This window comes from Pseudoalteromonas aliena SW19 (genome assembly GCF_014905615.1).
In the GTDB taxonomy this organism is placed as follows: Bacteria; Pseudomonadota; Gammaproteobacteria; order Enterobacterales; family Alteromonadaceae; genus Pseudoalteromonas; species Pseudoalteromonas aliena.
Genome location: NZ_AQGU01000026.1, coordinates 346028 through 403698, shown reverse-complemented (window position 1 = coordinate 403698; position 57671 = coordinate 346028). Strand labels below are relative to the sequence as shown.

At 39.6% G+C, this 57671-nt stretch carries 53 protein-coding genes and 2 pseudogenes (2 of these 55 running past the window's edge); 34 read left to right on the top strand and 21 right to left on the bottom strand.

Annotated elements, in window-relative coordinates; all coding sequences use genetic code 11:
* Window positions 1-476, top strand: partial view of an LTA synthase family protein gene (locus PALI_RS13100; RefSeq protein ID WP_193156121.1) — the 3' portion only. The gene continues 1516 nt to the left of window position 1, outside the view; only the last 476 of its 1992 coding nucleotides appear in the window; its start codon lies off the left edge, out of view; it ends in the stop codon at window positions 474-476.
* A 163-nt stretch (window positions 477-639) separates the two neighbouring features.
* On the opposite strand, the gene metK is transcribed toward PALI_RS13100, so the two are convergent.
* Entirely contained in the window at window positions 640-1791 is a 1152-nt protein-coding gene (metK, locus tag PALI_RS13095; RefSeq protein WP_193156120.1) for a methionine adenosyltransferase, read from the bottom strand.
* 302 nt (window positions 1792-2093) lie between these two features.
* Here metK and tkt point away from each other — a divergent pair, with 302 nt between their 5' ends.
* The 10 genes and pseudogenes from tkt to PALI_RS20300 form a co-directional block, all read left to right on the top strand.
* Window positions 2094-4085, top strand: coding sequence for a transketolase (gene tkt / locus PALI_RS13090; protein WP_193156119.1), 1992 nt, complete (start codon window positions 2094-2096; stop codon window positions 4083-4085).
* Window positions 4086-4536: 451 nt separating this feature from the next.
* The gene (locus PALI_RS13085) at window positions 4537-5112 is read left to right on the top strand and encodes a hypothetical protein (protein WP_226894551.1); all 576 of its coding nucleotides are present in this window, start codon (window positions 4537-4539) and stop codon (window positions 5110-5112) included.
* A complete protein-coding gene (locus tag PALI_RS13080; protein WP_193156118.1) occupies window positions 5109-5915 on the top strand; it encodes a hypothetical protein in 807 nt (268 codons plus the stop codon). Before PALI_RS13085 ends, PALI_RS13080 begins: the two co-directional genes overlap by 4 nt.
* Window positions 5890-6711 carry a hypothetical protein gene (locus tag PALI_RS13075; RefSeq protein WP_193156117.1) on the top strand — a complete coding sequence of 274 codons (822 nt, stop codon included), beginning with the start codon at window positions 5890-5892 and terminating at the stop codon, window positions 6709-6711. Before PALI_RS13080 ends, PALI_RS13075 begins: the two co-directional genes overlap by 26 nt.
* A gap of 379 nt (window positions 6712-7090) precedes the next feature.
* Complete coding sequence (gene ppnP, locus PALI_RS13070; protein ID WP_193156116.1) at window positions 7091-7405, top strand: pyrimidine/purine nucleoside phosphorylase; 315 nt, start codon at window positions 7091-7093, stop codon at window positions 7403-7405.
* A 188-nt stretch (window positions 7406-7593) separates the two neighbouring features.
* The gene (gene hpf / locus PALI_RS13065) at window positions 7594-7950 is read left to right on the top strand and encodes a ribosome hibernation-promoting factor, HPF/YfiA family (protein ID WP_077537113.1); all 357 of its coding nucleotides are present in this window, start codon (window positions 7594-7596) and stop codon (window positions 7948-7950) included.
* A gap of 100 nt (window positions 7951-8050) precedes the next feature.
* Window positions 8051-9286: an NRAMP family divalent metal transporter gene (locus PALI_RS13060; protein WP_193156115.1), complete on the top strand. Its 1236-nt coding sequence runs from the start codon at window positions 8051-8053 to the stop codon at window positions 9284-9286.
* Window positions 9287-9585: 299 nt separating this feature from the next.
* Window positions 9586-10041: a GNAT family N-acetyltransferase gene (locus tag PALI_RS13055; RefSeq protein ID WP_193156114.1), complete on the top strand. Its 456-nt coding sequence runs from the start codon at window positions 9586-9588 to the stop codon at window positions 10039-10041.
* Window positions 10042-10118: 77 nt separating this feature from the next.
* Window positions 10119-10379, top strand: coding sequence for a hypothetical protein (locus PALI_RS13050; protein ID WP_226894550.1), 261 nt, complete (start codon window positions 10119-10121; stop codon window positions 10377-10379).
* Between the two features lie 370 nt (window positions 10380-10749).
* A pseudogene (locus PALI_RS20300) lies at window positions 10750-10908 on the top strand (helix-turn-helix domain-containing protein); the annotation flags it as partial.
* A gap of 159 nt (window positions 10909-11067) precedes the next feature.
* On the opposite strand, the gene PALI_RS13040 reads toward PALI_RS20300, so the two are convergent.
* Entirely contained in the window at window positions 11068-11463 is a 396-nt protein-coding gene (locus PALI_RS13040) for a hypothetical protein (protein ID WP_077537117.1), read from the bottom strand.
* A 104-nt stretch (window positions 11464-11567) separates the two neighbouring features.
* On the opposite strand from PALI_RS13040, the gene PALI_RS13035 reads away from it, so the two are divergent.
* Window positions 11568-12398, top strand: a complete 831-nt coding sequence (locus PALI_RS13035) for a LysR family transcriptional regulator (protein ID WP_193156113.1) — start codon at window positions 11568-11570, stop codon at window positions 12396-12398.
* Between the two features lie 35 nt (window positions 12399-12433).
* Here the strand turns inward: PALI_RS13035 and PALI_RS13030 are convergent, their stop codons facing one another.
* The 3 genes from PALI_RS13030 to PALI_RS13020 are packed head-to-tail and all read right to left on the bottom strand — an operon-like array spanning window position 12434 to window position 14763.
* Window positions 12434-13621 carry a vWA domain-containing protein gene (locus PALI_RS13030; protein WP_193156112.1) on the bottom strand — a complete coding sequence of 396 codons (1188 nt, stop codon included), beginning with the start codon at window positions 13619-13621 and terminating at the stop codon, window positions 12434-12436.
* 1 nt (window position 13622) lies between these two features.
* Entirely contained in the window at window positions 13623-14471 is an 849-nt protein-coding gene (locus PALI_RS13025) for an AAA family ATPase (RefSeq protein WP_138585328.1), read from the bottom strand.
* 52 nt (window positions 14472-14523) lie between these two features.
* Window positions 14524-14763 (bottom strand): DUF1653 domain-containing protein, encoded by a 240-nt coding sequence (locus PALI_RS13020; RefSeq protein WP_077537121.1) that lies wholly within the window; start codon window positions 14761-14763, stop codon window positions 14524-14526.
* A gap of 60 nt (window positions 14764-14823) precedes the next feature.
* On the opposite strand from PALI_RS13020, the gene PALI_RS13015 reads away from it, so the two are divergent.
* The 11 genes from PALI_RS13015 to rpoS all read left to right on the top strand — a co-directional run bounded on the left by PALI_RS13015 (window position 14824) and on the right by rpoS (window position 22410).
* The gene (locus tag PALI_RS13015) at window positions 14824-15303 is read left to right on the top strand and encodes a DUF2947 domain-containing protein (protein ID WP_077537122.1); all 480 of its coding nucleotides are present in this window, start codon (window positions 14824-14826) and stop codon (window positions 15301-15303) included.
* A gap of 74 nt (window positions 15304-15377) precedes the next feature.
* Window positions 15378-16010 (top strand): hypothetical protein, encoded by a 633-nt coding sequence (locus tag PALI_RS13010; protein WP_193156111.1) that lies wholly within the window; start codon window positions 15378-15380, stop codon window positions 16008-16010.
* 41 nt (window positions 16011-16051) lie between these two features.
* Window positions 16052-16339, top strand: a complete 288-nt coding sequence (ftsB, locus tag PALI_RS13005) for a cell division protein FtsB (protein WP_077537124.1) — start codon at window positions 16052-16054, stop codon at window positions 16337-16339.
* Window positions 16329-17030, top strand: coding sequence for a 2-C-methyl-D-erythritol 4-phosphate cytidylyltransferase (gene ispD, locus PALI_RS13000; RefSeq protein ID WP_193156110.1), 702 nt, complete (start codon window positions 16329-16331; stop codon window positions 17028-17030). Before ftsB ends, ispD begins: the two co-directional genes overlap by 11 nt.
* Window positions 17027-17524: a 2-C-methyl-D-erythritol 2,4-cyclodiphosphate synthase gene (gene ispF / locus PALI_RS12995; protein WP_193156109.1), complete on the top strand. Its 498-nt coding sequence runs from the start codon at window positions 17027-17029 to the stop codon at window positions 17522-17524. The genes ispD and ispF overlap by 4 nt, the downstream gene beginning before the upstream one ends.
* Entirely contained in the window at window positions 17521-18573 is a 1053-nt protein-coding gene (truD, locus tag PALI_RS12990; protein ID WP_193156108.1) for a tRNA pseudouridine(13) synthase TruD, read from the top strand. Before ispF ends, truD begins: the two co-directional genes overlap by 4 nt.
* Window positions 18554-19318, top strand: a complete 765-nt coding sequence (gene surE, locus PALI_RS12985) for a 5'/3'-nucleotidase SurE (protein WP_138585335.1) — start codon at window positions 18554-18556, stop codon at window positions 19316-19318. Before truD ends, surE begins: the two co-directional genes overlap by 20 nt.
* On the top strand, window positions 19308-19946 hold the full coding sequence (locus tag PALI_RS12980; protein WP_138585336.1) for a protein-L-isoaspartate(D-aspartate) O-methyltransferase: 639 nt from the start codon (window positions 19308-19310) through the stop codon (window positions 19944-19946). Before surE ends, PALI_RS12980 begins: the two co-directional genes overlap by 11 nt.
* Before the next feature lie 9 nt (window positions 19947-19955).
* Window positions 19956-20534: a YqaA family protein gene (locus tag PALI_RS12975; RefSeq protein WP_138585337.1), complete on the top strand. Its 579-nt coding sequence runs from the start codon at window positions 19956-19958 to the stop codon at window positions 20532-20534.
* Between the two features lie 41 nt (window positions 20535-20575).
* A complete protein-coding gene (locus PALI_RS12970) occupies window positions 20576-21400 on the top strand; it encodes a peptidoglycan DD-metalloendopeptidase family protein (RefSeq protein WP_193156107.1) in 825 nt (274 codons plus the stop codon).
* 35 nt (window positions 21401-21435) lie between these two features.
* Window positions 21436-22410, top strand: coding sequence for an RNA polymerase sigma factor RpoS (rpoS, locus tag PALI_RS12965; protein ID WP_138585339.1), 975 nt, complete (start codon window positions 21436-21438; stop codon window positions 22408-22410).
* Window positions 22411-22502: 92 nt separating this feature from the next.
* On the opposite strand, the gene mutS is transcribed toward rpoS, so the two are convergent.
* Window positions 22503-25088 (bottom strand): DNA mismatch repair protein MutS, encoded by a 2586-nt coding sequence (gene mutS / locus PALI_RS12960; protein WP_193156106.1) that lies wholly within the window; start codon window positions 25086-25088, stop codon window positions 22503-22505.
* Between the two features lie 21 nt (window positions 25089-25109).
* On the opposite strand from mutS, the gene pncC reads away from it, so the two are divergent.
* Together pncC and recA are read left to right on the top strand one after the other, a co-directional pair.
* On the top strand, window positions 25110-25598 hold the full coding sequence (gene pncC, locus PALI_RS12955; protein WP_193156105.1) for a nicotinamide-nucleotide amidase: 489 nt from the start codon (window positions 25110-25112) through the stop codon (window positions 25596-25598).
* Window positions 25599-25666: 68 nt separating this feature from the next.
* Entirely contained in the window at window positions 25667-26710 is a 1044-nt protein-coding gene (gene recA, locus PALI_RS12950) for a recombinase RecA (protein ID WP_008170234.1), read from the top strand.
* Window positions 26711-26892: 182 nt separating this feature from the next.
* On the opposite strand, the gene PALI_RS12945 is transcribed toward recA, so the two are convergent.
* Both PALI_RS12945 and PALI_RS12940 read right to left on the bottom strand, forming a co-directional pair.
* Window positions 26893-29016, bottom strand: a complete 2124-nt coding sequence (locus PALI_RS12945) for a TonB-dependent siderophore receptor (RefSeq protein WP_193156104.1) — start codon at window positions 29014-29016, stop codon at window positions 26893-26895.
* Window positions 29017-29318: 302 nt separating this feature from the next.
* Window positions 29319-30485: a DcaP family trimeric outer membrane transporter gene (locus tag PALI_RS12940; RefSeq protein WP_138586726.1), complete on the bottom strand. Its 1167-nt coding sequence runs from the start codon at window positions 30483-30485 to the stop codon at window positions 29319-29321.
* Between the two features lie 692 nt (window positions 30486-31177).
* Between PALI_RS12940 and acs the strand changes: the two genes are divergently transcribed.
* From acs to PALI_RS12925, 3 genes are all read left to right on the top strand, one after another.
* Window positions 31178-33118, top strand: coding sequence for an acetate--CoA ligase (gene acs, locus PALI_RS12935; protein ID WP_193156103.1), 1941 nt, complete (start codon window positions 31178-31180; stop codon window positions 33116-33118).
* A gap of 96 nt (window positions 33119-33214) precedes the next feature.
* A complete protein-coding gene (locus PALI_RS12930) occupies window positions 33215-33865 on the top strand; it encodes a response regulator transcription factor (protein ID WP_193156102.1) in 651 nt (216 codons plus the stop codon).
* A 223-nt stretch (window positions 33866-34088) separates the two neighbouring features.
* On the top strand, window positions 34089-35681 hold the full coding sequence (locus PALI_RS12925) for an AbgT family transporter (RefSeq protein WP_193156101.1): 1593 nt from the start codon (window positions 34089-34091) through the stop codon (window positions 35679-35681).
* A 76-nt stretch (window positions 35682-35757) separates the two neighbouring features.
* Here PALI_RS12925 and purU read toward each other — a convergent pair whose 3' ends face one another.
* Both purU and PALI_RS12915 read right to left on the bottom strand, forming a co-directional pair.
* A complete protein-coding gene (gene purU / locus PALI_RS12920) occupies window positions 35758-36588 on the bottom strand; it encodes a formyltetrahydrofolate deformylase (protein ID WP_182701113.1) in 831 nt (276 codons plus the stop codon).
* Window positions 36589-36770: 182 nt separating this feature from the next.
* On the bottom strand, window positions 36771-38657 hold the full coding sequence (locus PALI_RS12915) for a hypothetical protein (RefSeq protein WP_193156100.1): 1887 nt from the start codon (window positions 38655-38657) through the stop codon (window positions 36771-36773).
* A gap of 391 nt (window positions 38658-39048) precedes the next feature.
* Between PALI_RS12915 and PALI_RS12910 the strand changes: the two genes are divergently transcribed.
* The 3 genes and pseudogenes from PALI_RS12910 to PALI_RS12900 all read left to right on the top strand — a co-directional run bounded on the left by PALI_RS12910 (window position 39049) and on the right by PALI_RS12900 (window position 43553).
* Window positions 39049-40716, top strand: coding sequence for a methyl-accepting chemotaxis protein (locus PALI_RS12910; RefSeq protein ID WP_193156099.1), 1668 nt, complete (start codon window positions 39049-39051; stop codon window positions 40714-40716).
* A 402-nt stretch (window positions 40717-41118) separates the two neighbouring features.
* Window positions 41119-42470, top strand: a pseudogene (locus PALI_RS12905) (magnesium transporter).
* A 21-nt stretch (window positions 42471-42491) separates the two neighbouring features.
* Window positions 42492-43553, top strand: coding sequence for a DUF21 domain-containing protein (locus PALI_RS12900; RefSeq protein WP_193156098.1), 1062 nt, complete (start codon window positions 42492-42494; stop codon window positions 43551-43553).
* Between the two features lie 253 nt (window positions 43554-43806).
* On the opposite strand, the gene PALI_RS12895 is transcribed toward PALI_RS12900, so the two are convergent.
* From PALI_RS12895 to PALI_RS12855, 9 genes are all read right to left on the bottom strand, one after another.
* Window positions 43807-44796, bottom strand: coding sequence for a sensor domain-containing diguanylate cyclase (locus tag PALI_RS12895; RefSeq protein ID WP_193156097.1), 990 nt, complete (start codon window positions 44794-44796; stop codon window positions 43807-43809).
* A 244-nt stretch (window positions 44797-45040) separates the two neighbouring features.
* The gene (locus tag PALI_RS12890; protein WP_193156096.1) at window positions 45041-45478 is read right to left on the bottom strand and encodes a hypothetical protein; all 438 of its coding nucleotides are present in this window, start codon (window positions 45476-45478) and stop codon (window positions 45041-45043) included.
* 13 nt (window positions 45479-45491) lie between these two features.
* Window positions 45492-47267 carry a S8 family serine peptidase gene (locus PALI_RS12885; RefSeq protein WP_193156095.1) on the bottom strand — a complete coding sequence of 592 codons (1776 nt, stop codon included), beginning with the start codon at window positions 47265-47267 and terminating at the stop codon, window positions 45492-45494.
* A 241-nt stretch (window positions 47268-47508) separates the two neighbouring features.
* Entirely contained in the window at window positions 47509-47892 is a 384-nt protein-coding gene (locus PALI_RS12880) for a DP-EP family protein (RefSeq protein ID WP_193156094.1), read from the bottom strand.
* 28 nt (window positions 47893-47920) lie between these two features.
* Entirely contained in the window at window positions 47921-51142 is a 3222-nt protein-coding gene (locus tag PALI_RS12875) for an nSTAND1 domain-containing NTPase (protein ID WP_193156093.1), read from the bottom strand.
* A 175-nt stretch (window positions 51143-51317) separates the two neighbouring features.
* Window positions 51318-52148: a mechanosensitive ion channel family protein gene (locus PALI_RS12870; RefSeq protein WP_138585361.1), complete on the bottom strand. Its 831-nt coding sequence runs from the start codon at window positions 52146-52148 to the stop codon at window positions 51318-51320.
* A 36-nt stretch (window positions 52149-52184) separates the two neighbouring features.
* A complete protein-coding gene (locus tag PALI_RS12865; protein WP_226894549.1) occupies window positions 52185-52925 on the bottom strand; it encodes an LrgB family protein in 741 nt (246 codons plus the stop codon).
* Window positions 52918-53271, bottom strand: coding sequence for a CidA/LrgA family protein (locus tag PALI_RS12860; protein WP_182701104.1), 354 nt, complete (start codon window positions 53269-53271; stop codon window positions 52918-52920). The genes PALI_RS12865 and PALI_RS12860 overlap by 8 nt, the downstream gene beginning before the upstream one ends.
* Before the next feature lie 331 nt (window positions 53272-53602).
* Entirely contained in the window at window positions 53603-54394 is a 792-nt protein-coding gene (locus PALI_RS12855; RefSeq protein WP_193156092.1) for a crotonase/enoyl-CoA hydratase family protein, read from the bottom strand.
* A 229-nt stretch (window positions 54395-54623) separates the two neighbouring features.
* On the opposite strand from PALI_RS12855, the gene PALI_RS12850 reads away from it, so the two are divergent.
* From PALI_RS12850 to PALI_RS12840, 3 genes are read left to right on the top strand one after another with little or no spacing between them, the layout of a single operon-like run.
* Window positions 54624-54944, top strand: a complete 321-nt coding sequence (locus PALI_RS12850; RefSeq protein ID WP_077537153.1) for an HI1450 family dsDNA-mimic protein — start codon at window positions 54624-54626, stop codon at window positions 54942-54944.
* Window positions 54945-54989: 45 nt separating this feature from the next.
* Window positions 54990-55802 (top strand): DUF481 domain-containing protein, encoded by an 813-nt coding sequence (locus PALI_RS12845; RefSeq protein ID WP_193156091.1) that lies wholly within the window; start codon window positions 54990-54992, stop codon window positions 55800-55802.
* 26 nt (window positions 55803-55828) lie between these two features.
* A complete protein-coding gene (locus PALI_RS12840; protein ID WP_077537155.1) occupies window positions 55829-56317 on the top strand; it encodes a hypothetical protein in 489 nt (162 codons plus the stop codon).
* 41 nt (window positions 56318-56358) lie between these two features.
* Here PALI_RS12840 and PALI_RS12835 read toward each other — a convergent pair whose 3' ends face one another.
* Together PALI_RS12835 and ygfZ are read right to left on the bottom strand one after the other, a co-directional pair.
* Window positions 56359-56844, bottom strand: coding sequence for an FKBP-type peptidyl-prolyl cis-trans isomerase (locus PALI_RS12835; RefSeq protein WP_077537156.1), 486 nt, complete (start codon window positions 56842-56844; stop codon window positions 56359-56361).
* Window positions 56845-56856: 12 nt separating this feature from the next.
* A protein-coding gene (gene ygfZ / locus PALI_RS12830) for a tRNA-modifying protein YgfZ (RefSeq protein WP_193156090.1) crosses the window boundary here: on the bottom strand, window positions 56857-57671 show its 3' portion. Its footprint extends 97 nt past the window's final position; 815 of the gene's 912 nt are visible here — the last part of the coding sequence; the start codon falls outside the window, past its right edge; it ends in the stop codon at window positions 56857-56859.

Below are 57671 nucleotides of genomic sequence, written 5' to 3'. Positions count from 1 at the left end.
AGCGATACCCAGATGCTTTATTTATAATAACGGGGGATCATTATGGTCGTCGTTACCTTCATCACCAGCCTGATCTATACGAGCTAACTCATGTCCCGATTGTAATTTATGGTAAAGGGGTTAATTCAAACTGGGTTGCTAAAGATCAACTGGCAAGCCACATGGATATTGCACCGACTTTATTAAACCTAATAGCGCCAAAAAATACTGAGTTTTATAGTATGGGGCAATCATTACTAAATGCACCACAAAAAGAGCGCACTGTATTTGGCTTTCAAACAATACGAACTGAAACAGAGCTTTGGCGTGGTGATTTATCTTCGATCTATGAATACCAAAAAATAGATCCGCTTGATAAAACACGTTTATCACCAAACCATAAACCTGAATTTAAAGCCGTCGATAGCCAAACAGAGCAAGCATATAATCAATATATGGCTACAGCGTGGCATTTGCTTACCAGAGGGATGGATTAAAAAAGCAGTTTTTACAGGCTGCCTTTATTTAATTTTTGATACTTTAATTATGCATAAAAAAAGCGCCAATTGGCGCTTTTTTTGTATTTAACCTGAACACTGGTTAAGAGATTTACTAACTTATTATCCAGGGTTCAAGTTATTTAGATAGTTACTTAACCAATTAAAGGCCAGCTGCTGCGCGAAGTGCGTTAGCTTTATCTGTACGTTCCCAAGGGAATTCGTCACGACCAAAGTGGCCATAAGCCGCTGTAGGAAGGTAGATAGGGCGCTCTAAATCAAGCATTTGAATTAAGCCGTAAGGACGTAAGTCAAAGTGTTCACGAATAAGCTCGATTAAACGGCTTTCTTCTAGCTTGCTTGTACCAAACGTTTCAACGCTGATAGAAGTAGGCTCTGCAACACCAATTGCGTAAGAAACTTGTAGCTCACACTTGTCAGCAAGACCAGCAGCAACAATGTTTTTAGCAACGTAACGTGCAGCGTATGCTGCTGAACGGTCAACTTTTGATGGATCTTTACCAGAGAAAGCACCACCACCGTGACGAGCCATACCACCGTATGTATCTACAATGATTTTACGACCAGTTAAACCACAGTCACCCATTGGTCCGCCAATTACAAAGCGACCTGTTGGGTTAATGAAAAACTTAGTTGCACTTGTGATAAGCTCTGCAGGAAGTACTGGCTTGATGATTGTTTCCATCACCGCTTCTACTAAATCTGCTTGAGAAATGTCTTCGCTGTGCTGAGTAGAAAGCACTACAGCATCAATACCTACTGGCTTGCCGTTTTCGTATGCAAAAGTAACTTGAGATTTTGCATCTGGACGTAACCAGTTAAGCTCGCCGCTTTTACGAACCTCAGCTTGGCGTTGTACTAAGCGGTGTGAGTAAGTAATTGGAGCAGGCATTAGTACTTCTGTTTCGTTACATGCGTAACCAAACATTAAGCCTTGGTCACCAGCGCCTTGCTCTTCTGGGCTAGTACGGTCAACACCTTGGTTAATGTCTGGAGACTGCTTACCAATAGTGTTTAAAATTGCACATGAGTCTGCATCAAAACCCATGTCTGAATTTGTGTAGCCAATGTCACGAATTGTTTTACGTGTAATTTCTTCGATATCAACCCATGCGCTAGTCGTGATTTCACCACCAACCATAACCATACCGGTTTTCACGTACGTTTCACACGCTACGCGGGCATGAGAGTCTTGCTCTAGGATAGCATCAAGTACCGCATCAGAGATTTGATCGGCGATTTTATCCGGATGACCTTCAGAAACTGATTCAGAAGTAAATAAATGTTTTGCCATTGTATTTCTGCTCACAAATATTGCGCTTCACAAACGTCGGTATTAGCGCTAAAAAATTAAGGGGCGTATTTTATCGAAAACAAAACACCTTGCATAGTGTTTTTACGCCTAGACGTCTAAATAAAATAACTAATATCATTATGGTCTTAAAAAATATTCATAATAGCTCCTTTTATAGGGTTTTTAATTGCACACAGCCCCCACAATAAGTAAGAATAGATGTATTACAGTGTCCAAGTTACTTGGATGCATAAACGAATACATTAATACCCGTGCAAATACACATAAAGGTAGGAGAATTCATGCCATCTCGCAAAGAACTTGCAAATGCTATTCGCGTCTTGTCAATGGACGCAGTACAAAAGGCCAAATCTGGCCACCCTGGAGCCCCAATGGGCATGGCCGATATCGCAGAAGTATTATGGCGCGATTATTTAAAACATAACCCAACCAATCCAGAGTGGGCTGACCGAGATCGATTTATATTGTCGAACGGCCACGGTTCAATGCTTATCTATTCTCTATTGCACCTAAGTGGTTACGACTTACCACTGGACGAAATTAAAAACTTCCGTCAAATGCATTCAAAAACACCCGGTCACCCTGAATATGGTTATGCACCAGGAATCGAAACTACTACGGGTCCATTAGGTCAAGGGATCACAAATGCTGTAGGTATGGCAATTGCTGAAAAAGCACTCGCTGCACAGTTTAACCGTGAAGGTCACGATATAGTTGATCATTTTACCTATGCATTTATGGGCGATGGCTGCCTAATGGAAGGTATTTCTCATGAAGCGGGTTCACTTGCAGGCACATTAGGCCTAGGTAAACTTGTTGCATTTTGGGATGATAACGGCATTTCAATCGATGGCGAAGTAGAAGGTTGGTTTACTGATGATACGCCAGCTCGTTTTAAAGCCTACGGTTGGCATGTAATTAGTGGTGTTGATGGTCACGACAGTGATGCAGTAAGTGCTGCAATTACAGAAGCAAAAAGCGTTACCGATAAGCCATCACTAATTTGTTGTAAAACAATTATTGGTTACGGTTCACCTAATAAATCAGGCAGCCACGATTGTCACGGTGCGCCACTAGGTGATGACGAAATTAAAGCGTCTCGCGAATTTTTAGGTTGGACTGGTGATGCGTTCGAAATTCCTGATGATATTTACGCACAATGGGATAGCAAAGAAAAAGGTCAACAGCTTGAATCAAGCTGGGACGAAAAATTTGCAGCATACGCAAAAGCATACCCAGAGCTTGCAGCACAATACAAGCGTCGTATTAACAACGAACTTCCGGGCGATTGGGCTGAAAAATCTCAAGCGTACATTGAGCAATTACAAGCAAACCCAGCAAACCCAGCGTCTCGTAAAGCATCGCAAAATGCTTTAAACGCATTTGGTCCGTTATTGCCAGAATTCATGGGTGGCTCAGCCGATTTAGCAGGCTCAAACTTAACAATTTGGGATGGCTCTAAAGGTTTAACGGCAGATGATGCAAGCGGTAACTACATTTACTACGGTGTACGTGAGTTTGGTATGTCAGCAATTATGAATGGTATTGCCCTTCATAAAGGCTTTATTCCTTACGGTGCTACGTTCTTAATGTTTGTTGAATATGCAAAAAATGCCGTACGTATGGCTGCATTAATGAAGCAACCAAGTATTTTTGTATACACGCACGATTCAATTGGTTTAGGTGAAGATGGTCCAACTCACCAACCAGTAGAGCAAATTGCAAGCATGCGTTTAACGCCTAACTTATACAACTGGCGTCCATGTGACCAAGTTGAGTCGGCAATTGCATGGCAACAAGCTATTGAGCGTAAAGCCGGCCCTACATCGTTAATCTTTACTCGCCAAGGCCTTGAGCAACAAGCACGTGATGCGCAGCAATTAGCGGATGTTAAGAAGGGTGGTTACATCCTTAGCTGTGACGGTAATCCAGAGATTATTTTCATTGCAACAGGTTCTGAAGTGCAATTAGCACAAGATTCAGCAAGCGAACTACGCAGCCAAGGTAAAAAGGTACGTGTTGTATCTATGCCATGTACTGATGCCTTTGAAGATCAAAGCGCAGCATACAAAGAAAGCGTATTACCGGCATCTGTTTCACGCCGCGTAGCAGTAGAAGCAGGTATTGCTGACTACTGGTACAAGTACGTAGGCCTAAACGGCGCAGTAGTCGGTATGACTACCTTTGGTGAGTCAGCGCCTGCAGGCGAGCTGTTTGAGCACTTTGGTTTCACTGTAGAAAACATCGTTAATAAAGCAAACGAGCTTTTTTAATCGGTTGCTTTAAAGTTTAAAAGCCCGCCCTGTGTAAAACAGGGCGGGCTTTTTTGTTTATAGGTCATGCTTTAGCGCGTTATACCAATCTGCTTATATATGGGGTCTATTTAGCGTTAAGAAAATTACGCTAGAACTAGGCAAAAATTTTTGTATCTAGTTGTTCTAAATAAAAAATTTTAACGACGTAATAGTGCAATTTAATTCGTTAAATTGATCAAAGATTTATGCAGGTTGGTATTAAAGGTAAATCAAAAATATGACGCCATAAATGACGACCTACAATGGAGCCAAAAAGGTACAATTTAACATTATAATGCTGTGTTAAAAAACTTTTGCTCTAACAAATAATTTAACGTAGTATTTTAAATTCAGACTCATTTACAAGGAAGAAATATGTCTTGGTCTAAACTCAATAAAACTATTAATGCTCATTCTGTTATCCCACTTGATGCGCTTAGCTGTCGAGATTCATAACCCCACCGATTATACAACGCTTGACTTAATTGAGTGCGCGTTTGATAAGCGTTCAGGGACTAAATCCCATAATGCTCAGCATTTAGCAGCCGTGCTGGCACAAAATAATCAGCAAGGTAAACAAGTAAAATGGCTAGCTCACAGCCAAGGCGCGATAATTTTTTGTGCCGCGCTAGAGCATTATCGCATTCACTATGGTAAGCCTCTTACGGGTCAGCAACTCGCTGTGCATGGTTCAGGCTCAAATGTCGAACGTTTAAAACGCATTGCCCACAGCATGGGTGTAAAAGTTGTCTCAGTGCGTAATAACCCTTATGATTTAGTGCCTAATTTAGCTGACCGCAGTAAAATATCATCCAGTAGTTTAGTACGTTCGCTGAAATTTAAAGGCCTGGTTACAGATGGCTCTGTTGGCGAAAGCCCACACACTTTACCGTTTTTAGGCTTAGTCACCTATGCAGCTCAGCTAGAAATGCTAGGTAATAATGAAAAGGCCGATATTGTAAAAAACTTTATTAAAACTCTACCGCCTACGGATGCGCGATTATGATCAAATTAGCCAAGGCTTTTTACCGTGGTTTTATTGGCGGGCCCAGCTTCGACAACTGTATTCACTATCGCTTTATTTTAGAAGATAAGCTGTTAACACTTGATATGCCTTGCAGTAATGTTGCTGCTGTACCTTCTACCATTGACGTGTCATTTCCTTATAATTCAAAGAGTTGGTTTAATCAGCACAAGGAAGATTATTTTCACCACGTATATGTACATATGCTTACTAAAAACTGGATGTACTTGCCACCAGTGAGCTATTTGCCAAGTAGTGAGTATGGCATGCTTAGTTGCCAACTAAGAATTAAGCAAACCCAAAAAATAAATGTACTGGATATCGCACAATTAAAACATTTTGTTATTGAATCATATGATAAATTTCATTGGCGTACAGATGGGAAAAATACAGAAATAACTGAAAAAATCAAATTACAAAAGAGTAAAAGTTCAGTGGCGTGGACTGAAGCTGAAATAGAGGAAGAAATTGAGGAATACATCAAACTACATGGTCAACCGCCCTTACCAGCGGCTAAAGAGATAATTATTAATAATCGCCTGTGGGTGTTTTACAAAGAGTGCAGAGATAATGTCCTTTCTCGCCAAGATTTTTATTGTTTACCATTAAGTGAACATGCTTTTTTAGAAGTTGAATTTAATCATCGTATTGATCGCTCTGATAAGCATAAAAAATGGGCTAAGCATGCACTTGAATCACAACAGCGGATTATGGAATCAATAAAGCTCAGTGATTTACCTCCAGATCACGATAATTTAATTGCTGATAATTCTAAAAGTGTTTAATTTAGCCAAGGCTTTTTACCGTGGCTTTGTAGGTGGGCCCAGTTTTGACAACTGTATTCATCATCGCCTTATTTTAGAAGGTAAGCTACTTACTCTTGATGTACCACGCAGTAATGTCGCAGCTGCGCCATCTACAATTGATATATCGTTTCCTTATAATTCAATCAGTTGGTTTAATCAAAACAAAAAATATTTACATCACCAATATATACATATGCTCACTGAAAACTGGATGTATTTACCACCGATTAACACCTTCCTTAGCAGAGAGTTTGGTATGCTTAGTTGCCAACTAAGGATTAAACAAACCAATGAAGTCAATGTTTTTGATATCAACCAATTAAAACATTTTGTTATTGAATCATATGACAATTTTCATTGGGGACCTGAAGGCAAAAATACCGAAGTTAAAAATGATACCACGTTAGAATCGAGTAAAAGAGCAAACCCTTGGCAGGGTGAAGCACTAAAAAAGGAGATTCTAGAGCGTGTAGAAATTTATGGTTATCCACCATTGCCTGCTGCTCAAGAGACAATTATTAATAATCGCCAATGGGTATTTTATCAAATCAAAAAATCAAATAGACGCTCTCACCATGATTTTTATTGCCTCCCTTTAAGTGATCATGCTTTTTTAGAAGTAAAATTTAACCATCATGTTGAGCTACCATATAAACATAAAAAATGGGCGGGTCATGCACTAGAATCACAACAGCGGATTATGGAATCAATAAAGCTCAGTGAGTTACCTGCCGACCATGATAATTTAATTACTGATAACTCGCAGGGCGTTTAACTTTGTCAGAGCCTTATCTCTTTTTTTGAAAGCGCAGTGTCTCTTATTCCTCCTTGTAATAAATTATAAGTTCTGTTGCGCGATCTCGCTGGTTTAAAATCTTGTAAAATAGTTACTTTTAAAACAAGAAAAGCTAGCTTTACAAAGAGTTGCATCAAAAGTTAAGGAACGTTATTTGTTGACGTAGAGCTTGCTCACGTGAGAAGCGTAGCTTCTAATTATTTAACGTATCCTCTAGAAGCTAATATTCAATAAAAATAAGTTATTGTTTGCCGTTATGGTATTGTAACTGGATATTTTTCGCTCCACTTCCTTGCAAGCTCATTATGTATCAGGCAATGTGACCGCAATTAAATATAAAAATTAGCAGGAGCTAAAAATGCCAAAGTTCGATAACGTGAGTGTAGTAAAAAAAGCCAATGTATATTTTGATGGCAAGGTGTCGAGCCGTACCGTTATTTTAGGTGATGGCGAAGCGAAAACTTTAGGCTTTATGCAACCAGGTGAGTTTGTTTTTGATACTAATCAAAAAGAGTGTATGGAGCTTTTAGCTGGCCAATGGGAGATTTTATTACCAGCGGCAAGTGAGTGGAAAACATTTAACGCAGGTGAATCGTTTAATGTTGATGCAAATGTAAGCTTTAAAGTAAAAGTATCTGATTTTGCTGATTACTGCTGTTCGTACACAGATTAATTAATCTGTGTTTAAGTTAAGTGGACGTCTGAAAGCCCGTGCACTATGGGCTTTGCATAAACTTTGCGCAACGTATGATTTAAATCAGCAAAAGATGCAAATAAAGCGCAACTATCTCTCTTTTTTCCTTGTGTTAATCTAAATAGCCCCCAATACTATTTATGAGGTAACAAATAAAAGGATACCCTATGAAAATTAATCTTTCTGGTCACCATGTTGAAGTTACTGACTCTATTAGAGAGCACATCAACGAAAAATTTTCTAAAATCGAGAGCCATTTCCCATCGCTTATTGCACTCGAAATTATTTTGTCTAAAGAGCATCATAAAATCCAAGCAGAAATTAGCACTAATTACGAAGGTGCGCGTATATCAGTAAAAGGGGAAAACGAAGTTATGTACCCTGCTATTGCAAGCGCAGCTAAAAAACTCGATGCGGCACTAAAGCATCGTAAAGGGCAAATAAAAGCAAATCTACACGAAAAGCCTATAAGTACAACGCCAGAGATTGCGCACGAGATCATCCAAGAGATGGATCTTAAATAAAAGCAATCTCAAAGCACTACAAAAAAGAGCCTGACGGCTCTTTTTTATTGTCTGTAATTTCTGTAAGTTAGGGATCACACAGACAATTTTTGAGCAGTAAATGAAGCAAACAGTATCGAAATGGAAATCACGGCTAAACGCGCTTGGGCCTGGAATACTTATGGCAACGGCCGCTATCGGCGGATCTCACTTAGTTGCCTCTACGCAAGCGGGAGCAATATTTGGCTGGCAATTATTTTGGCTAATACTTGTTGTTAACGTTTTAAAATATCCGTTTTTTCGTTTTGGTATGGAATACACGCTTGCCACCAAACATAGCTTAGTAGAGGGTTACAAAAACAAAGGGCCGTTTTATTTTTACAGCTTTATTGGTTTAAACATTGTAGCCGCCGTAGTTAATACCGCCGGCGTATTACTGCTTACCGCAAGCTTACTGCATTATGCTCTACCTGTGGTTATTGAAGTAACCTTACTTTGTTGGATGCTGCTGGGAATATGTTTAGTTATATTGCTACTTGGGCACTTTAAAGCGCTTGATAACGTTGCTAAAGGCATTATGGGGCTGCTTACACTCGCTACTTTGATTGCCCTTACCATTGCATTTGGTAACGGACCAATGGCACCTGCTGACTACGTAGGGCCTTCACCGTACGAGCTTGCCATGCTTAGCTTTATGGTGGCTTTAATGGGCTGGATGCCAGCGCCTATCGAAATATCAGCTCTTAGCTCTTTATGGCTAAAAGAAAAACAAGCGCAGCAAACAGTGACTAAAAGCCAAGGCCTGTTCGACTTTAACGTAGGCTACTGGCTTACAGCTGGCTTAGCACTGGTGTTTTTTAGCTTAGGTGTATTAGTGCAATATGGGCAAACCAGCAGCATAGAACTCGGTGGTGTTGCCTTTGCCAAGCAGCTGATTGATATGTACGCATTAACAATAGGCGAGTGGGCAAGGCCGCTTGTATCAGCAATCGCTTTTTTATGCATGTTTGGCACCACACTCACCGTGCTTGATGGCTACGCCCGCACGCTTAACGAGTCTCATAAACTACTTGGCTTTGGGCAATCAAAACACAGCTTAAGTGCTTGGTTAATACTGCAAGCACTTGCCGGCATGGCGGTTATTTTATTTTTTAAATCAGCCCTTGGCCCTATGCTTACGTTTGCGATGACACTTTCATTTGTTACAACGCCTGTATTTGCATGGCTCAACTTTAGCCTTGTACGATCAGAGCCTGATATTAAACACAGCGTGTTATTGCGCAGTTTAAGTTGGTTAGGTTTAGTGTACTTAGTGGGCTTTGCTGTTGCGTTTGTAGTGTGGAAACTAGCTGCTTGAGATAGATTTACTATCCAGAACTCGGGTTATTAGCAAACTTTATCTTTAGTTTACAAGGAAGAAACCATGAAATTTGATATGGCAATTACAGACAACTTCGCATCATTTTATGATGAACAAGAAGGAAGTCATATTTTCATAGGTAGTTTTGATAATGAAAATTTGAGATGCGAATAGGGATCTTAGATGATTCAAAATCAGTCGGTAACGTTCTAGCTTCTAATGATGATGAGTTAAATATAAAGTTATTGGCACTTTATATTAAGTATATTAATACTCCAAAATTAAACGAGGTATAAATGGATATTAGAACAGGCGAGCTTTCAAACCCACATGTTATAAAGTTACTGCAAGCACATCATAACGATATGCTAAAACACTCACCTGTTGAGAGCGTACATGCGCTTGATGTTACTAAGCTCAATCAGCCCGACATAACCTTTTATAGCTTATGGGTTGATAATAAGTTAGCGGGTGTTGGCGCTTTAAAAGCGCTCAATACAACGCATGGCGAAGTTAAATCAATGCGCACATCAAGCAACTATTTACGCCAAGGCATCGCTGCTAAGTTATTCACGCATATTATTAAGCAATCAACTTTGCGAGGTTACAAAAAACTAAGCCTTGAAACCGGCACTGTTGAGGCGTTTTTGCCTGCACAAAAGCTTTACACTTGTTTTGGTTTTAAAGAATGCGAACCATTTGGTGATTATGAGCTAGATCCGTACAGCTTGTTTATGAGTAAAGCGCTTTAGCAAAGCAAGAAATACCTGTCGCCGCTCGTTTAAAATCTTTGATTAAATTTGTACGCTATTTGCGTACACTTTAATGTATGAAAAGCCTATTTGTTGAATCAAACATATTCGAAAATTACCGAGAGCTGTACTTGAGTGATGACGAGTATCGTTTATTTCAAGCAGATCTAATGGTTAACCCAAAACAGGGCGATGTTATTCAAGGAACGGGCGGCTTACGTAAATACGAGTTGCGGGCAAAGGAAAAGGTAAGCGTGGCGGTTCAAGAGTTATATATTATTACTTGGACGACAAAATACGTTTTTATCTACTCACTATTTACAGTAAAAATGAAGTAACCGATTTAACAGCGGATCAGAAAAAGCAATTAAAAGAATTCTTAGAGGTGTGGCGTAATGAGCAAACGCGATTTGTTTTCAGAATTAACTACAGCCCTTGTTGATGTTAAAGCGCATTCATAAGGAAAGCTTACGTTACGTACTCATTAAGTAAAGGAGTTCAACGATCTTGTTATCTCACCTGGGCTAAGTAAAAACCGAGCAACAAAGAGTTAATCGTCCCTAGAAAGAACCCAAAGGGCAGTGCATGTTTGGTATTTATGCTGCGTTATCGCCTATTTATGGGGAATAACCACACTACATAAGCTCTGCCTTGCCTAAAAACCAAACATACTGCTGCAAATTCACCCACCAAAGTTCAACACGCCCTAATATGTCGCGCGGTGTATTTGCAAGCATTCTACATACTTCGGCAAGAACGCTCGAAAACTGGGAACAAGGGCGCAGCACTCCTAATGGGCAAGCGATAACATTGCTAAAGCTTGTGCAGCGTCATCCTGAGACGCTAAATCACATAGCTGAGCTGTAAATTTTATAAAGCTCATCTAAATATGTAATTCAGGTTTCCTCTGAATTACATATTTCAAAAGGCAAAAAGAAAGACGCGATCCTATCGCAAGTAAATTTAACGCAGTTAGCGCTGAAAATAGCTATTTGAGATAGATTTATTATCCAGAGTTCAGGCTACTTAATATTTTAGAGTACTTACTGTTTCACGAAAGTAATCGACTTTGCCATTTAGTTCATGAGAAATAATATAAGTACGGCTATTAACATCTTGCTTTGCTTCACCATACCAAAACGATTGATCAAAGGTTGTTATATGCCAGTCATCGCCTAGAGATTGAGATTCTAGGCCCGTAATAAGAGTTCCTTTGGGGAATATATCAGTGCCCAGACGAGTCAATAAAGTAATAAAGCCTGCTTTGTCATTACATTGCTGCCAATCGATATCTGTATCATCTTTGTAGTGCTCTATACGCAGATCAATATCATCAGCAATTAAGTCTAGGAGTGACATATCTCCTTTTTCAAATAAATTTAATACTTTATGAATTGTAATATCACTATAACGCTCAAGCATTTTCTAGTCCTTTTAATTGATTTTATTATCTTCAAGTTTGAAATTAGCAAATCCAATGATATAGGTATAATATTGTTTATATTATCAACCTATAGGTAAATTATGTGATAGAGATTAAGCCATTAAATTACTTTATTGCAGCATATGAAGAAGGGTCGATTACTGCAGCTGCATCGCGATGTTTTATTGCTCAGCCCTCTGTTACTCATGCGATTAAAACATTGGAAATAAATTTAGGAGTTAAGTTATTTGAACGCAGTAAACGAGGCATAAAGCCAACAGCGGATGGTCATAAGCTCTACAAACTTGCAAGTGATTTACTATTACAAAATCAGCAGTTACAAGCCGCTTTTATCCCTAATAATACGCATGATCTGCACCTTTATGTACAGCCTGATATAAATATTGAGCGCTACGTTAGTATTCTCGAATCGATAAAAAATACGCCGATGGATATTGATTTATCTATAGTCGATGCTATTGAGCAAGCGCAAATAGCGATTATTGATGAGCAGCTTTTACCATCCCAGTTTAAATTTAAAAGGCTTAATCAAGAAAGTTATAGGCTGATTGTGCGTGGGGATCATCCATTAGCAAAAAATAAAACAGTGGGTCTTGGGGAATTAGAGGGTTTAGCTTTTATCGAAAGACCATATTGTACTAATCGAAAAGCATTTGAGAGACTTATTAATGATGAGAATATATCAATTATTTACCAAGGCAAAGCTATTCATGATTTACAGCTTCAAGGCCTTGTTAAGTTAGGCTTTGGTGTTGCTGTTATACCTGAATCATACATTCAAAAAGAGTGTGACTTAAAGTATATACCTATTACTTTAAGTAACGCTATAACGCGCTCGATTGTATTTGCTTATCGTAAGTTACCAAATACAATAATGAAAGCTATTGAGGATATCACTGCAACTAAATCTTAAGGCTAGTTGCAGTTAATATCTGTACCTAATATATTTTAACTCAGCTCTTTTATCGCTCTACTTATTCCATCTAAACTCAGCGCATACATGCGGTTGTTCATTAACTCTTTTATAAAACCAATTGATTGATAGTACGGCCAATGTTCAACGGGCTGTGGGTTGAGCCAGGCGACTTTATCAAAGTGATTGGTGATTCGTGATAACCATGCACTGCCTGGTTCTTCGTTGTAATGTTCTACCGAGCCGCCGGGGTAGGCTATTTCGTAAGGGCCCATAGTGGCATCGCCAACAAATATGACTTTATAGTCGCTGGTGAATTTATTAATCAGCGTCATGGTGTCGATGATGTTTGAGTGGCGGCGGACGTTGTCTTGCCAAACATGCTCGTACAGGCAGTTATGAAAGTAGTAAAATTCTAAATGCTTAAATTCGCTATGAGCCGCGCTAAATAACTCTTCGCAGGTGTGAATGTAGTCATCCATTGAGCCGCCAATATCAAATAGCATCAATACTTTTACTGCATTGTGGCGTTCGGGTGCCATTTTTACATCTAGCATGCCGCCTTGCTTAGCTGTCGCGCGAATGGTTTCGTTTAAATCCAGCGTGTCGCTTGCGCCAGTGCGGGCAAACTTTCGTAACTTTTTAAGGGCGAGTTTAACTGTGCGCGAACTAATTTCTCTGTCGGTGTCGAGGTTTTTGTATTCTCGTTTGTCCCACACTTTTACCGCTTGGCGGTTACGGTTGCCGTCTTGCCCTATACGCACGCCTTCGGGGTTATAGCCGTATGCGCCAAAAGGTGATGTACCGCCAGTGCCCACCCATTTATTGCCGCCAGCGTGACGTTTTTGTTGTTCTTCTAAACGCTCTTTTAGGGTTTTCATAAGCTCGTCGAGTCCGCCCATCGCTTTAAGTTGGGCTTTTTCTTCATCGCTTAGGTTTTTTTCAAACTCTTTACGTAGCCAATCTTCAGGTAAGTTGTGTTGCTGCTTTAAACTCTCGAGTAAATCAAGGTCGGCAATACCGCTAAAGTAGTCGCTAAAGGCTTTGTCGAAACGGTCAAAGTGCGTTTCGTCTTTTACCATTATGGTGCGAGCTAAATGGTAAAAGGCGTCTACGTCGGCAAATATAACGCCTTTTTTTAAGGCGTTAATTAAATCGAGTAACTCTCGCAGGCTTACCGGTAAGCGGTATTTGCGCAGCGTGAAAAAAAACTGTACTAGCATGTTAGCGACGGCTCATAAACGCGAGTTTTTCGATTAGGCTTATGTCTTGCTCATTTTTAAGTAATGCGCCAAACATCGGCATTAAACCACCTTTTTTTGCTTTATCGTGCAGTGTTTTAGCGTCTATGTCTTCTGCCATTAGCAGTTTAAGCCAGTCGAGTAATTCGCTAGTGGAAGGTTTCTTTTTAAGGCCGTTAGCTTCACGCAGGTTAAAAAACACTTCGAGTGCTTGGCGTACTAAATCTTGTTTAACGTTAGGGTAGTGTACGTCAATAATTTGCTGCATTTCATCGCTGCTAGGAAAATCAATGTAATGAAAAAAGCAGCGGCGTAAAAAGGCGTCCGGCAATTCTTTTTCATTATTTGATGTGATGATCACAATAGGGCGCTCTTTTGCGACAATGCGCTCATTAGTTTCGTAAACATGAAACTCCATTTTATCAAGCTCAAGTAGTAAGTCGTTTGGGAACTCTATGTCGGCTTTGTCTATTTCATCAATTAATAATACAGGGCGTTTACCGTTAAGCTCTGCATACGTAAATGCTTGCCAAAGCTTACCTTTAACGATGTAGTTACCAATATTATGTACGCGCTCGTCACCTAATTGGCTATCGCGCAGACGCGACACTGCATCGTACTCGTATAAGCCTTGCTGCGCTTTAGTGGTCGACTTTATGTGCCATTGAATAAGCTCGGTATCTAAGCTTTTAGCTAACTCTTCGGCCAGCATGGTTTTACCTGTGCCGGGTTCGCCTTTAATTAAAAGTGGTTTTTCGAGCATAATGGCAGCATTTACAGCTTGTTTAAGCGCGCTACTCGCTATGTAATTGTCAGTTGAATTAAATTGCACGGTGTACCCTTGTCTGGTCTGAGCAGTAAGTTATTTTGTTATAATGCCATAGTTAAACGGCAGGTCCAAGGTATGCAAAACGCGGTATGGTTTTACCGTCTTTTTCGATTGTTTCGTTAAACATACTCAATGGGCGCGCCCATATGCCAAATTCACCATAGAGTGCTTGGTAAATTACAAGTTGCTCTTGCGTTTCGCTATGAGTGGCTTGGTATAAAACTTTGTACTGTGGACCTTTATAGTGTTGGTATATGCCTGGTTTGAGGGAAAGTGGTTTTATTGCTGTAGTCATGTTTTGATCTCTTGTATAATTTGGCTTTGCACTTTTAATGCTAACTAATTTGCCAACACTATGAACTATATTTCTTTAGATGATTACAAAAAGGCGTGGGTTTTTCGCCATAAAGACTTACCTGTATCTGATGATGACGCAGCAAAAATTAAACCTATGAGCGACGAGCGCGCGGCTGTACTTTGGACAACGATGGTGAGCCGTGAGTTTGATCATCCTGACTTTTTTGAGGACACCGACTGGTGTGGTCAAGAAAAGAGCTTTAGCCAAGAAGTAGATTGGCAAGATGCATGGGAAAATGGCGATGCACTTCCACCAGAGAGTATTTTAACTTTTTTAGATTGGGAAGCTAATACCACGGTTTATTTTTGTATGGCGCGCGATAATATTATCGAAACAACCTTTGATGTATTTAAACGCAATTGGCAAAACTTTATGTTTTTAGCCGATGGCAGTTTGTTAATTGGTAAAAAACGCAATACGGTTGTGCAATTTTTAGAATCAGGTAAAGCTAAATTAGGTGAAAAGCCAAGCGCTTAAATTAGTATGTAATGCTTAAAAAGCATTCAGTACTGTGCTATAAAACACTTATCTATTTGTTTTGAGTACAGCTTTTGGTCGCGAAAAATCAGTCACTTGGTGCTCAGCAACAAGTTGAAATTTGGCAAACTGATGCACAAAAGGTGTTGTATGCGCAATTGTGCAATGCGTTTTATCAGCGTGAGGTTCAGCGTTTAGTTGCAGAGCCCAATGCTGATAAACTGCGTCGCCAGTTAAAAAGCCTACCTTATTATATTGAGCGAGCAGCGACGTTAGTTGCCAATGGAGATTCTCCTTTTACGCTGGACTCACAAAATGGCTCTTGGCTTGAAAAGCAAAAACCAACACCGCCCGATGTGAATGCTCAAGCTAATGAACTTTTTTATCAAACACATGCCAAAGTGGGGCTTATAGTGCCCGTTGTGTTACATGACTTTGAGCAGGTGCGTCTTAGAATAGACAGTATTGATCAGTTAGGTGACAATAAACTGCATTGCAATGAGCTTGGCTGGTTTGATTTTTTAGGTAATGGGCTCGAACAGCAAAGTGCGCAACTATTAAAGCCAAGTAAGGTGAGCTTAACCGCTGCATGTTGTGGGCATCAATGGCAGTTTTCGAAACGCTGTTTGCCTCGCGTTTTATCACTACGCGAAATGCTTTTAGCGGGTAGTATTAATTGGCGTAATTTAAAGCGCCCCCTAGCTTAAATAAAGCGAGGTTTTTAGGGTTTTAAAATAAGGAGTGTTAAATGCGTATTTTTCAAGTTGGCTTACTGTGCTTAGCACTGTTTGTACAATATAGACTTTGGTTTGGGCATAATGGCGTACAAGACTACACACGACTAAAAAGTGCCGTAGCGTCGCACCAACAAAGCAACGAAAAGCTTATCAAGCGTAATAAAGTACTTACCGCTGATATAGAAGATTTAAAGCTCGGCCAAGAAGGTATTGAAGAGCGTGCACGTAACGAATTAGGAATGATTAAACCGGACGAAACATTTATTCGTGTTTTACCGGGCAAACAATATGACAAATAAACAGACTATTGCAGCAATTGTACCTGCTGCGGGTGTTGGCAGTAGAATGCAGCATAATGCGCCTAAGCAATATATACACTTAGCGGGCAAAACTATTTTAGAGCACACCTTAGCTAAACTTTCTCAATTACCTCAATTAAGCACTATTGTTATTGCCCTGAGCGACAGTGACCCCTATTTTGATGAACTCCCACTTGTTGATAATCGCATTGTTCGTGCCAGTGGTGGGAAAGAGCGAGCCGACTCAGTGTTCAATAGCTTACTTTTTTTAGCGCCTAACCCACCTACATGGGTTTTGGTGCACGACGCTGCCCGTCCGCTAGTTAATATTAGTGATATAGAACGTTTAATTGATGAATGCATAAGCGCTAATGAAGGTGGCATTTTAGCTAGCAAAGTAAAAGACACCATAAAACGTGGCGATACTCATGTTTTGCAAACCGTACCACGAGATGATTTATGGCAAGCACTTACCCCGCAGTTTTTTAAATATGACGAGCTTAAAAATGCACTTCAAAACGCATTAGCAAGTGGGGCAACTATTACCGATGAAGCCAGTGCAATTGAATGGGCCGGTAAACCGGTAAGGCTTGTAATAGGGCGTAGCGATAATATTAAAATAACCACGCCAGAGGACTTAGACTTGGCTGGGTTTTTACTACACAAACAACAAAACGAGAGTGCATTATGATACGAATTGGCCATGGTTTTGACGTACATAAATTTGGCGGTGAAGGCCCGTTAACTATTTGTGGTGAAAAAATTGATTACCCACAGGGCTTTTTAGCGCACTCAGATGGTGATGTTGCTATTCATGCACTATGCGATGCTATTTTAGGCTCGCTTGCGATGGGCGATATTGGCAAGCACTTTCCCGATACGGCAAGCGAATATGAAAATATCGACAGCCGTATTTTACTTCGTCATGTGGTGAACTTAGCAAAACAGCAAGGTTATGTACTTGGCAATGGTGATGTGACTATTGTTGCACAAGCGCCAAAGATGCTGCCGCACATACAAGCTATGCGCGCTAATCTAGCCAGTGACTTAAATTGCGACCTTTGCCAAATTAATGTTAAGGCTACAACCACAGAAAAGCTTGGCTTTGAAGGGCGCAGGGAAGGTATTTCGAGCCATGCAGTGGTAATTATGAGCAAAGAATCAATGAGTACAAAATCCGCATGAGCGATTTAAATTATTTATACGGTGCGCCGCTTTCTAAAGCTGACTTTAAAACCACTGCTGAAGACTTTATGGTGGATGAAGACCTAGGTATAGAATTTACCGGAAGTGGCGAACACGTGTGTTTACAAGTAGTTAAAAAAGGCGAAAACACGCAATATGTTGCAAAGTTAATTGCACAGCGTGCGGGTGTTTCACCGCGAGACGTGAGTTACGCAGGCATGAAAGATCGCCACGGTGTGTGCTCACAGTGGTTTAGTGTAAAAGTACCGATTAAAAAGCCTATCGATTTTAGCGATTTAAATAGCGAAAGTATTTTTATTGTGTCGCAACAGCGCCACGATCGTAAATTGCGCACGGGTTGCCACAAAGGTAATAAATTTACTATTACGCTTCGTAATGTAACCAAGCCTCTTGATATTTTATGCCGCATTAACGCAGTGCGCGCAGGTGTGCCAAATTACTTTGGCGAGCAGCGTTTTGGGCATGGCGGTCATAACTTAGTAATGGCAGAAAAAATGTTTGCTGGTGAGCGAATTCGCGATAAAAAACTGCGCGGTATTATTATTTCAGCAGCGCGGTCGCATGTATTTAATCAATTAGTGAGTTTGCGTGTTAAAGAGCATGGTTTAGCTAAAACAATGCACCGAGAAGTATTTATGCTTAGCGGCAGTAATGCATTTTTTGAAGATGCAATTAACGATGAAAACATTGAACGATTAGCCACTGGCGATATTGTGATGTCGGCACCCATGGTCGGTAAAAGCGAAAAAGGCCTAACTGAACAAGAAAAAATATGGCTTGAACCTTTCCAAACATGGTGTGATGGTTTAGGTGAGCTAGGCCTTAAAAATGAGCGCAGAATGCTGCGCTTAATCCCACAAGACTTAGCGGTAGAAACATTAGACGAAACCACTTTAAAACTAAGCTTTGGTTTACCAAAAGGGTGTTTTGCAACCGCATTATTACGTGAGCTGGTGGATTATAAAGATGCAAGCCCGCGAGAGCGTAAAGAAAAGGATAATGACATAAATGAAGATACTGTTAAGTAACGATGATGGCGTAAATGCCAAAGGTATTGCGGTTTTATATCAAGCGCTCACTCAAATTGCAGATGTAACGCTTGTTGCGCCAGATCGCAATTGTAGTGGCGCAAGTAATTCTTTAACACTAATGAACCCGCTACGAGCAACTAAGCTCGAAAACGGGTTTATGTCGGTTAATGGTACCCCTACTGATTGTGTACATTTAGGTGTAAATCAGTTGGTTGATGAAAAACCAGATTTAGTTGTTGCGGGTATTAACCATGGTGCCAACTTAGGTGACGACACGCTGTACTCTGGCACCGTTGCAGCTGCAACAGAAGGACGTCATTTGGGCTTACCAGCCATCGCGGTATCACTTTGCTCACACAATGGTGAACACTTTGAAACAGCCGCTGCGGTTACCGTTAATATTATTAAAGGCTTGGCCTCGCATCCGCTGCCTAAAGATCAAATTATAAATATTAACGTGCCAGATATTCCATTAAGTGAATTAAAAGGGGTGCAAGTAACACGCCTCGGTGCGCGCCATAAAGCCGAAACGATGACCAAACAAACCGATCCCTGGGGTCGTGATATTTTTTGGTACGGATCGCTTGGCACAGAAAGCGATGCCGGAGAGGGTACCGACTTTTATGCAATTAATAATGGTTATGCATCGGTGACACCACTAAGTGTTGATATGACGGCTAAAGAGAGCTTAAAAGCGGTAGGAGACTGGTTGGCTGATTTGGAGATTAATCGTGCTCGCTAATTACACGCGCAGTGCTCAAGCGTTATCTGATTTACTTAAGCGTGAAGGTGTTGAAGATGCGCAAGTACTCAATGCGATTGCCCAAATTCCGCGCCATATTTTTATTGATGACGTTTTAAAACATAAAGCGTATGAGAATACTGCACTGCCCATTGGACAAGGGCAGACTATTTCTCAGCCTTATATTGTAGCGCGTATGACTGAATTACTTCGCCTTGCGGGTGCTTGTAATAAGATACTGGAAATTGGTACCGGCTCTGGATATCAAACGGCGATATTAGCTAAAACCTTTACAAAGGTATATTCAGTTGAGCGTATAAAGGCGCTGCAATGGCAAGCTAAAAGGCGTTTACAGCAGCTCGACCTATATAATGTCACGATGAAACATGGTGATGGGTGGCAAGGCTGGCAATCACAAGCGCCTTTTGATGGCATTATAGTGACAGCTGCAGCATCTAAAGTTCCACAGGATTTACTCGCTCAGTTAGCCGATGGAGGCGTGTTATTAGCGCCCATTGGTGAGAGCGATCAAAAATTAATAATGGTTATTCGCAAAGGCGATAGCTTTACAGAGCATGTGATTGCTCCCGTTAGATTTGTGCCGTTAGTGCCAGGCGATATTGAATAGGAATTTATTTTGAAGTTGTTTACTAAGTTATACGATATGGCCCTTGTATGGGCAAAGCATCGCCATGCCGAGCGTTATTTGGCTGCAATGAGCTTTGCTGAGTCTGTTTTTTTCCCGATTCCACCCGATGTAATGCTAGCGCCTATGTCGCTTGCGCAACCTAAAAAAGCATGGCGTTTTGCAAGCTTTGCCACTATCGCCTCAGTTGTTGGCGGTATAGTTGGTTATTTGCTTGGTTTTTGGTTATTTGAACCCGTTGTTGAGCCACTTATTGCACATATGCACTGGCAAGAAAAATTTGATATTGCGCTAAATTGGTTTAAAGACTACGGAGTGTGGGTTGTATTTTTAGCCGGTTTTTCACCTATTCCTTATAAGGTTTTCACTATTGGCGCTGGCGTTTTACAAATGGCATTTTTGCCTTTTTTAATCGCATCAGCAGTAGGGCGCGGTGCGCGATTCTTTTTAGTTTCAGCTTTAATGAAATGGGGCGGAGTTAAAATGGAGCAAAAATTACGTCAATATGTAGAGATACTTGGCTGGGGATTAGTTGCATTAATCGCTATAGCGTACTTTTTATTGCGCTAAGCTTTATAAAATAACTTTTTTAACACAAGGAGCTTAATACGATGAATAAACAAATTAAATGTTATGTTGCTTTATTTATTAGTATTTTGCTCTTTGGCTGCTCATCTCGTCATGTTCCCGCACCCGTTAGCAGTCTAAATAATAATGTTAATAAACATAACCATAAAATTAACATTGCTGGTGATTATTATAAAGTGCAAAAAGGAGACACTTTATATTCTATTGCTTTTAGTGCTGGAAAAGATATTAGAGAAATAGCGAAAAGCAATTCAATATCATCACCTTACATCATTTTTCCTGGGCAAAGAATATCGCTGAAACCGGCACCAGCAGAAAAGAAAAAGCGTAAAAAATATACGTATTCAACTAAAAAGTCTACAAAAAAAGCACAAAAAAATAACAATAAATTAAAAAAAGAGCTTGATCGCCCAAAACAACGAGAGTATGTTCAGAAACAAGCCAGTAACAAAGTTAGCAATAATAAGTATTTGTCGAACGGTAAAGTGCAGTGGTTTTGGCCAGCGAAGGGTAAAATTACGAAACGCTTTTCTAATAAGGAAAACGGCTACAAAGGCTTGCAGATTGCTAATAAAAAAGGGGCTTCAGTTTTAGCTGCGGCACAAGGAACGGTGGTGTACGCGGGTAACGCTCTTAGAGGTTATGGTAGTTTAATCATATTGAAACATAATGATGATTATCTAAGCGCTTATGCACATAACTCAAAATTACTTGTTAAAGAAAAGCAGAAAATTAAGGCAGGTCAAAAAATAGCAGAAATTGGTAATTCAGAATCTCCGGTCACCGCACTTCGCTTTGAAATTCGCTACCGAGGGCAAGCTGTCAATCCTGCTAAATACCTTCCCTAATTTTTAGGTATTGATAATTGCTCTGGAGAAGGCTTATGGCTAACACTGCAAAACTTGACACAAACAATACGAATGACGAAAAGTTTGATGACACCGCCGTTGAAGAAACAACATCACTACTTGAAAAGGTAGACGAAGAAGATATTTTTGCCAAAGAAGAAGTCACTAAAAATTTAGATGCCACACAACTTTATTTAGGCGAAATTGGTTTCTCTCCACTATTAAGCGCAGAAGAAGAAGTATTCTTTGCCCGTAAATCTTTAAAAGGCTGTGAAGCCTCACGTAAACGCATGATTGAAAGTAACCTGCGTTTAGTTGTTAAAATTGCACGCCGTTATAATAACCGTGGCCTTGCCTTACTCGATTTAATTGAAGAAGGGAATTTAGGTTTAATTCGCGCTGTTGAAAAGTTTGATCCAGAGCGTGGTTTTAGATTTTCTACTTACGCTACGTGGTGGATACGTCAAACAATTGAACGTGCCATCATGAACCAAACACGTACCATTCGCTTACCTATTCATGTGGTTAAAGAACTTAACGTATATTTACGTACGGCACGAGAATTAACGCAAAAACTTGATCATGAACCAACCGCCGAAGAAATCGCAGAGAGCTTAGACCGACCTGTTGAGGACGTGACTAAAATGCTACGTTTAAATGAAAAAATAGCCTCTGTTGATATGCCTATTGGCGGTGAAAACGACAGTGTGCTACTTGATATTATTCCGGATGAAAAAAGTTTTGGTCCTGAAGGCGAAGTACAAAATAACGATATTAATAAACATATTATTGATTGGTTAGGGGAGCTAAACCCAAAACAGCGTGAAGTATTAGCGCGTCGATTTGGATTACTTGGTTATGAACCTTCGACACTTGAAGATGTAGGTCGCGAAATTGGTTTAACGCGTGAACGAGTAAGACAAATACAAGTTGAGGCATTGCGTCGTTTAAAAGACATTTTGCAACAAGAAGGGTTAAGTACAGATAGTTTGTTTAATCAATTCTCGTAACTATAAAAGCGGTACAAACTAGAAAAGATTATGTGTGTTAAAAAGCCGAAGGATTTATTCTTCGGCTTTTTTATGTTTTATACAAAGTAAATTTAAAGCAATGCTTTTAGTTTATATAATAAATCGTGCGCTTGGCGTGGCGTTAAATTGTCAGGTTCGATAGCACTTAACTGCTCTTCTATTTCAGAAGGCGTACTTTGTACGGCCTCGTTGTTAAAAGTAAATGCTTGTTGCTCTGTATTTTGCGCCGTTACGCTTTGATGGTTTTCAAGTAATTTAAGTTTTTGTTTTGCTTGCGCAATGACTGCTTTTGGCACCCCTGCGAGAGCTGCTACTTGTAAGCCAAAACTTTTACTTGCTGCGCCATCAAGTACGGTGTGCATAAAGGCAATTGTATCGTTATGCTCTATGGCATCAAGGTGCACGTTTACAAGGCCCGTGGTTTGCTCTGCAAGTTCTGTTAGTTCAAAGTAGTGTGTTGCAAATAATGTTTTTGCAGATATTTTTGATGCTAGATGATCGGCTGTTGCATACGCAAGCGAAAGCCCATCATAGGTACTTGTCCCGCGACCAATTTCATCCATTAATACCAAAGACTGCGCCGTGGCGTTATTTAAAATAGTGGCTGTTTCGGTCATTTCTACCATGAAGGTTGAGCGCCCAGAGGCTAAATCATCGCTAGCACCAATACGTGTAAATATGCGATCGATATTGCCAATTTTAGCGCTGTCTGCAGGTACATAACTGCCAATGTGAGCCATTAGTACAATAAGTGCTGTTTGGCGCATATAAGTTGATTTACCGCCCATGTTTGGACCCGTAATAATCAACATTTTACGTTGGCTGTTTAATTCAACAGGGTTAGCAATAAACGGTTCTTTCATTACTTGTTCAACAACAGGGTGACGACCTTGCTTAATGCTTATATTGTCGTTATCGCACAGTTCTGGTTTTGCATAATTGAGTGCAAATGCACGCTCAGCTAAATTATTTAATACGTCTAAATCAGCCAGTGCGGCGGCCATCATTTGCAACTGTTCAATATGTGGAGCAATAAACCTAAACAGCTCTTCATATAGTTGTTTTTCAAGCGCTAAGGCTTTTGATTGGCTGCCAAGCACTTTATCTTCGTGCTCTTTAAGCTCTGGGATTATATAACGCTCGTTATTTTTAAGCGTTTGGCGACGAATGTAGTCGGCGGGTACTAAGTGCGCGTTGGCACGGCTTACTTCAATAAAGAAACCATGCACGCGGTTGTAACCAATTTTAAGCGTACTAATACCCGTGCGTTCGCGTTCACGCAGTTCTAGTTGATCAAGAACATCAGTAGCGCCTTTGCTTAAGTTGCGCCATTCATCAAGTTCACTGTTATAACCTGAGGCAATAACGCCACCATCACGAATAAGTACAGGCGGATTTTCTATTACAGCTTGCTCTAACAATGCTTGTAAATCAGGGAGTTCAGGCGAGTGCTTGATAATACCCGCTATACGAGGGTCGTTAGCGTCAGCTAATAAAGTATGTAGCGGCGCAAGCGCTTGTAATGCACTGCGCAGGCGAGTTAAATCGCGTGGGCGAGCTGTGCATAAAGCTAAGCGCGCAATAACACGCTCTACATCACCAATCTCTTTTAGTGATTCGTGTAATTCGCCGCACAATTGTGCATCTAAAATAGCGCTAATTGCATTTAAGCGAGAATTTAGCTCATCTTTATTACGAATAGGTGTATGTATACGGCGCTTAAGTAAACGGGAGCCCATTGGGGTTGCTGTTTTATCAAGTACTTGGGCAAGTGTATTTTCAAACCCGCCAGATAAATTAACGGTCAGTTCTAAGTTTTTACGCGTTGCTGCATCTAAAATAACAGCGTGTTCGTTGTGCTCAAGTTTAATAGCACGAATATGTGGCAGTGCAATACGCTGCGTATCTTTTACGTATTGCATTAAACAACCGGCAGCAACAAGTGCGCTGTGGGCTTTATCAACACCAAATCCTACTAAATCTTTAGTACCAAACTGATCGCATAATAAGTGCTCGGCCGTATCTAAGTCGAATTCCCACTCTGGGCGACGACGAGCCCCTTTTATATGCTCAATTAAATGAAAATTTTCAAAGCTTTCGCTATATAGCAATTCTGCTGGTGATAGGCGCTGAACCGTTGAGCTAAATGCTTCGTCGGTATTAACCTCTACAACGTTAAAGCGACCAGAGTTAATGTCTAAGTAGGCAATACCGTACAGGCCTTTTTTACTTTGCCAAACACTGGTAAGCAAATTGTCTTGTCGTTCTTGTAAAAGCGCTTCGTCAGAAATTGTACCTGGTGTAACTATACGAACAACTTTGCGATCAACGGGGCCTTTACTGGTAGCTGGATCGCCAACTTGTTCGCAAATAGCAACAGATTCACCCATTTGAACTAGGCGTGCTAAGTAGTTCTCTACTGCATGATAAGGCACGCCCGCCATAGGGATAGGATCGCCACCGGCTTTGCCGCGATGGGTTTGCGAAATATCGAGTAATTGAGCGGCGCGTTTAGCGTCGTCAAAAAAGAGTTCGTAAAAATCGCCCATACGATAAAACAATAAAATATCGCGATGCTCTGATTTTATTTTTAGATACTGCTGCATCATAGGGGTTTGTTGTTTTATAGTGTGTGGTGCATAAAGATCAAACGACATGTATTTACCCAAAGGCTGAATATGGAATTACATCAAGAGATTAAAACACTTGCTGCGCAATTAGGTGCTATTTTAACGGATAAATGCTTATGGATCACTAGTGCTGAGTCATGTACTGGTGGCGGAGTAAGTTATGCGCTTACAGATACGCCAGGAAGCTCTGCTTATATTGACCGTGCATTTGTCACTTACAGTAATCAAGCAAAGCAGGATTTACTGAATGTAAATAGTAGTACATTAACGCAATACGGTGCTGTGAGCGAGCAAACAGTACAAGAAATGGCATTAGGTGCAATTAAAGCAGCAAACGCTGATATTGCGATAGCTATATCGGGTATTGCTGGACCAGGTGGAGCTAGCAAAGATAAACCTGTTGGGCTTGTGTGGTTTGGCCTGCAGATTAATGGTAAAGCGCTTACATTTAAACGAGTATTTACCGGTGATAGAGCTCAGGTTCGTATGCAAGCTATTGTATTTTCATTAAAAACTATAATAAGTGAGATAAAATAAAAAAATTAGCTTGATACTGTGATTTCATACAGTATACTTGGTTCCATTAGCTGGATTTGGAGAACAAAATGAACGATAACAAACAAAAAGCGTTGGACGCTGCACTATCACAAATTGAACGTCAATTTGGTAAAGGCTCAATCATGAAATTGGGTGATAACAAAGCGTTAAACATTGAATCTGTATCTACAGGATCATTAGGCATTGATATTGCCTTAGGCATAGGTGGTTTACCTATGGGACGTATTGTTGAAGTGTATGGCCCTGAATCATCTGGTAAAACAACGCTTACTTTACAAGTTATCGCAGAAGCACAAAAAGAAGGCAAAACATGTGCTTTTATTGATGCTGAGCATGCTCTAGATCCAGTTTATGCACAAAAATTAGGTGTAAATATTGATGAGCTTTTTGTATCGCAACCAGATACCGGTGAGCAAGCATTAGAAATTTGTGACATGTTAGTGCGCTCAAGCGCGGTAGACGTGGTTATTATTGACTCGGTTGCTGCACTTACACCAAAAGCTGAGATTGAAGGCGACATGGGCGATTCGCACATGGGCTTGCAAGCACGTTTAATGTCACAAGCATTACGTAAGCTAACAGGTAACATTAAACGCTCTAACACGTTATGTATTTTCATTAACCAAATCCGTATGAAAATTGGTGTTATGTTTGGTAACCCTGAAACAACAACGGGTGGTAATGCACTTAAGTTTTACGCCTCGGTACGTATTGATATTCGTCGTATTGGTTCTGTTAAAGAAGGCGATGAAGTTGTTGGTAACGAAACGCGCGTTAAAATTGTTAAAAACAAAGTTGCGCCGCCGTTTAAACAAGCTGAATTTATCATCATGTATGGTGAGGGTATTTCTAAGCAAGGTGAGTTAATTGACCTAGGTGTTAAGCACAAAATTGTTGAAAAAGCAGGTGCTTGGTACAGTTACTGTGGCAACAAAGTTGGCCAAGGTAAATCTAACTCGATTAAATTCTTGAAAGAAAACCCAGAAATTGCAGATGAGATTGAAGGTAAATTACGCGAAATGCTTTTACTAAAAGCAACTATTGAGCCAGAAGATGGTGAAGATAAGTTAGGCGATGATCCAGACCTTTAAACAGTCTTAAATGAGTTTTTAAGCTTGATTTGACCCGAGCTTTAAAAAGCGCTGATCAGTAATGATTAGCGCTTTTTTGTTGTTCAAAACTCGAAGCGGATAAAAATAAAAACGACACATTAAAAATGTGTCGTTTTTAATTTAACCGCAAAAATCTACAGCCTTAAATAAATCAAATATATTTATAACTGCCAGTTTACAGATAGGCCGTAGTTACGTGGTGCACCGTAGTAACCTTGTGCCCAATATAGGCTGTTTAAGTATTTTTCGCCTGTGGTGTTATTTATATTAAATGTTACACCTATATTGTCAGTAATTTCGTAAGTGGCCATTAAATCAAGTAATCCGTATGCATCTTGATTTGTGGTAACAGCCGCCATACCGTTAGCATCTTTAACTTGAACGCGGCTAGTTGAATCCTGCCAGCGGTAATTTGCGCCAAACGATAAACCATCAACTAACGGAACTTGGTAAGTTGCTGCCACTTTAAGTTGGTTTTCTGGTGTGTAGTCTTTTACTAGGTCATCACCATCAATACTTAAATTACTGAAGCTAATACTTGCACTTAAATCGTCTGTAAACTTACCACTTAGTTCGACTTCAAAGCCGTTACTGTTAATCCCATCGGCTGCATAATAACGTGTATCACCAGGTACGGAATTAGGAAGAGCAACAGCAAGGCCATCTTGTTTTGCATCAAAATAAGCAAAGGTTACAAACAATTGATCGTCAAGAAGCTGCGCTTTAACACCTATTTCACTACTTTTACCAGTAATAGCCGGAAGTTGATTCGCATTTATATCAAGCTCTTTTTGCGGTACAAATGTTTCTGTGTAGCTTGCATATGCAGATAACGTATCACTGAAGTCATACACGGTACCTATGTATGGTATTAACTCTGAGTCACTGCGTGTTTGAGACACGCTATAAGCTGTACCTTTTGTTTCCCAATCAGTATAACGCACGCCAGCAAGTAGGCTCAGCGGTTCACTTAACTTAAGGCGTGTAGATATATAAGCTGATTTTTGTTCGTTAGTTATATCACTCCCATTTTCACTATCAGCAAGGGTTGCCTCTGGCATTACGCCATCCCATGTTTTAAGAGATGGCATTGCTGGAAAGCCATTACCTGTAGTGTAATCGTAAAGCGACAGGTCTTTGTAATCCATTTTTGCTTGGCTAACACCAAACGATAGGTCGTGCTCTTGGCCAAATAAATCAAATTTACCACTGGCATATAAATCAAATAAATCGTGTTTATCACTATAATCATAGCGGCTGGCATAACCTGTTAAACCGAGCCCAGTTTCTTTGTTTGGCGTGCCATATACGAAAAATAATTCCGATTTTTGATCATTTTTAACATGAGCATAACGTGCTCTAGCCACCCATGTTGCTGATAAGTTTTGCTCAAGTGTTACATATACTTGCTCTGCACTGTTATCCCAGTAAGACCAATCGGCAGCAGTGCTGGTTGATTCGTCATAGTCAGTAGGTGTGCCATCTGTGTAATAAAGAGGAAGTGCGCCCCAAAGCGGGCTGTCGGCATCTTTTTGTTGATTCACGTAATTAACGCTAAGCGATGTACTGTCTGTTAATTTGCCTTCGTAGGCTAAATATACAATAGTTTTATCTGTCTCATAACGATCGAGGTAAGAGTCAGCTTTTTGTTTTGTAAATACCGCACGTACAGCATGCTCGTCATTTATTGGTGTAGATACATCTAAATCTAAACGTTTTTTATTCCACGAACCATAAGAAGCAGATGCATTAGCTTGCGTTGTATATGTTGGTTTTTTTAACACCATATTGACGGTCGCTGAAGGATTACCTGCACCTGTCATTAAACCGTTTGCTCCACGCACAATTTCAACGCGGTCATAAATTGATGTGTCAAGGCTGCCTTGAATAGAGCCTGAACTTTGCGGAATGCCTAAGCCATCAACTTGGAAATTGGTGATTTCAAAACCACGAGCTTTAAAATAAGTACGGTCAGTTTCTATTTGTTCTACCGTTACACCTGGTGTGCTTTCTAATACAGAATTAATATCGTCTAGTGAAAAGTCGTCCATTAGGGCACGTGAAACAACTGAGATTGACTGCGGCGTTTCTTTTATTGTTAAGCCTAATTTTGTAGCCGATTGTGCTTCTTCTGTGATGTAGTTTTTATGATGCTGGCCATAGACTGCAATTTTTTCGAGAGGTTCATCTTTTGCTTTCACTTCATCTGCAAAAGCATAACCAGATAGAATTAAAGAAGTAGCAAAGCTTAGTTTAGATAAACGCAAAACTTGAGGGGACGACATGAGTTTTTCCAATTAGTTCAAAAGAAGTGCGTAATTTAATCTAAATGATATTGATTTGCAATTGCATTTTATTGTTTTTATCCATAATTTTTAGCGTCATATATAAAAGCTAACTCTAACTTTAATCATGATCATAAAAAAACGGCCGAAGCCGCTTAAAGGAAGTAAACTGTTTTTACTTAACCTGAGCTCTGTTTAAGAGATTTACTAACGTATTGAATCATGTTGATATTTAAATTTATTTTCTAGCGCTGAAAATAGCTGCTCGAGATAGATTTATTATCCAGAGTTCAGGTTATTTATTAAAAAGAGTATTTTACAGAGAACTGCAGGCGCTCTAAATCGCCATCAACGCCGCTTTCTGTTTCTCGCTCAGCATGTTTAAATTCAGCACCAAACGTTAAGCGTTTAACTGGAGAGTATAAAATATTGGCACTATAGCTTTGGCTTGATTCAGTTGGATCGCCAGAAATAGCAAGTAAGTCTGCGTTGTTATCTGCTGAAAAGAACGAATAAAGGAATGTTGAACGCCATTGGCTGTTCCACTTGTGCTGATAAGCAACAAAACCAGACGTAGAATCTATTGCATCGAGATCATCGCCATTAAGAACAGCACCGTGCGCTACGTTTAAGCCTACGTATCGGCCTAAGCCTTTACCTTGAGTAAGCATAAATTTAAGGTTGTCATCGCCTAGATTTATTTTACCGGATGCGCTTATACCAAACGATGTTTCATCAGCATCTACAGCGCCTACTTTATAAGTTAGTTGGCGTGCAAGTGCTGCTACAACTATATTACCCCAGTCAGCTTTGTGCGTATAACGCGCTGTAAAATCTGGTAATGATGCATCATCAGTAACAGCCATTCCGCTAGCTGTAGAAATTGTACTTTCTGGATTTTCTAATGAAAAAGACCATGCGCCAGTTGTGTATTTAATTTGAGATTGACGAACAAAAACAGTGCCTTCAGCTGGACCTACGAAATCAAGCGTTTCTGCAAGGGCACCCACATTTTGAAAATTTGACCATGTTTGACCAAATAACCAGCCGTCATAGGTTACAAAGGCATGGCGAATACGTGGAGCATATGAATTTGAAACGCGTTCGTTACCGCCGGTAGCTGATGCTAAAAAATCAATTTCAATTTTAGTTTTTATCGTTTTACCGTTATCCATAACGGTGGCAGTACCAAAATTAAAACGAGATTCACGGGCATGCATATCAAACACCGCATCAGAGTTGCTATCGTTACCAACAGTCAGTGTGCTTGGAACGTAAAAATCACGTCCTACATTTGAACCTGCTGGTGCACCCGCTGAATAATCACTCCACATAGAGTCGAGTTTAATATATCCACCGTAGTTAAATTCTGTATCACCAATTTTTGCTGCTGTTGCCGCATAAGCTGTGCTCGAAAGTGCACAGATAACAGCGCTTGCAGCCAATGTTTTTAATGGAGTAAATTTCATTGTAGTGTCCTTTATTTAGACTACTTGTTGTTTGTTGCTTTTTTATTCACAATTTTTTTATAACACTTGCTACGAGTATTACTTGCTAATAAAAAGAGGTTTAGTAAGTTCTTATAGTCAATAACCAGAACTCTTGATAACAATGCCAATCTGCATAAATCTTTGAACAATTTAACGAATTAAATTGCACTATAACGTCGTTAAAAATTTTTTATTTAGAACAACTAAATACAAAGATTTTTGCCTAGTTCTAGCGTAATTTTCTTAACGTTAAATAGACCCCATATATAAGCAGATTGGTATAAATCTATCTCAAGCCATTATTTTTAGTGCTAACTGCGTTGAATTTACTGGCAATCAGCCCGCTATTAACATGTAAATCCGTTATGTTTTCACTGAAAACTTCTGGCTAGAGAAAAATATATTTAACTTTTGTGTTTGCTACTGTTGAGTATGTGTAATATTTACTCAATAACCTATTGGTCTATAAGACTAAGGTTTAAGGCCAAGCTAGTATGTATTCACTTATATTTAACGTCTTGTATTTTTTATGTAAAAAATTAAAATCAGTAAGATTATAAACTACATATTAGCAATTTGAAGGGATGTACAACTAAGGTCTAATACTTAATAAAGCACTGCTGAGTAATCCTTGATAAGAGCCAAAGGCAAGTAATTTAATGGAGACGAAGATGTCACAAAGTATCTATCCTGTTCCTGCGCACATTAAAGACGCAACACTCATCGATAAAAATAAATACGATACGCTTTACAAGCAATCAATTGACGATCCTCAAAGCTTTTGGGCTGAGCATGGTAAACGTCTTGACTGGTCGACTCCTTATTCAATCGTTAAAAACACATCATTCGACAAAGGCCACATTAGTATTAAGTGGTATGAAGACGGTTATCTTAATGCCTCTTATAACTGCATTGATCGCCATCTAAAAACCAAAGCAAATAAAACAGCGCTTATTTGGGAAGGTGATGACCCATCTCAAAGTGAGAATATTACTTATCAGCAATTACACGATGAAGTCGCTAAATTTGCGAACGGGTTAAAAAAACTAGGTGTACAAAAAGGTGACCGTGTCGCTATTTACATGCCAATGACACCTCAGGCAATTTACGCAATGCAGGCATGCGCACGCATTGGCGCTATTCATTCTGTTGTATTTGGTGGTTTTTCGCCATCAGCGATTGCAGACCGTATTAGAGATTCGGGCGCTAAAGTTGTTATTACTTCCGATGAAGGGCGACGCGCGGGCAACTGTGTGCCATTAAAAGCAAACGTTGATGAAGCAGTAGCGCAAGATTCAGTTACAACGATTGAGCACGTTATTGTGCATCAATTAACGGGTGGCGAAGTTGATTGGTACGACCATGATATTTGGTGGCATGATTTAGTGGCTGATTTACCAGCGCAATGCGCGCCTGAGCCAATGAACGCAGAAGATCCATTATTTATACTCTATACATCGGGCTCAACGGGCCAGCCAAAAGGTGTTGTACACACAACCGGTGGTTATCTAGTTTATGCATCAATGACTCACGAATACGTATTTGATTTAAAAGAAGATGATGTTTATTGGTGTAGTGCTGATGTGGGCTGGATCACAGGTCACAGCTATATCGCATACGGGCCACTTGTAAATGGCTGTACACAAGTTGTTTTTGAAGGTGTGCCTACCTACCCAACCGCTGGACGAATGGGTGAAGTAGTTGATAAACATGGCGTTACTATTTTATATACCGCACCGACTGCAATTCGTGCCTTAATGGCTAAAGGTGACGAGCCAATCGCTTCATCAAGTCGCGACAGCTTACGTATTTTAGGATCGGTCGGTGAGCCAATTAATCCAGAAGCGTGGACTTGGTATTATGAGAGTATTGGTAAATCGAATTGCCCGATTGTTGATACATGGTGGCAAACAGAAACGGGCGGTATTATGATAACCCCGCTGCCAGGTGCAACCGATACGAAGCCGGGCTCTGCAACACATCCATTTTTTGGTATTGCGCCAGCATTATTTGATGCCGAAGGGAATACACTAGAAGGCGCAGTTGACGGTAATTTAGTTATTTTAGATAGCTGGCCATCGCAAGCACGCACTGTGTATGGCGATCACGAACGCTTTGAACAAACTTACTTTAGTGCATACCCAGGCGTGTACTTTACTGGTGACGGTTGTCGCCGTGATGAGGATGGTTATTACTGGATAACAGGACGCGTTGATGACGTATTAAATGTATCGGGACATCGCTTAGGAACAGCTGAAATTGAAAGTGCATTGGTATCACACGAAGCGGTCGCTGAAGCTGCTGTAGTCGGCTATCCACACGATATTAAAGGCCAAGGGATTTATGTTTATATTACGCCTAATGAAGGTGTAATAGTGAGTGAAGAACTGACAAAAGAGGTACGTAATTGGGTGCGCAAAGAGCTCAGTCCTATTGCGTCTCCAGATATGATTCAGTGGTCACCTGGTTTACCAAAAACACGTTCAGGTAAGATTATGCGTCGTATTTTACGTAAAATTGCAGCAAATGAGCACCAACAGCTTGGTGACACATCAACACTTGCTGATCCATCAGTCGTGGATGAGCTTATCGAAAATCGATTAAATCGTTAAATATGCGTTAAAAACTTGATTACAAGTTGATTCTAAACGTAGTATATCGGCTGTTGCTTAGTGATAAGTAACAGCCGAATTTTTTAGGAGTGAACCATGAGTCAGTTTTTAATAGCGGACGATCACCCGTTATTTCGTGAAGCACTAAAGGGCGCACTGAGCGCAAAATTTGCAGATTTAGACGTTTTTGAATCATCAGATTTTGACAGCACATTGCAGGTGTTAAGCGAACAAGAAGATCTTGATATATTACTGCTAGACCTTCATATGCCAGGAAATGGCGATTTGTATGGCCTAATCCGTATTCGCGAAGAATATCCAAGCTTACCTATTGCTGTTGTTTCAGGTAGCGAAGATGCCAATATCGTCTCTAAAGTAATGGGTTACGGTGCAATGGGGTTTATTCCTAAATCATCCTCCTCAGATGATATTGCCAGCGCAATTAATCAAATACTCGAAGGCGATACATGGTTGCCGGTAGAGCTAAAAAATAAAGTAGCCGAGATTGAAGGTGAAGACCGAAAAATTGCTGCGCAAGTCGCCTCGCTTACACCACAGCAGTATCGTGTTTTACAGTATTTACACGAAGGCTTACTTAATAAGCAAATTGCTTACGAGCTTCACATCTCTGAAGCAACCATCAAAGCGCACATCACTGCTATATTTAGAAAACTTGGCGTATACAACCGTACACAAGCTGTGCTTATTGCCGCTAAATTGCAATTAGAGCCTATTGATCAGTCATAAAAAATCGGAAACTAAAGAGAGCTTTTGTGCCAATTGCATTCAAAATATGATTATTTTAGCCAACTGTTTCTTTGGCGCTACAATAAGGTATTAACAATTGGTATTACGGCTCTGTTTACCTTTGGCTATTTTAACCTTCCTCACAAGCTATTCACCTTTTATACATGATCTAATTTACAAAAAATGCTAGGTTACGGCAATTTTGTAACTTTAAGAGCAGAGTATGACAGACTCCACACACTCATCTAGTAATAACCCAAATAACAAGGGCCTATTTAATCGATTTTTAGCCACTGTTGAATTTTTAGGAAACATGCTGCCACACCCCATTACTTTATTTGCAATATTTGCAGTCGCAATTGTTGTATTTAGCGGTATTGCTGATTGGTATGGCCTAAGTGCAATAGATCCTCGCCCAGAAGGTGCATCAGGGCGCGATCCTGATGGCGTTATTGAAGTGGTTAGTTTATTGAGTGCTGAGGGATTACAGCGGATCATGACAGGACTTGTCACTAACTTTACTGGCTTTGCACCACTTGGCACAGTGCTTGTTGCATTGCTAGGTGTAAGTGTTGCAGAGCATTCAGGTTTACTTTCTGCTGCGATGCGAGGCATGGTGATGGGCGCATCTAAGCGTTTAGTGACGTTTATGGTGGTATTTGCCGCTATTATGTCTAACACCGCCGCTGAGCTTGGTTATGTTGTACTGATCCCGCTTGCAGCAATGATATTTCATAGTTTAGGACGTCATCCTCTCGCTGGATTGGCAGCTGCATTTGCTGGTGTGTCGGGCGGATATAGCGCTAACTTATTATTGGGTACTATCGATCCATTATTGGCAGGTATTACAACACCCGCTGCGCAAATGATTGACCCTACGTATGTGGTAGGCGCTGAGGCAAACTGGTATTTCATGATGATATCGGTATTTTTAATTGCCATTTTGGGTACTCTTGTAACCGAAAAAATAGTAGAGCCACGCTTAGGTAAATACAACCCAGATGAAGCGAGTATCGATTTATCACAAAACAGCATTGATAGACTGACGAAACAAGAAAAGTCAGGTTTAAAATGGGCAGGTGTATCGTTATTAGTTGTTTCATTATTACTTGCGTGGACTATTATTCCAAGCGACGGAATTTTACGAAACCCAGATACGGGAGAGGTTGCTGGTTCACCTTTTTTAAAAGGTATTGTGGTTATTATTTTTGTGACATTTAGTATTCCTGGTTTTGTATATGGGCGTGTTGTAGGCACCATGAAAAACGATAAGGATGTAATAAATGCCATGAGCAAAAGTATGAGTTCTATGGGACTTTATATTGTACTGGTATTTTTTGCAGCGCAGTTTGTTGCCTTTTTCAAGTGGACTAATTTAGGTACTATTTTAGCTATCAATGGTGCTGCGTTATTACAGGCACTTAACCTAACAGGCCCAGAAGTATTTATACTGTTTATTTTAATGTGTGCCTTAGTTAATTTAAGTTTAGGCTCATCTTCAGCGCAATGGGCGATTACCGCGCCTATATTTGTGCCTATGTTAATGTTAATTGGCTATGCGCCAGAGACGATTCAAGCGGCTTATCGTATTGGTGATTCAGTGACCAATTTAATAACACCAATGATGAGTTATTTTGGTTTGATATTAGCCGTTGCAGTTAAATATAAAAAAGATATGGGTATAGGAACGTTGGTTGCCACAATGTTACCGTACAGCATGGTGTTTTTTGTAGGCTGGGTTATTCTATTTTATGTTTGGGTGTTCTTATTGGGAATGCCTGTAGGGCCAGAATCACCTACATATTACACGCCTTAAAAAATTAGCGTGTACGTTAGTTAATCTGTAATAATTAAAAAGCCAGCTAAGCTGGCTTTTTTATGCATACTAACTTTTAGCTAAATACGACGGTTTTATTGCCATTAATAAATAGTTTATGTTCAGAGGCTAATTGTAGCGCTTTACAAAAAACGGTTTTTTCGACGTCTTTACCTATTTTAGCCATCATTTCTGCGGTGTTAGCATGTGTAACATGGGTAACGTCTTGCAAAATAATAGGCCCTTCATCAAGCTCATTATTTACAAAGTGGGCCGTTGCACCAATAATTTTTACACCACGTTCAAATGCTTGGTGGTAAGGTTTAGCACCAATAAATGCAGGTAAAAACGAGTGATGAATATTAATGATTTTACCATCAAATCGACCCACAAATTCAGGGCTTAAAATACGCATGTATTTGGCAAGACCAATAATGTCAGGGTTGTAGCTGGCAATTAAATCAGCTACTTTTTTATCGTGCTCGCTGCGAGTGAGTCCTTCATGCGATATAACATGAAACGGCACGTTAAACCCTTTTACGAGCGGTTCTAAATCAGCGTAGTTAGCAATGACGGCGAGTACTTCAATATTAAGTGTTTGCTCAAACTGCTTTAATAACATGCCACCTAAACAATGTGCTTCTTTGGTGGCAAGTAATACCACTTTAGTTTTTGCATCATTGTGCAGTGCAAGTTTAGCGCCTTGAGGTAATAGCGAACGTAGCTGCTCTAAAAAGTCACTTTGCGGCTCACCTGTAAGCTCTGTACGCATAAAAAATCGTTGTGCGTCTTTATCTACAAATTCGTTATTGCGTGTAATATTTAAATTATTTTTATGACAAAGTCCTGTGATTTTAGCGATTAAGCCTACATCATCAGCACATTGGGTGGTTAATATATAGCTCATTTTCCTCATTCTTACCCAGTGATTAATATTTCATTATTTGTGTTTTAGCGTATAAAGCAAGGGCTTTGTGCACTAATACAGTATTAATCATGTTGTTGAGTATAAAAAGAGGTAATAAAGTTAATTGGGGCATAAAAAAATGCCACCTTATTTACAAGGTGGCGATTATCAATAACGTCTAATTAGGCTTTCGGTTCGCCAGATAGATTTTCTTCTTGTCTGAGGTAACCTGCAGCTTCCTCGTCGTCTTTCGTGATAGCTTGCTGAGAGGGCATAGCGCGCGTTTGCTGGTTTAACTGATGTATTTGTGACGCGTTCCCTAAATCACGCTCACTGGTAATTGACGCAATAGACTCGCGGTCTTTTAAGAATGCAATAACATCTTTTTTGATTGCTTGTAATTGCCCTTCGTCTTTATGCATTTCCATAATATGGCGAGGATGCTCAAGGTTTTTCATGCCTGTTGCAGCAAACGTTGTCGAAATAACACGAGAAACAATAATCCAAGGCGTTATGCTACTGCGTACTAAGGTGTTTTCTGAGCGGGTACTATCGTGAATACCAGTACCCGTTGATATTTTAGACTCGGTGAATGTACCTTCACATTTAAAATACACAAGTAGCGATTCAAATTGCATTTCGGCAAAAAATAGATGAGCCGTGTTTGTTAGTAATTGCGCGAATGCTTTAATAAGCATACCAAGTAACAATAAGTGAAAGCTTGTCATTAATAGCTCACTAAATTGAATAATATGTTGGTTATTAAATGCTTGTTTAAAGCTACTGATATTTGCAGCGTCAATGTACTGATAAACATTAATAAATGAATACGCTAAAAATACAGTAAACACCAATGCAATAATATAAAGTAAGTTACCACTTACTAGAGCAAGTAATCTCGCTAGAGTGAAGTTTTTACCTAAGTCCGTAGAGTAAAGTTTAGGCTGAATTTCTTGGATCATTTCACCTTTAAAGCCACCTTTACCTTCTATCTGCTCTTGCAACTTAGGGTCTAATTCTCGATAAACTCTGTTTGGTACTTCTTTATAACGACGATTAGCCATGACCAAGTTATCAAGGTTTATAAAAATCTCGTCAGGATGAACAGACTCTTGCCAGTTTTCACGCAGCTCAGATACTTCAGCAGACGGCGTAACTGAATTTAAACGTGCTTTAATCATGATAAAAACAAGGGCGCAGCTTAATGTAGCTAAAACAATAATGGCAATTAAATACATTCCTGCATGAAGGCTTGGTAATTGTTCAAGCCAGTTATCTATTTGTTGCTTACTAATACGCTGCTCTTTCATTAGCCACGACATAGAAAGGCCAATAGCGATTGGTAAAATAAAAGATAAAGAAATAATTTTTGCGAGAGCACCAGTACCTAAAGCTTCAATGTTCTTTTCAGCATCGCGAGAAATAGGTTTGCCAGAAGAACGCCATGAAAAAAGTACATAAAACATCAATATGGCACTGTAAACAGGAAATGCTAATTCGCCAGCTTCACCGGTAAAACCAGATAAAGAAACAAACGCCACAAGTCCGTATGCAATAAGTGCAACAAAGGTGCTGACCCACGAGCCAAATAAACGCTGGGCAACATTACGAATAGGGTAAGGTAAAAATAATAGCTTAGGAATTAAGCTGTGAAGTAAACGAGATAAAAATCCATTCGGCTCTTTAAATGTACTATTTTTACGACCAACAAGCATTTCTTCGAGTGACTGTGCGGTATACGCAACGTCTTTTTGTTCTTCTTGGGCGGTCGATGTTTGTGATTTACTATAATTGTAAGCCAGTGATGTGGGATGATTTCTGCCTACAAAATACTTAAGCGTTGCATAAATCCCAGATGATAGAGAGCGAATGCCCAGTGCTAAAATAAGCATGCCAAATATCATTAAAATCCAACCTGCGGTTGTATCTTCTTTTACAGAACCTGCTGCAATAACGAGTAAGCTAATACCGGCTACAGATTCGATAAGCCCTCTAACTGCGGTTATTTTCCCTTCAAGTTTGAAGGGGTTTTTTAGTCCAAGATCAATCGATCCATAATCAAAAGCCATTGAATGCTCCTTTTAAATAGCGTGTATGGGTGTAAATAAGCTTACTGGGTGAACTTGCTTTGCCGAACTTTTATAGTATATCAATAACCTGCACGTTATAAGTCTTTTAAAGGCCGGTTTTATCATCTTCTTTATTTATGCTTTTAAATTTAATTTATGAATTATGAGACTAAGGTCTAAATAGCAAATGTATCTATACGGCTATACAACAACTACACTGCGTGCAAATAAATTTGGGCGTATTTATCTTTACTTATCAGCAATATTTATATTTTAAAGTCACTATTACAGCTTAAGTAACTATACTTTTATAACTATTGGGCTTTTAGAAAAGCTGATGAGCTTATTCAGCCATTGTTTAAATTGGCCGTCGTTATATTTTGGAGAAGTTATGAGTAATTTAAGCTTAAAAAACAAATTAATACTACTTGCTATTGTACCGCTTGTGCTGCTGTTAATTAGCTTAATGCTGAGCTCTTACTACTTAGAGTCTAAAAATCAGCAGCAAAATTTTGATTCGTTTAAAGTTAAGCTTATTGAAGATAAAAAAAATCTATTAAAAACTGAGGTTGAAATTGCCAGTAAAATTGTCAACTATCAGCTATCACAAGGTACTGAGCAGGATGCTAAAAAGGCATTACGAGATATCACATTTGGGCAGGGTGGCTATTTTTTTATTTACGACACTGATGGCGTTAGTGTATTTCATGCGTTACTTGGCAGTGCTATTGAAGGGCAAAATAAAATAGCAATGACAGATCCAAATGGCAAAAAAATTATTGTTGGTTTGCTCGAGCAAGCAAATAAAGGAGGTGGTGCATTCAATTACCACTTTCAAAAACCAAACACCACTGGCTTGGTGGAAAAAATGGGTTATGCCGATATGATACCAAATACCAATTGGATGATTGGTACAGGTGCCTACATGGATGATATAGACGCTGAATTAGAAAAATACCAAACGGCAATGCAAACGCATATAAATGACAAGATAAAAACCTTATTATTAATTGCATTATTTTGGGTGGTATTGACGGTTGTGTGCGCACTTATTGCGGCAAACACTATGATTAAGCCAATCGAAAGTATGGTGCAAAATCTTGATGATATAGCTAAAGGCGAAGGCGATTTAACCAAGCGTTTAGAAGTACAAACACATGATGAAATTGGTCTGTTGGGTGAAGCGTTTAATGTATTTGTGAGTAAGCTGCATGGCATTATTGCAAACGTTGTAGATGTAACGCACGATGTTAAAACAGCCTCTGGCGATATTAATACGCAAACCCAGTTAATTGAAAGCAAACTACTTAATCATAATCATGAAACAGATCAAGTCGCCACAGCTATTACAGAAATGTCGGCAACATCACATGAGGTAGCACAAAATACCACTCAAGTTGCCCAATCAACTCAAGCTGCAACCCAAGAAGTGGCAAAAGCACAAGAATGCGTTGATATTTCGCTTAGTGAGGTATCAACATTAATGAGTGAAATAAATACAGCCGCTCAGCAGGTGGACTCACTAAGCGAACAATCTAAAAAAATTAATAGTGTATTGAGTGTAATAGGCTCAATTGCAGAGCAAACTAATTTGTTAGCACTTAATGCTGCGATTGAAGCAGCTCGAGCAGGCGAACAAGGCCGAGGCTTTGCCGTCGTAGCAGATGAAGTGAGAAGCTTAGCAAGTCGTACACAAGCAAGTACGTTAGAAATTAGTGAAATGCTTAGCGAATTACATAATTTAGTAACGGCTGCGGTTAATGGAATGCAAGCAAGCCAACAGAGCTGTAATCGTTCGGTTGAATCATCTCGAGCTATTTCAGACAGTTTAGCGGCAGTGACCATCTCGGTAACTTCAATTAACGATATGAGTACACAAATTGCGACAGCTGCTACACAGCAAAGCAGTGTAACAGAAGAGATAAATCGTAATGTATCTGCCATTCAAGAAATAGTGAATGAGCTTACACTATCGAGCAAAACAACCTCTTCAATAAGTGAGCATTTAGCTGGACGCGGTGAAAATTTAGAAAGTTTAGTTGGACAATTTAAAATTTAACGCTTTTTGTATATCCGTGTTTTTACTTTAGCCGTAACAGAAAATGTTACGGCTTTTATTTGCTCTATTAGTCATGGGCAGTATCTTGTTTATGACGTATTAATTTCACCTTGAATCCCCCGTTTTTGTTACTTTTTAGTACTATAACTTTTGAGAATATAAGCCATTATTCTGCTTTTTTATAAATTTAAAATAAACATTAGTGCTCTTGAATTTTTACACATACAATGCGCAAAAATTAGGTGCCAACTTTTATCAATCGCATCAAATATATAAGACATGTAGCTCGCTAAAATGCCCAACATTTTAATGAACGGGTATTACGCTCGTAAATTTAATCAGCATTTATTTACAGCTAAGGTACACTCTTTACATAACATAATGATTTTTTAAGGCTTTAACATGATTGAGTATCCGGTAGACCAGCTTCCACAACTCATTAATGATTTGTTGCAGTGTGATACAACAGAGCGCAAAAATAAATTATTGGCTGATGCCCAGCTAACGCTTTCGACCGAGCATTTATCTTTGCTTTTTGAAGCAATTCCAAAAGAACAGCGCCTTGAAATTTGGCAATTATTAGATGAAGACACACAACACGAAATTTTTGTTAACTTAAGTGAAGACAGCTGTTTATGGTTACTGCAAACACTTGATGATAGTTACGCATTTAAGCTCCTTGATGAAGTGAATGTAGAAGAGCTACTTGAGCTTGAAGAAGTTATTCCTGAACGCTTTGTTGAATACGCTAAAAGGCAACTCGATGAAGCTCAAACTAAGCAGTATGATTTGGCGCAGCAATACCCGCCAGAGCAATTGGGTCACTGGTTGGGTTTTGACTTTTTAAAAGTGTCAGAAAAGTTAACTGCAGGGGGGGCTAAAAAGCTGCTACATAAAGGCTTACCACAGTACAGCGAAGTTATTTATTTAGTAAGCCGTAAAGGCAGCTTAATAGGCGAAGTAGCGGTTAATGATTTAATTAAAGCAAATGATGGCGACAACCTAATGGCACTGGCAAATCATGACTTTTCATCGTTACATGCCGATGATGACTTATATGAAGCGGCAGAAGTGGTGATCCACAGTGAAAAAATGGCACTGCCGGTAGTTAATGCCGACAATAAACTGCTCGGGCGATTAACCATTGCCTCGGCGTATGAGTTACGCCAAGAAATAGCCGACGAAGCGGCGGCAAAAGCCGGTGGTCTTCGCGAAGACGAAGATTTGTTTGCCAGCGTACGAAAAAGTGCTAAAAACCGAGGTATTTGGTTAGGTATCAACTTAGCAACTGCATTTTTAGCATCGTGGTTTATTGGTTTATTTGGCGCAACAATCGAGCAAGTTGTTGCGCTAGCTGTGTTAATGCCTGTGGTGGCTTCGATGGGAGGGATTGCAGGTAGCCAAACATTGACCGTTATTGTGCGCGGCTTAGCACTGGGTCAGGTTACCGACTCCAACCGCAAAGCGTTACTTAAAAAAGAGCTGCGAGTGGGGCTGTAAACGGGTTGGTGTGGGCATTTGTTATTGGCGCACTTACTTATTTATGGTTTAGCGATATTATGCTCAGTATTACGATTACGGTCGCAATATTATTAAACCTAGTTGCAGCGTCGCTAGCGGGTGTTGTTATTCCGTCTATTTTAGACAAAATGAAAATAGATCCTGCGTTATCTGGCTCGGTTATATTAACGACCGTGACCGATATTGTTGGATTTGTTACCTTTTTAGGTTTAGGTAGTTTATTACTACTATAACCTTTTTTACAGGAAACTATAATGACCTTTGAAGTCATGATTTGGTGTGCAATAGCGCTGTGTATTTCACAGTCGGCTATATTTTCAGGCTTAAACTTAGCGTTTTTTTCGTTAAGTAGATTGCAGCTTGAAATGGAAAGTACAAAAGGCAATGCCGCAGCAATTAAAGTGATGGCGCTGCGAAACGATTCAAACTTTTTATTATCGACTATTTTATGGGGTAACGTGGGTATTAACGTACTGCTTACGCTACTGTCTGACTCGGTATTAATGGGGGCAAGTTCGTTTTTATTCTCAACTATAGCCATTACTATTATTGGTGAAATAACACCACAAGCTTACTTTTCGCGTAACGCACTTAAAATGGCGAGCTTGCTTTCGCCACTTATAAAGTTTTATCAAATATTATTTTATGTTGTGGCAAAACCAACGGCTTTAATTTTGGATGCATGGCTGGGTAAAGAAGGTATTACCTACTTTGCTGAAAGCGAGCTTAGAGGCATTATTCGTAAACATATTGAAGCAGAAGAGGCCGATGTTCAGCATGTTGAGGGCATAGGCGCACTTAACTTTTTTAGTTTAGATGAAATAAGTGTCACTAAAGAAGGGGAAGTGATTGATCCCGACTCCATCATAGCGTTGCCAACAAAGCTGGATTTACCAATATTTCCTGAGCTTACATTAACGGCCGATAACGAGTTTTTACGTAAATTACATAAATCGGGTTATAACTGGGTAATCATCACCAATGAAGATGGTTGGCCTTTATTGGTTGTTGATGCGGATGGTTTTTTACGTTCAGCCTTGTTTGAACCAGATACATTCGACCCGTATCATTACTGCCATAGACCTATTATTGTTGCCGACGAAACAATGCGTTTAAGTGAAGTGATTTTAAAAATACGCGCCAACCATTCACTCGATAAGTCGTTTGATGGTGCCATTGATCACGACGTTGTATTAGTGTGGAGCGATGAAAAACGGATTATCACTGGCGCTGATATATTTGGCCGATTACTCAAAGGAATGAGTGCACCTAAACTCGCCGCAAGCGATGTGGTTGAACCGACAAAACAGGGTTAGAGAACGTAAAACTAATTAACCTGAATTCAGGATAATAAATCTATCTCAAGCAGCTATTTTCAGCGCTAACTGCGTTGAATTTACTTGCAATCGGCCCGCTACTGACGCGTAAATTTGCCTTGTTTTCACTGAAAATTGCTGGCTAGAGAAAATAAATTTAAATATCATCATGATTCAATACGTTAGTAAATCTCTTAACCAGAGTTCAGGTTAAGTAACTAAAGAACTAAACATCTATGTATTATATAAGTGCTTATATAATACATAGTTTATTTCGCCCCTCAGATTTAGCTCTGTATAGAGCGGTATCCGCTGCACAAATTAATGCTTCCGATGTTCTGTACTGCACGCCGTATTCGCATGCGAGCCCTTGGCTCACGCTTATTTTTACGTTTGCGGGCAAACCTATGTCTCTAAAGTTAATGTTGAGTATTTTTTCTTGAATACGTTTCGCAATCATTTCGGCATTTGAAATGTGAGCGCGAGGAAGTACAACAGCAAACTCCTCTCCACCATAGCGGGCAACTAAGCACTCATTTGATGGTAAACAGTTTTCAATTGTTCTTGCGACCATTTGCAAACATTTATCGCCTTTTACATGACCAAAGCTGTCATTAAATTGTTTGAAAAAATCAATATCTATTAATATAAAGCTCAAAGGCTGCTTATTAGTTAAGCACTCTTGCCAGTTTTTAATCATTGTTTTTTCAAGAGTACAGCGATTAGCCACCCCCGTTAAATGATCGAGCTTAGCTAACGCTTCAAGTTCTTTGTATTTTTTTACGTGTTTGGAAATGTCGTGCATGATGCAAATAAACAAAGGGATATTACCAGTAATGGCTGTTGGTAGGCAGGAGATTGAAAGCTCTACATCTAAAAAGTTTCCATTTGCCTTAATTACTTTTACTTCTTTTGGACCATGATTAAGTGGCGTTTGGTAGTTATTGTTCCAACTGTTAAACATGTACTCATAATCGTCGCGATATTGTTCTTGTAAAAAATATTGCCACTTTTTGCCTATTAGGGAGTCAGCGGGTACATTAAAATATTTAGCAGCAATTGGGTTTACCGATTCAAAAACACCTTGTGCGTTAACAATAAAAATAGCATCGGCCATAACATTGGTGACATTAATAATAGCGCTTATTTTTTCATTGTTAAATGTATTAGAAATGCGATTCATTAATGCCGACACACCTGTGTCTACATTTTGTTGGCTATGGTTTTCATTATTATTAGACATTGTGCTTGCTCATTTTTATTTTAATGAAATTTGATGTCTAGTAGTTTACTGAATTTAAGTGTTTTAAACCTTTCGATAACCTTCTTGTTTAACTGATTGATTTTGTTTTGATTTTCTAGCGGTGCCTTTGCTCGGTTTTCATAATGTTTAAAAGAGTGATTTGCAAAAAGTGGTTAGCTTATAAAAATTGCACAGGAGTAAACCAGCCCTGTGCAACTTGGAACGAAAAATAAAATGTTGTTAATTATCTTTCTTTTTCATTTATAATTTGAGGATCGGCGCTTAAGCCTAGCTCACGCAAGTCAAAGCTTGCTTTTTTTATTGTCGGTTCTTGCGTTAATTGTTGCACTAGCTGCTGAATATTATTAGTGGCAGTGGTTACAACAACAATGTCGCCTACGCGGTGTTTTAGCTGTAAGTTATAACGGCTTGCCAGTTGACTAAAGTTGGCATGCGTTGTTAATTGCAGTAACAGTTCGCCGGTCAGCTGTAGGCTATTACCGCTTTGGCTATCAGTTATACTATCCCCAAGCTGTAAGCTATTTGCGTTATTGGTTTGGCTCGTTAAGCTGGCGATAATTGCAGCGCCTGGTTTTACAGCTGTGTTTTTAGTTTGTGCTTGCGCCAATGAAAGAGTACTTGTAATAAAAGTGAGTACTAACATAACAATCGTTGTTTTCATAAAAATTCCTTTATTAGTGGCCGTAAAAGCGTAAAGACCAAGATAGCAGCGTGCCATCTACATTATTATTCGTGTCGTTCATGCTGAGTAAGCCTGCCTGCTCATTGTAAACTAGGGTTTGGCTAGTGCCATTGTCGGTATCAATTAAGCGAATTTGCCATTGCCCTGCCGCCGATTCGCCATAAAAATGTTGGCTCAACAATAGGGCATTTTGTACGGGGGTACCGGTTGCATTTATTAACCCTGTGCGTGGGCTCAATAGCACACTGCGAGTTCCTGATGGTGAAATAAGCTCAACGGCTAGGTCACGCATACGTGAATGATCAATCGATAGTTTTAACTGCACAGCTTCAATAGTTAGATTATCAGTGATGGCTAGCGTATCTTGCACACCGTTTACGTTAGCATCGGGTATTGTTAGCTCTGTGTTAGCGGTATGCCAATCAGATACCTGTAATGTGGGTAATAACGCAGTAGTTTGTTGAGCCATTGCAACAGCAGCGTCAATATCAATTGCACCTAAGCCATAAAAAGTATGAACGTTGTATCCTGCCGCATTTTGTTGCCAACCAGGAATGGCGTTGTAGCTGACTGCATCACCATTTGCATCTGTAAAATTAATATCAATACCGGCATTGCTGCCATCGAGTTTACGTGCTGTTGTGGCGAGAATATGCTTAATAGTTCTGGCATCAAGTTGCGGGTTAGCCGACATAGCAAGCGCTATTGCACCCGATGTATTGGCAGCTGCTGCAGAAGTGCCATACATAGCTGCGGTGGCATCGCAGTGGCTATCTAACCCGGTGTTTTGCAGGGGGATGTCTATTGTGCTGTTAATGGTATTAAAACCGGCAGTGCAGCCACTCATATCTGTGGTAACAATACCTGCTTGGCTTTGAGCGTTTTCACCACCGGGTGCGGTTAAAAATATATTAGCGCCAACAGAAGAATACGATGCTAATTTACCGTTTGCGTTGTAGGCCGACACCAGCATATTCCAAAAACTAGCGTTATCGGTACTTAAATTAGCGTTATGAAATGGCAAGCCCGCGTTATTAAATGGTTGTTGCTGCTCATACGGAAATACTTGAAATGACGTACCGCCAAAAAAAGTAGTGTATTGGTAAAACGCGTTACCCGCTGACTTTACAAATAATGCACCTAAGCCGTTGTTACTGTTTAAGCTTACTTGCTGCATTACGCGCTCTTTTAATTGCAGGCTAAGAGTATGCTCTTCTGCATCAACGTTTTTAAATAATGCCGGTTTACTGCTGTAACTTTGATTGTAAATGCGAGAGTTTGCAGAGCCCGTTAATGGCATACCATGCGATTGTAGCCAGTTACTCATTGTTTGCGCATCAAGGTAATTAAACCCAATAAGGTGTGCATTAGGTGCAACACCACGACCGCCAATATTATTATTTGCTTGTGCGGCGATAATGCCAGCCACTGCCGTACCATGACCAGTGTTATCGGTTGGTGTTACAGTGCCGGTTAACAAATTAAGTGAGCCTGTAATGACATTATTAACTAAATCAGGGTGAGTTAGTTCTATGCCGCTGTCTATTACGGTAACGGTAACGCCATCTCCTTTAATACCTTGCATATCGGTATTGAGTAAATTTAAATCTTCGCCCGCAACCGTGTTTGTAGTAAGACCATTGTGGCCGATGTTATTTAAATGCCATTGGTAAGGTGTAAGAGGGTCGCTATTGGTTAAGTGATCCGCAGCGAGGCTGCTAAATGCACCAAGTAGGCAGCAACTTAGCAGGGTTTTTTTAATATACATAAATAAATACAATCCTTATTTTTATGTTTTTGATATATAAATCAATTTGTTATTAGATTGTTTCGTATATTAAATTATTAAGCAATTGAAAGTTGAGGTTTTTATTATAGATTAGTAATAAAGGGTGGTTATTAATAATGCTGCTTGGTATGTGTTAGCGTTAAAGTGTTTGGCTTATAAAAATTGCACAGGAATAAATCAGTCCTGTGCAATTTAAATAGTAAAAATTAAGCGTTGTTAATTAAAGTATTTCTTCATTTTCAACTTGAGGATCAGCGCTTTTATAGGCTTTGCCATTGCACTCTACGTTAAATACTAAACAGGCAGTGCCTGGGTTTTTATCGGTGTCGATAATGGTAATTGTACGGCCGCTATCACTTACTTCATAGCTGAAGTCTTGAGCGCAAGGTGTTTCTTTATTAACATCGGTGATAGTGGCGCCAGTAAATAAAAATCCATTTTGAATTGTGGCTTCATCTAAACTATAAATGCCCGCGGTTTCGGTTCTTACAACTCCGCCGCCAGTCACTTTTTTGCCATCTATAGAGTATGTAAAGTTAGCCTCGTCGTCACTGCCTAGTACAATGTTAACTGTAAAGTGAATTTGCTCTTGAGTGTTATTCATATTATTTCCTTTATATTCATAGTTATAGTTATAGTTGAAAGTTGTTAATGCCTAATTTTACTAGGCGTGCTTTTATCTTGGGTATTTCGTTTGCGCGGCTTAAGCAAGTGTGCGCCTGCATCAGCGGGTAAGTTATATTTACGCTTTGGGTTATTCTTTCCATTTCGGAAATAGTGATTTGTGCTTGTTTACAATAGTTGATTCGATCTTTAGTGTTTCCTGGTAACTTTGCTTTTATTAAATTTATTTTTGTTAAAATTACTTTGTTTTCTACCTTACCTTCAAGTTGGTGTAAAAAGAAATTAACTCTTTCCCAAGCGCTTTTTTTAATGAAGTAGTTAATGAGACTAATTTGTGTGTTCACTATTTTTTTATCAGAAAAGCTTTTTTCCTCAATAAAGTTAATAATGCCATAAATCCGTTTGTCTATATTCTTATGTGCAGAGAGAAGCAATTGATATGCTAAAAATTGATTATACATACGCTGAAATTTATTATTTTGTGGATCTTGAAGTAGAGCTTTATTTATTGATTCAGTGGCCTGTTTAGCTTTTATATAGGCTCGCTTCTTATTTGGTAAATAACTGAGTAATACACTCTGCTGAATATAAATGTTAGCAATACTTTTAAACAAACTAGCATCGTTGGGATACAGCATTAGCATATGACTTAATTCATTTGATGCACTTTCATACATGCTTAATGCAGCATTAAAATTGCCAAGGTTCTCTTCTGTACTTGCAAGCCAACTTAGGGTATCGGCTTTATCGCGTAATAAGTTTTTGTTGTTTGATTTAAGTTCAAGAGCCTTATTTTTTAACTCAAGTGATAAAGTGAAGCTCGTTTTCGCCTCATTATAGTTAAATAGGTTCGTATACAAAGAACCCAGTGAATTATGCGAATACGATAGCTCCATAATCGAGTTAAAATCATTCGGTGCTAATGAATACATGGTTTCGCTATATGTATGGTACTTTTTGAATAATGGCTCAGTGGCAGCGTAATCACTTTTATCATAACTAAGTTGGCCTAACCAAAAGGCATTGGCCCCCGCGAGGGTTAATAACTCAAGATTGTTGGGGCTATCTTTTAATAGTGACTCAAGGCGAATACGAGCGTTTTCAAAGGCAGTGAAGGCCTCAATGGTTTTACCGCGGGAATAGGCCACTTCTCCCATGGCTTCCAGAGTTTGCGCGTACTGAAAGCGACTTTTAAATTCGGCTTGTTGACTACTAAAGTTAAATAGCGAGCTTGGTTCATCAACTTGATTGGTAAAATACTCAAGTGCTTTATTACTAATGCCATCAAGTAAGTCCATACGCTTTACGCTGCGTAACTTGTCGGCAAAATCACCTACCATAAATCCTAGTAAGCTTTCGGCTTCTTGGCGCTTTTGCTGTGCAAGTTGCTGCGCTTGAAAGCTGGTAACACTCATAAATAGGGCAACACAGGTAAGTAAACAAAGCAGAGCGACGGTGCCGCGTTTTATGGTTGTTTTTGTTTTACTGTGTTTAAGAGAGCTGGTTATAAGGGCGCGTTCGTCATCGTCTAGTTTGAATATGTTGTCGTTTAATAAGGTAACGGCCTCTTGCAGCGGTTTACCCGGCGCTAACAGGTAGGCGTTACTTTTGTGCTCATTAAGCCATTGTTGCGTGTGGTGGTGTAAGCGGCTTTTTATAGCAAGGGCATCTTTATGGTCATTAATCCACTGTTTGGCACGTGGCCATTGGCGTAATAGTGCCTCGTGGGCAAGGCTAAAGTAAGCTTCTTGGTTTTGTAAATGCGATACAAATAAGCGGCTATCGACCATGGCTTGAACCAGCTCTTTTTGACTGGTGTTGGTTAACGCTTGTAAGCGGGCCGCGCGGCTCGTAATGGTTTTACCATCTGGGTTTAGCGTTACTAATTGCGATAACACGCTTTTTAGTTGCTGTTGTTGCGCTTGAGAAAGCCCTATAAATACCTCTTCGGCTTTTTTACCAATGGCACCCTCAATACCGCCGAGTTTTTCATATATACTGTGCAGTAACTCGTTATTATCACTGCGCTGCAAATACAGTTCTTGCAGTGTGTATTGCAACATGGGCAGGGCATCAGGGTTGTTGGCGGTATCGGCACAGAGTATTTCATCTAGCGGGGTTTTGGTGTGTGGGTCTTGCGAAAACGTTAAATTAGCGGTTAAGGCTGGCAAGCGAATAATTTGTTGTAGTTCATGGCGATTTGGCGGGGTTAAATCGTAATGCGCGCCATGAGCTTTGCCCGCCATAAGGCTGGGTTGTTCAACTACTAAAGGGTAAAAATCGTTACGGCACGCACTAAATACAATCACCGCTTTAGAGGTCGCTAAACGCTCAATAACAGATAAAAAATGACTTCGGGTGTCGTTACTAAATAGCGGCGAGGAGAGCAGTACTTCCAAACGGTCTATAAACAAAAACAATTGCGGCGTTTTAAGTTGCGTAGCGGCTTTGTTAAGCGCTGCTTGTATGGTGTTAATTACGTCATCGATTGCGTACTGTAGTTGCTCTGCCAGTGTTTGTGCGCTTAATCCTTCAAATACGGGGTGAATGTTTATATCCCAATCGAGTAGAGCACAGGCTAAATCTAAAAAAAGCCTATTTTGATGTACATCTGCAAAGTCGAGCTGGGTGTAGGAAACAACTCCAATGCCGTTATAGCCTCGCTCATCAAGTAGTTTTGGTAAAATACCGGCATTCACAAGTGATGATTTACCTGTACCGCTTGGGCCGAGTATTAAACAAAAAGCGCGACCAAAGTTAATTTGGCTCGATACTCTATCGAGTAACGTTTCTATGGATTGATTACGGCCAAAAAATAAATGTGTATCGCTTGGGTTATAAGCGCTTAACCCTAAAAAGGGAGAACCCCCTTGCCACGCTTTATTAGCGCTTATAGTTATGTCATCGTTGAGTGGAAACTCAAGTTTTGCAATAACGCGATAACCACGTTTACGGATAGTTTCTATGTAATGAGGCTCACCGGCTTTATCGCCGAGTGCTTTTCTGAGTTGAGTAATGGTTTTATGGAGTGGGTTATCGCCAACGTCGATATTTTTCCAGCAATGATCAAGTAACTCATCACTTGTAACTATATCACCTTGTTGCTGACAAAGCCGTAGCAGCACATCCATTGCTTTTGGCTCAAGTTGCTTTGTTTTACCTAGTCGCTGAATAGAGTTGGCTAAGGGCGTTATCTGCCAATCGCCTAAGTAAAATGGACTACGATTCATAATTACTCATTGTTTTTATTATATGGTGAAACTAAATGGTGTCGGTTTGTACTACTTAACTCCTATATAATAAACAAAAAAATAAATAATGTATGCAATTTATAAAGCGTGTGACGATAAAATATAAAGCTAACGGGTAAAGTTAGCCTTTAAAGATTATAAAAGTGATAGTGCGTTAAAAATCACTTTTATTAATTGTGATTACGCGCTGCGGAAACGGAATTTCTATATTAGCGCTATTAATCGCTTTATAAACTCCGCCATTAATAGCGAGTTTAGTTTCAATAATTTTAGTTGTTGGCACCCAATAGCGATAACTAATGGTAACGCCACTGTCTGCAAAACGTTCAATGCCGACTTGAGAGTCAGGATTTTTAGCGACTAACTCATTTGCATTTAAAACATTTTCAATGAGATTAATTGCGGTGTCGGAGCACGCGTTATACGCAATGTCGATTTCCCCTTTTACTAATGAATAGCTAAACGAGTTATGCAGTATTTCGCCTACAATGTGTTTATTTGGAATGGTAATTTCTACTTTTTCTTCGTTAATTAAAATGGTGTAACCCAGTTCAATGGTTTTAACTTGGCCACTTACATTTTTAACTTCAATTGTGTCGCCCACTACAAAGGGGCGTGTGGCAATAATTGCAAGCCCAGCGCCATAGTTAGATAACATCCCTTGCAGCGCCAAACCAGCCCCTAAAGATGCAGCACCAATAGCCGCTACAAAGGGAGTAACACTTATACCGATTTTGCCAAGTGCGATAATTATAACCATCACAATTAGCAGTACTTTTACAACGCTACTGACAAAATTGGTGAGGGTGATGTCAACATTGTGACGCGTCATTATGCTTGCAACCACTTTGGCAAGTTTTTGTGCTAGCCACAAACCAATCAGTACTATAAAAACAGCGCCAACAATTTGCATACTGTAGGTCACTAAGTATTCGGTAAGCATGGTGTAGTATTTTTCAAACTGCTCTATTTCGGTGCTGATCATAGTGGGCTCTTTACACGGCAATATTATATTTGCCAACTATAGCAAAATGTTAACAAGAAAAGGATACAGCAAGGGAACTATTACAGCGGTTAGTAGTGCACTTAATGCCATTGCGACAGATGAAAAAGCCCCAATTTTTGGGTGCTCTGCAAGTGCTGCAGCGGTGCCTATTGCATGACAAGCGGTTCCCATTGCTACGCCTTGTGCTTCATAATTATATATTCCTATAAATTTTAGCAACATCATGGCAAATAAAGCCCCTAGTAAGCCAATAAAAATAACTAAAGCAGCAGCAAGCGAACTAATGCCCCCCAATGAGTCTGTAACAATAAGAGAAATTGGTGTTGTAACGCTTAGCGCGGCAACCGAGGCGCTCAATTGAACCGAAGCGTCAAATAATAAGCTAAGAACAAACGCCACACAGGTTGCGTTAATAATACCTATGCTGCATGTAAGCACTATTAATAATAAGTTTTTACGTATATGAATAAACTGTTGATATAAAGGCAGGGCTAAAGCAACAATCGCGGGCTCTAGTAACCAATTTAGTAATTTACTGTGAGAGGCAAACTGCGAGTAAGGTAGATTTAGATTAACTAATAGCAAAGCGATAATAGCAATGCTTAAAAAAACCGGATTAGTGAGTGACTTTAGTACGCTGTGCTTTATGCCCTTATTTATAGCTCTTAACGTTAAAAATAGTGCGATGATAAAAGGCACACTCAACCACCACAAATCGGGTGCTAGCATTTGGGCTTGCTTTGCTTGTTCAATCATTATTTTCTCGACCTTTAAAGTAAGCGATGACACTGCTTATTAAAAGTAACGACGAGAGAGGAATAAAAATAATAATAGACACTAAAAAAGGCCATTGTGATTTTATTAGCCCAAGGTGTTCAATAAAGCCAACACCAGCAGGAATAAAAAATATAGGCATAATGTTTAGAATTGGCGTTGCACAGGGCTTTATGTGCTGCTCTTTTACGAGGCCTGATAAAAGTAAAACTAATAAAATAACCATCGCTAATAATGGGGCGGGGAAGCTTCCGCCCATAATATGCATTATTAACTTAGCAACGGCTAAACATAGCAAAATAATGGCGCTACTAAGCAGAAATTTCATCAAAGTGGCTCGCAGAAAAGATAAGAGCTTAACTTTAACAAATCAAACTCTTTTGTGCATTAGGGCGTGTTGATCTTTGTGGATTGAAATTTGTTCAATCTAGGGGCGATTAAATCGCGGCGCGAGGTTTGTAACCTAGTGGGCTAAGTAAAAACCGAGCAACAAAGAGTTAATCGTCCCTAGAAAGAACCCAAAGGGCAGCGCATGTTTGGTATTTATGCTGCGTTATCGCCTATTTATGGGGAATAACCACACTACTTAGGCTCTGTCTTGCCTAAAAACCAAACATACTGCTGCAAACTCACCCACCAAAGATCAACACGCCCTAGTCTTACCAGCGCTTTGTGTTTGCATAAGTTATATCTGTTTTTCCTTTTGCTTTAGCAATCGCTTTTTTAGTATTGGGATTAAGCAATAAACGGATTTGGCTGAATGTTTCTTTTGCGAGTATTTTACGTTGTTGTGGCTTATAGCTTTGTTGAGTTACTCGCTTTATTGCGGCGAGTGTATCAGGGGAGCGTTCAAGCAATGTAGTAATCATGTTTTGCGTGGCTTGCTGAGTGTTATCAGTAAGCTGAGTAACTAAACCTAGCTCATTTGCTTGCTCTGCGGTGATAGGATTTGCATGACTTGCAAGCCAAAGCGCTTGGTCGCGCTTAACTAATCCGCTCATCATTACGTTCGCTCCCATGTCAGGGCACAATCCCCAACGGGCTTCCATTATGGCAAGTTTGGCATCAACATGGACTATTCTGTAATCCGCGCCCAATGCTATTTGTAATCCCCCACCTAAACAGTTGCCATTTATTTGTGCAATAACGGGCACGCTCAAAGACTGCCAGCCTAGTACAACTTTTTGTGCCAAATTTTGATTACCAGGCAGCCATTTCATTAATAACTTTATTATATTAAATGGCGATGCCATTACCGCAGCTACATCAAGCCCAGCGCAAAAGTGATCACCTTCGCCAGTAATTACAACGGCGCGAACACTGCGATCTTTTTTTATGTTTTTAATTACCTTGCTCAAGTCTATGAACATTTCAAAACTCAATGCATTTTGTTTTTTTTCTCTGCAAAGCGTAACCGTAGCAATACCATTTTGTTTTTCTAACTTTATCATTACATACTCCTCCGACCTGTTGCTTTGAGCTTATGTTGTTATGTGTGTTAAGTAAAGTGAGAGACTTTATTGGTAGGCAAAAGTCTTAACTTTCACTTCGATAAATAAAATATATTTAAGAATGTATGAAGTAGGCACAAAAAAATCGAACATTTGAATGTTTTATTATCAAAATGGTGTATAGATTTGATAATATAGTTTTACTTAAAAGCTCATAGGCTAAGCAAATATGTCAGGTCCTCGTTTATATACAGTAGAAGAAGTAACTCATCAGGCTTACGATATTTTTTTAGAGTTAGCGCCAAATAACTTAAGTGAAAAAGATGTCGAAGACTTTAATGAATTTAGAGAAGACCTTGGCTTTATTGAAGAAGATGAGCCCGATGAGCAGTGGCATGATTTTGTTGCCCTAGAAATAGAACCCGAAAGTTTTGTGCAAGTTTTAGTGGGTCTAGAGTTCGAAAACGATGACGTTTTATTTGCTAAGATACTAATAAGCCGCGATAAAGATGCGCCTTTTTGTCATATTCTATGGAAAGAAAGTGAATAAACCAGCCGGTTTATTCATTTATAATGATGTGTAAGAGAGAACATAGTGCTTAAATATTTATTTTTGATTTTTTTAATTATTAGCACCCCAAGTTGGGCTGTTGATCCTTTTGAAGATTTTCATAAATACGGGCAGCTCTCAGATGAAGAAATTCATGATTTGCACAAAGGTGAAATGCTCTACGGCGATACTGAATTTGGCTTTATTTTAAGTAAAGGTAATACCAATTCGACTAGCTTTAAGCTCAAAGGGAATTTATACCAAGACTTTGAGAACTGGCGCAATCAATTCAAAATAGACTCCCTTTATAAGCGTGACGAAAATGATGAGACGGGCGACAGTGACGTAACTGCCAACCGTGTGTTTATATCGGCGCAAGGTAACTATAAAGTGGGTGTAAAGAACTCATCCTTTTTTATTTACGGCGACTATGAGGAAGATGAGTTTAGTGGGCTTGATTTTAAAAGTACGATTGCAACAGGTTATGGTGCGCGTGTATATCAAGGTTCAAAAAACAAAGTAGATATTGATATAGGGCCAGGTTTGTACCGCTCAGTAGCTGATGATGACTCGGATGTGAGTGACGATGAAATAAATAAAACCGGCTACTTAGTACGTGTTGCTATGCAATGGGAGCGATTAGTGTCAAAGCGAACTCGTTTTAATCAAGATTTAAGCATTGAACAGTCACTTTCAGGTCTTAATTCTCGCCTAAAGTCAGAAACAGCATTGATAAGCCAAGTGATTGGTGCGGTATCGCTTAAATTTGCGTATATGTACCGTTATAATTCAAAACCCGAAGATGACAAACTTAAGTTTGATTCAGAACTGAGTGCCACTTTAGTGTATAACTTTTAAGTATTTATTTAATTTTAGAGAGTAGTATGTACCAACATAAACAGTATGCCGTGTTTATCTTTTTTGTACTTGCGTGGATTGGTGGCTTTGTTGCGCTAGCATGGAACTTGTTAGGCGCTGATGGACCTTTAATAATATTTTCCGGTATTTTAGTGCTGGTGGGTTTTTTGTTTCACGGGTTAACAGTAAAGGTAGACGATAAAAAAATCAGTTGGGCTTTTGGCCCAGGTGTTGCTGGGCAAAGTATTTTGCTTAGCGAAGTTACTGAAGCAAAAGCAGTTCAAAATTCATATCGACATGGTATCGGCATACGTATAACTCATGATGGTTGGGTATATACAGTGTCTGGCTTTAGTGCAATTGAACTTACGCTTAAAGATGGCACTATGTATCGAGTCGGCACTAATGATCAAAAAGGGTTATTAGCAGCCTTAAAAGAGAATAAAGTGTCAGTAGCGTTACCAAGCTCTTCAAAAAGCGAACCTAAAGCGGTTAAGCGCAATAATATGATATAAAAAAAGCGCCTTAGGCGCTTTTTTACATGCTTTGCACAATTTTAGTGATCGTGACCACATCCACCTTCGCCGTGTACATGGCCGTGAGTTAATTCGTCTTGTGTTGCATCGCGCACTTCAAGTATTTCTACGTCAAAGTTAAGTGTAATGCCTGCAAGCGGATTATTGCCATCTACAATCACTTCTTCATCTTGAATATCGATGATCATTACAGACTGATCGCCGTCATCTGTTGATGCACGAAATTGCATACCGACTTCAATTTCCATATCTTCAAACATGGATTTAGGCACAGCTTGCATAAGGTTGTCGTGGCGTTCGCCGTAACCGTCTTCAGGTTCAACTTTCACACTAAGCGTGTCGCCTGCTTGTTTTCCTTGTAGAGCATTTTCTAAGCCTGAAATTAAGTAGCCTGTGCCAATAATAAAATGCAGTGGCTCACCACCAAACGAATTATCAATGCTATTGCCATCATTATCCATTACCGAATAATGCATTTTTACTACTTTATTTGCCGCAACGATCATAGTCATTCCTATTTATTCATCTTCAAGAGAGTAGGGTAGAGGCAGAATGCTTAGCTCCACCTGAGGTGTGTGTTTTGCACGAAGTACTTGAGTTACATCAGTATCGTTTGGCAACACAACGAGGCCAGTTAATATATTTTTTTGGTCATCAAAACTTTGCGCGATGAGCTTGCCCGCACGACGCCAATTTTCGCCTAATTGGGTTTCTATGTCTGGCTCTAAAAGTACGCCTTCACTTTGACCTGAAACGATATACATGGCGCGTTTATTTTTACCAAGGTATTTCATCCGGGCTACTGTTTCTTGACCTGTGTAACAGCCTTTTTTAAAGCTAATACCTTCGATTGCTTGTAAATTAACCATTTGTGGGACGTACTCACCTATAGCATCGCTGCTTAATTGCGGCTCACCTGCTAAAATTGCCGCTTGTTGCCATGGTGCGTCCGTATCAAGAGTCGATATATTGTCAGGAATACTAAACTGATTATCAACCATAAGTAATACGCGATTATCAGCCAGTTTTAATGCTTTACCATGATTAAAATCGCATGCTGTAGAATCGTTTTCAAACGTTATATTTAGTTGTGTTAATACGTCAGTTAAATCATCGCCAATTAAGCCAATTAACCGTTGCGAAGCGGCACTGATCTCTACTTTTGCAAACACGGCGTATTTTTTAAGTTCTGCTAGCGATTTTTCTATTTCACCTTCACTGCCTGTAAGGTAGTAGGTATCTTGATGTGAGAATAATTTAAATACACCCCAAAGCTTACCTTTGGCACTGCAATGACCAGCCCATAAATAATTGCTGCTGGTTAATTTATTAA

Excerpts from the sequence above, each read along its gene's own strand:
- metK (WP_193156120.1), bottom strand. The coding sequence starts at position 1,791 with ATGGCAAAACATTTATTTACTTCTGAATCAGTTTCTGAAGGTCATCCG.
- tkt (WP_193156119.1), top strand. The coding sequence starts at position 2,094 with ATGCCATCTCGCAAAGAACTTGCAAATGCTATTCGCGTCTTGTCAATG.
- PALI_RS13085 (WP_226894551.1), top strand. The coding sequence starts at position 4,537 with ATGCGCTTAGCTGTCGAGATTCATAACCCCACCGATTATACAACGCTT.
- PALI_RS13080 (WP_193156118.1), top strand. The coding sequence starts at position 5,109 with ATGATCAAATTAGCCAAGGCTTTTTACCGTGGTTTTATTGGCGGGCCC.
- ppnP (WP_193156116.1), top strand. The coding sequence starts at position 7,091 with ATGCCAAAGTTCGATAACGTGAGTGTAGTAAAAAAAGCCAATGTATAT.
- hpf (WP_077537113.1), top strand. The coding sequence starts at position 7,594 with ATGAAAATTAATCTTTCTGGTCACCATGTTGAAGTTACTGACTCTATT.
- PALI_RS13060 (WP_193156115.1), top strand. The coding sequence starts at position 8,051 with ATGAAGCAAACAGTATCGAAATGGAAATCACGGCTAAACGCGCTTGGG.
- PALI_RS13055 (WP_193156114.1), top strand. The coding sequence starts at position 9,586 with ATGGATATTAGAACAGGCGAGCTTTCAAACCCACATGTTATAAAGTTA.
- PALI_RS13050 (WP_226894550.1), top strand. The coding sequence starts at position 10,119 with ATGAAAAGCCTATTTGTTGAATCAAACATATTCGAAAATTACCGAGAG.
- PALI_RS13040 (WP_077537117.1), bottom strand. The coding sequence starts at position 11,463 with ATGCTTGAGCGTTATAGTGATATTACAATTCATAAAGTATTAAATTTA.
- PALI_RS13030 (WP_193156112.1), bottom strand. The coding sequence starts at position 13,621 with ATGCTAGTACAGTTTTTTTTCACGCTGCGCAAATACCGCTTACCGGTA.
- PALI_RS13020 (WP_077537121.1), bottom strand. The coding sequence starts at position 14,763 with ATGACTACAGCAATAAAACCACTTTCCCTCAAACCAGGCATATACCAA.
- PALI_RS13015 (WP_077537122.1), top strand. The coding sequence starts at position 14,824 with ATGAACTATATTTCTTTAGATGATTACAAAAAGGCGTGGGTTTTTCGC.
- ftsB (WP_077537124.1), top strand. The coding sequence starts at position 16,052 with ATGCGTATTTTTCAAGTTGGCTTACTGTGCTTAGCACTGTTTGTACAA.
- ispD (WP_193156110.1), top strand. The coding sequence starts at position 16,329 with ATGACAAATAAACAGACTATTGCAGCAATTGTACCTGCTGCGGGTGTT.
- ispF (WP_193156109.1), top strand. The coding sequence starts at position 17,027 with ATGATACGAATTGGCCATGGTTTTGACGTACATAAATTTGGCGGTGAA.
- truD (WP_193156108.1), top strand. The coding sequence starts at position 17,521 with ATGAGCGATTTAAATTATTTATACGGTGCGCCGCTTTCTAAAGCTGAC.
- surE (WP_138585335.1), top strand. The coding sequence starts at position 18,554 with ATGAAGATACTGTTAAGTAACGATGATGGCGTAAATGCCAAAGGTATT.
- PALI_RS12970 (WP_193156107.1), top strand. The coding sequence starts at position 20,576 with ATGAATAAACAAATTAAATGTTATGTTGCTTTATTTATTAGTATTTTG.
- rpoS (WP_138585339.1), top strand. The coding sequence starts at position 21,436 with ATGGCTAACACTGCAAAACTTGACACAAACAATACGAATGACGAAAAG.
- mutS (WP_193156106.1), bottom strand. The coding sequence starts at position 25,088 with ATGTCGTTTGATCTTTATGCACCACACACTATAAAACAACAAACCCCT.
- pncC (WP_193156105.1), top strand. The coding sequence starts at position 25,110 with ATGGAATTACATCAAGAGATTAAAACACTTGCTGCGCAATTAGGTGCT.
- recA (WP_008170234.1), top strand. The coding sequence starts at position 25,667 with ATGAACGATAACAAACAAAAAGCGTTGGACGCTGCACTATCACAAATT.
- PALI_RS12945 (WP_193156104.1), bottom strand. The coding sequence starts at position 29,016 with ATGTCGTCCCCTCAAGTTTTGCGTTTATCTAAACTAAGCTTTGCTACT.
- PALI_RS12940 (WP_138586726.1), bottom strand. The coding sequence starts at position 30,485 with ATGAAATTTACTCCATTAAAAACATTGGCTGCAAGCGCTGTTATCTGT.
- acs (WP_193156103.1), top strand. The coding sequence starts at position 31,178 with ATGTCACAAAGTATCTATCCTGTTCCTGCGCACATTAAAGACGCAACA.
- PALI_RS12930 (WP_193156102.1), top strand. The coding sequence starts at position 33,215 with ATGAGTCAGTTTTTAATAGCGGACGATCACCCGTTATTTCGTGAAGCA.
- PALI_RS12925 (WP_193156101.1), top strand. The coding sequence starts at position 34,089 with ATGACAGACTCCACACACTCATCTAGTAATAACCCAAATAACAAGGGC.
- purU (WP_182701113.1), bottom strand. The coding sequence starts at position 36,588 with ATGAGCTATATATTAACCACCCAATGTGCTGATGATGTAGGCTTAATC.
- PALI_RS12915 (WP_193156100.1), bottom strand. The coding sequence starts at position 38,657 with ATGGCTTTTGATTATGGATCGATTGATCTTGGACTAAAAAACCCCTTC.
- PALI_RS12910 (WP_193156099.1), top strand. The coding sequence starts at position 39,049 with ATGAGTAATTTAAGCTTAAAAAACAAATTAATACTACTTGCTATTGTA.
- PALI_RS12900 (WP_193156098.1), top strand. The coding sequence starts at position 42,492 with ATGACCTTTGAAGTCATGATTTGGTGTGCAATAGCGCTGTGTATTTCA.
- PALI_RS12895 (WP_193156097.1), bottom strand. The coding sequence starts at position 44,796 with ATGTCTAATAATAATGAAAACCATAGCCAACAAAATGTAGACACAGGT.
- PALI_RS12890 (WP_193156096.1), bottom strand. The coding sequence starts at position 45,478 with ATGAAAACAACGATTGTTATGTTAGTACTCACTTTTATTACAAGTACT.
- PALI_RS12885 (WP_193156095.1), bottom strand. The coding sequence starts at position 47,267 with ATGTATATTAAAAAAACCCTGCTAAGTTGCTGCCTACTTGGTGCATTT.
- PALI_RS12880 (WP_193156094.1), bottom strand. The coding sequence starts at position 47,892 with ATGAATAACACTCAAGAGCAAATTCACTTTACAGTTAACATTGTACTA.
- PALI_RS12875 (WP_193156093.1), bottom strand. The coding sequence starts at position 51,142 with ATGAATCGTAGTCCATTTTACTTAGGCGATTGGCAGATAACGCCCTTA.
- PALI_RS12870 (WP_138585361.1), bottom strand. The coding sequence starts at position 52,148 with ATGATCAGCACCGAAATAGAGCAGTTTGAAAAATACTACACCATGCTT.
- PALI_RS12865 (WP_226894549.1), bottom strand. The coding sequence starts at position 52,925 with ATGATTGAACAAGCAAAGCAAGCCCAAATGCTAGCACCCGATTTGTGG.
- PALI_RS12860 (WP_182701104.1), bottom strand. The coding sequence starts at position 53,271 with ATGAAATTTCTGCTTAGTAGCGCCATTATTTTGCTATGTTTAGCCGTT.
- PALI_RS12855 (WP_193156092.1), bottom strand. The coding sequence starts at position 54,394 with ATGATAAAGTTAGAAAAACAAAATGGTATTGCTACGGTTACGCTTTGC.
- PALI_RS12850 (WP_077537153.1), top strand. The coding sequence starts at position 54,624 with ATGTCAGGTCCTCGTTTATATACAGTAGAAGAAGTAACTCATCAGGCT.
- PALI_RS12840 (WP_077537155.1), top strand. The coding sequence starts at position 55,829 with ATGTACCAACATAAACAGTATGCCGTGTTTATCTTTTTTGTACTTGCG.
- PALI_RS12835 (WP_077537156.1), bottom strand. The coding sequence starts at position 56,844 with ATGATCGTTGCGGCAAATAAAGTAGTAAAAATGCATTATTCGGTAATG.